At 70.6% G+C, this 57671-nt stretch carries 50 protein-coding genes (2 of these 50 running past the window's edge); 21 read left to right on the forward strand and 29 right to left on the reverse strand.

Going from position 1 to position 57671, the window contains the following annotated elements; translation table 11 throughout:
* Nucleotides 1-2175, reverse strand: the 5' portion of a protein-coding gene (locus ACQP2E_RS24540; protein ID WP_433825288.1) for an FtsX-like permease family protein. Its footprint begins 225 nt before the window's first position; 2175 of the gene's 2400 nt are visible here — the first part of the coding sequence; its start codon is at nucleotides 2173-2175; its stop codon lies off the left edge, out of view.
* A complete protein-coding gene (locus ACQP2E_RS24545; protein ID WP_433825289.1) occupies nucleotides 2172-3056 on the reverse strand; it encodes an ABC transporter ATP-binding protein in 885 nt (294 codons plus the stop codon). Before ACQP2E_RS24545 ends, ACQP2E_RS24540 begins: the two co-directional genes overlap by 4 nt.
* 110 nt (nucleotides 3057-3166) lie before the next feature.
* Between ACQP2E_RS24545 and ACQP2E_RS24550 the strand changes: the two genes are divergently transcribed.
* Nucleotides 3167-4417 (forward strand): sensor histidine kinase, encoded by a 1251-nt coding sequence (locus ACQP2E_RS24550; protein WP_433825290.1) that lies wholly within the window; start codon nucleotides 3167-3169, stop codon nucleotides 4415-4417.
* The gene (locus ACQP2E_RS24555) at nucleotides 4414-5064 is read left to right on the forward strand and encodes a response regulator (RefSeq protein ID WP_433825291.1); all 651 of its coding nucleotides are present in this window, start codon (nucleotides 4414-4416) and stop codon (nucleotides 5062-5064) included. The genes ACQP2E_RS24550 and ACQP2E_RS24555 overlap by 4 nt, the downstream gene beginning before the upstream one ends.
* Before the next feature lie 59 nt (nucleotides 5065-5123).
* Here ACQP2E_RS24555 and ACQP2E_RS24560 read toward each other — a convergent pair whose 3' ends face one another.
* Both ACQP2E_RS24560 and ACQP2E_RS24565 read right to left on the reverse strand, forming a co-directional pair.
* Complete coding sequence (locus ACQP2E_RS24560; protein ID WP_433825292.1) at nucleotides 5124-5879, reverse strand: hypothetical protein; 756 nt, start codon at nucleotides 5877-5879, stop codon at nucleotides 5124-5126.
* Nucleotides 5880-5998: 119 nt separating this feature from the next.
* Nucleotides 5999-7150 (reverse strand): EAL and HDOD domain-containing protein, encoded by a 1152-nt coding sequence (locus ACQP2E_RS24565; RefSeq protein ID WP_433825293.1) that lies wholly within the window; start codon nucleotides 7148-7150, stop codon nucleotides 5999-6001.
* Nucleotides 7151-7360: 210 nt separating this feature from the next.
* On the opposite strand from ACQP2E_RS24565, the gene ACQP2E_RS24570 reads away from it, so the two are divergent.
* From ACQP2E_RS24570 to ACQP2E_RS24620, 11 genes are all read left to right on the forward strand, one after another.
* Nucleotides 7361-8908, forward strand: a complete 1548-nt coding sequence (locus ACQP2E_RS24570) for a long-chain-fatty-acid--CoA ligase (protein ID WP_433825294.1) — start codon at nucleotides 7361-7363, stop codon at nucleotides 8906-8908.
* An 84-nt stretch (nucleotides 8909-8992) separates the two neighbouring features.
* On the forward strand, nucleotides 8993-10285 hold the full coding sequence (locus ACQP2E_RS24575; protein ID WP_433825295.1) for a hypothetical protein: 1293 nt from the start codon (nucleotides 8993-8995) through the stop codon (nucleotides 10283-10285).
* A complete protein-coding gene (locus ACQP2E_RS24580) occupies nucleotides 10285-11220 on the forward strand; it encodes a glutamate ABC transporter substrate-binding protein (RefSeq protein ID WP_433825296.1) in 936 nt (311 codons plus the stop codon). The genes ACQP2E_RS24575 and ACQP2E_RS24580 overlap by 1 nt, the downstream gene beginning before the upstream one ends.
* Nucleotides 11217-12386 (forward strand): hypothetical protein, encoded by a 1170-nt coding sequence (locus ACQP2E_RS24585; RefSeq protein ID WP_433825297.1) that lies wholly within the window; start codon nucleotides 11217-11219, stop codon nucleotides 12384-12386. Before ACQP2E_RS24580 ends, ACQP2E_RS24585 begins: the two co-directional genes overlap by 4 nt.
* Nucleotides 12383-14614: a tetratricopeptide repeat protein gene (locus ACQP2E_RS24590; RefSeq protein ID WP_433825298.1), complete on the forward strand. Its 2232-nt coding sequence runs from the start codon at nucleotides 12383-12385 to the stop codon at nucleotides 14612-14614. Before ACQP2E_RS24585 ends, ACQP2E_RS24590 begins: the two co-directional genes overlap by 4 nt.
* 11 nt (nucleotides 14615-14625) lie before the next feature.
* A complete protein-coding gene (locus ACQP2E_RS24595) occupies nucleotides 14626-16125 on the forward strand; it encodes a PP2C family protein-serine/threonine phosphatase (RefSeq protein ID WP_433825299.1) in 1500 nt (499 codons plus the stop codon).
* A 10-nt stretch (nucleotides 16126-16135) separates the two neighbouring features.
* Nucleotides 16136-17401 (forward strand): VWA domain-containing protein, encoded by a 1266-nt coding sequence (locus ACQP2E_RS24600; protein ID WP_433825300.1) that lies wholly within the window; start codon nucleotides 16136-16138, stop codon nucleotides 17399-17401.
* Nucleotides 17398-18018 (forward strand): FHA domain-containing protein, encoded by a 621-nt coding sequence (locus ACQP2E_RS24605; RefSeq protein ID WP_433825301.1) that lies wholly within the window; start codon nucleotides 17398-17400, stop codon nucleotides 18016-18018. The genes ACQP2E_RS24600 and ACQP2E_RS24605 overlap by 4 nt, the downstream gene beginning before the upstream one ends.
* Nucleotides 18019-18040: 22 nt before the next feature.
* Nucleotides 18041-20275: a tetratricopeptide repeat protein gene (locus ACQP2E_RS24610; RefSeq protein ID WP_433825302.1), complete on the forward strand. Its 2235-nt coding sequence runs from the start codon at nucleotides 18041-18043 to the stop codon at nucleotides 20273-20275.
* Nucleotides 20276-20365: 90 nt separating this feature from the next.
* Nucleotides 20366-21199, forward strand: a complete 834-nt coding sequence (locus tag ACQP2E_RS24615; RefSeq protein WP_433825303.1) for an alpha/beta fold hydrolase — start codon at nucleotides 20366-20368, stop codon at nucleotides 21197-21199.
* A gap of 283 nt (nucleotides 21200-21482) precedes the next feature.
* Nucleotides 21483-22637 (forward strand): MFS transporter, encoded by a 1155-nt coding sequence (locus tag ACQP2E_RS24620; protein ID WP_433834032.1) that lies wholly within the window; start codon nucleotides 21483-21485, stop codon nucleotides 22635-22637.
* 311 nt (nucleotides 22638-22948) lie between these two features.
* Here ACQP2E_RS24620 and ACQP2E_RS24625 read toward each other — a convergent pair whose 3' ends face one another.
* From ACQP2E_RS24625 to ACQP2E_RS24635, 3 genes are read right to left on the reverse strand one after another with little or no spacing between them, the layout of a single operon-like run.
* Nucleotides 22949-23581, reverse strand: coding sequence for a hypothetical protein (locus tag ACQP2E_RS24625; RefSeq protein ID WP_433825304.1), 633 nt, complete (start codon nucleotides 23579-23581; stop codon nucleotides 22949-22951).
* Nucleotides 23578-24840, reverse strand: a complete 1263-nt coding sequence (locus ACQP2E_RS24630; protein WP_433825305.1) for a DUF3500 domain-containing protein — start codon at nucleotides 24838-24840, stop codon at nucleotides 23578-23580. Before ACQP2E_RS24630 ends, ACQP2E_RS24625 begins: the two co-directional genes overlap by 4 nt.
* Before the next feature lie 20 nt (nucleotides 24841-24860).
* Complete coding sequence (locus ACQP2E_RS24635) at nucleotides 24861-25670, reverse strand: inositol monophosphatase family protein (protein ID WP_433825306.1); 810 nt, start codon at nucleotides 25668-25670, stop codon at nucleotides 24861-24863.
* A gap of 112 nt (nucleotides 25671-25782) precedes the next feature.
* Here ACQP2E_RS24635 and ACQP2E_RS24640 point away from each other — a divergent pair, with 112 nt between their 5' ends.
* The 3 genes from ACQP2E_RS24640 to ACQP2E_RS24650 are packed head-to-tail and all read left to right on the forward strand — an operon-like array spanning nucleotide 25783 to nucleotide 28631.
* Nucleotides 25783-26451 carry a TetR/AcrR family transcriptional regulator gene (locus ACQP2E_RS24640; protein ID WP_433825307.1) on the forward strand — a complete coding sequence of 223 codons (669 nt, stop codon included), beginning with the start codon at nucleotides 25783-25785 and terminating at the stop codon, nucleotides 26449-26451.
* Entirely contained in the window at nucleotides 26451-28241 is a 1791-nt protein-coding gene (locus tag ACQP2E_RS24645) for an AMP-dependent synthetase/ligase (RefSeq protein WP_433825308.1), read from the forward strand. Before ACQP2E_RS24640 ends, ACQP2E_RS24645 begins: the two co-directional genes overlap by 1 nt.
* A 9-nt stretch (nucleotides 28242-28250) precedes the next feature.
* Nucleotides 28251-28631: a VOC family protein gene (locus tag ACQP2E_RS24650; protein WP_433825309.1), complete on the forward strand. Its 381-nt coding sequence runs from the start codon at nucleotides 28251-28253 to the stop codon at nucleotides 28629-28631.
* On the opposite strand, the gene ACQP2E_RS24655 is transcribed toward ACQP2E_RS24650, so the two are convergent.
* The 3 genes from ACQP2E_RS24655 to ACQP2E_RS24665 form a co-directional block, all read right to left on the reverse strand.
* The gene (locus tag ACQP2E_RS24655; protein ID WP_433825310.1) at nucleotides 28628-28969 is read right to left on the reverse strand and encodes an STAS domain-containing protein; all 342 of its coding nucleotides are present in this window, start codon (nucleotides 28967-28969) and stop codon (nucleotides 28628-28630) included. The two genes, ACQP2E_RS24650 and ACQP2E_RS24655, sit on opposite strands and share 4 nt — an antisense overlap.
* Nucleotides 28966-29796: an ATP-binding protein gene (locus tag ACQP2E_RS24660; RefSeq protein WP_433825311.1), complete on the reverse strand. Its 831-nt coding sequence runs from the start codon at nucleotides 29794-29796 to the stop codon at nucleotides 28966-28968. The genes ACQP2E_RS24655 and ACQP2E_RS24660 overlap by 4 nt, the downstream gene beginning before the upstream one ends.
* A gap of 132 nt (nucleotides 29797-29928) precedes the next feature.
* On the reverse strand, nucleotides 29929-32691 hold the full coding sequence (locus ACQP2E_RS24665; RefSeq protein ID WP_433825312.1) for a DEAD/DEAH box helicase: 2763 nt from the start codon (nucleotides 32689-32691) through the stop codon (nucleotides 29929-29931).
* A 74-nt stretch (nucleotides 32692-32765) separates the two neighbouring features.
* Here ACQP2E_RS24665 and ACQP2E_RS24670 point away from each other — a divergent pair, with 74 nt between their 5' ends.
* Nucleotides 32766-33503 carry an HAD family hydrolase gene (locus ACQP2E_RS24670; protein WP_433825313.1) on the forward strand — a complete coding sequence of 246 codons (738 nt, stop codon included), beginning with the start codon at nucleotides 32766-32768 and terminating at the stop codon, nucleotides 33501-33503.
* A 645-nt stretch (nucleotides 33504-34148) separates the two neighbouring features.
* On the opposite strand, the gene ACQP2E_RS24675 is transcribed toward ACQP2E_RS24670, so the two are convergent.
* The 6 genes from ACQP2E_RS24675 to ACQP2E_RS24700 form a co-directional block, all read right to left on the reverse strand.
* Nucleotides 34149-35048, reverse strand: a complete 900-nt coding sequence (locus ACQP2E_RS24675; protein ID WP_433825314.1) for a diacylglycerol/lipid kinase family protein — start codon at nucleotides 35046-35048, stop codon at nucleotides 34149-34151.
* 71 nt (nucleotides 35049-35119) lie between these two features.
* Complete coding sequence (gene tatC / locus ACQP2E_RS24680) at nucleotides 35120-36082, reverse strand: twin-arginine translocase subunit TatC (protein WP_433834034.1); 963 nt, start codon at nucleotides 36080-36082, stop codon at nucleotides 35120-35122.
* Between the two features lie 21 nt (nucleotides 36083-36103).
* Nucleotides 36104-36469 (reverse strand): Sec-independent protein translocase subunit TatA, encoded by a 366-nt coding sequence (gene tatA, locus ACQP2E_RS24685; protein ID WP_433825315.1) that lies wholly within the window; start codon nucleotides 36467-36469, stop codon nucleotides 36104-36106.
* A gap of 134 nt (nucleotides 36470-36603) precedes the next feature.
* Complete coding sequence (locus ACQP2E_RS24690; protein ID WP_433834036.1) at nucleotides 36604-36846, reverse strand: hypothetical protein; 243 nt, start codon at nucleotides 36844-36846, stop codon at nucleotides 36604-36606.
* Between the two features lie 55 nt (nucleotides 36847-36901).
* Entirely contained in the window at nucleotides 36902-37864 is a 963-nt protein-coding gene (locus ACQP2E_RS24695; protein ID WP_433825316.1) for a helix-turn-helix transcriptional regulator, read from the reverse strand.
* Nucleotides 37861-38844: a helix-turn-helix transcriptional regulator gene (locus ACQP2E_RS24700; RefSeq protein WP_433825317.1), complete on the reverse strand. Its 984-nt coding sequence runs from the start codon at nucleotides 38842-38844 to the stop codon at nucleotides 37861-37863. The genes ACQP2E_RS24695 and ACQP2E_RS24700 overlap by 4 nt, the downstream gene beginning before the upstream one ends.
* Nucleotides 38845-38903: 59 nt before the next feature.
* Between ACQP2E_RS24700 and ACQP2E_RS24705 the strand changes: the two genes are divergently transcribed.
* Both ACQP2E_RS24705 and ACQP2E_RS24710 read left to right on the forward strand, forming a co-directional pair.
* A complete protein-coding gene (locus tag ACQP2E_RS24705) occupies nucleotides 38904-39854 on the forward strand; it encodes a cation diffusion facilitator family transporter (RefSeq protein WP_433825318.1) in 951 nt (316 codons plus the stop codon).
* An 11-nt stretch (nucleotides 39855-39865) separates the two neighbouring features.
* Nucleotides 39866-40948 carry a DUF3866 family protein gene (locus ACQP2E_RS24710; protein ID WP_433825319.1) on the forward strand — a complete coding sequence of 361 codons (1083 nt, stop codon included), beginning with the start codon at nucleotides 39866-39868 and terminating at the stop codon, nucleotides 40946-40948.
* Between the two features lie 331 nt (nucleotides 40949-41279).
* Here the strand turns inward: ACQP2E_RS24710 and ACQP2E_RS24715 are convergent, their stop codons facing one another.
* The 12 genes from ACQP2E_RS24715 to ACQP2E_RS24770 all read right to left on the reverse strand — a co-directional run bounded on the left by ACQP2E_RS24715 (nucleotide 41280) and on the right by ACQP2E_RS24770 (nucleotide 54235).
* Nucleotides 41280-41930, reverse strand: a complete 651-nt coding sequence (locus ACQP2E_RS24715; RefSeq protein WP_433825320.1) for an O-methyltransferase — start codon at nucleotides 41928-41930, stop codon at nucleotides 41280-41282.
* Nucleotides 41931-42441: 511 nt separating this feature from the next.
* Nucleotides 42442-42654, reverse strand: coding sequence for a hypothetical protein (locus tag ACQP2E_RS24720; protein WP_433825321.1), 213 nt, complete (start codon nucleotides 42652-42654; stop codon nucleotides 42442-42444).
* Between the two features lie 71 nt (nucleotides 42655-42725).
* Nucleotides 42726-44084, reverse strand: coding sequence for a Pup--protein ligase (gene pafA / locus ACQP2E_RS24725; protein ID WP_111647883.1), 1359 nt, complete (start codon nucleotides 44082-44084; stop codon nucleotides 42726-42728).
* A 174-nt stretch (nucleotides 44085-44258) separates the two neighbouring features.
* Complete coding sequence (gene prcA / locus ACQP2E_RS24730) at nucleotides 44259-45074, reverse strand: proteasome subunit alpha (RefSeq protein WP_433825322.1); 816 nt, start codon at nucleotides 45072-45074, stop codon at nucleotides 44259-44261.
* 33 nt (nucleotides 45075-45107) lie between these two features.
* Nucleotides 45108-45947 (reverse strand): proteasome subunit beta, encoded by an 840-nt coding sequence (prcB, locus tag ACQP2E_RS24735; RefSeq protein ID WP_433825323.1) that lies wholly within the window; start codon nucleotides 45945-45947, stop codon nucleotides 45108-45110.
* Nucleotides 45948-46132: 185 nt separating this feature from the next.
* A complete protein-coding gene (locus ACQP2E_RS24740; protein WP_111647880.1) occupies nucleotides 46133-46348 on the reverse strand; it encodes a ubiquitin-like protein Pup in 216 nt (71 codons plus the stop codon).
* A gap of 80 nt (nucleotides 46349-46428) precedes the next feature.
* Nucleotides 46429-47946 (reverse strand): depupylase/deamidase Dop, encoded by a 1518-nt coding sequence (gene dop / locus ACQP2E_RS24745; RefSeq protein WP_433825324.1) that lies wholly within the window; start codon nucleotides 47944-47946, stop codon nucleotides 46429-46431.
* Nucleotides 47947-47993: 47 nt separating this feature from the next.
* Nucleotides 47994-49196 carry an acyltransferase family protein gene (locus ACQP2E_RS24750; protein WP_433825325.1) on the reverse strand — a complete coding sequence of 401 codons (1203 nt, stop codon included), beginning with the start codon at nucleotides 49194-49196 and terminating at the stop codon, nucleotides 47994-47996.
* A 59-nt stretch (nucleotides 49197-49255) separates the two neighbouring features.
* Nucleotides 49256-51037 carry a proteasome ATPase gene (arc, locus tag ACQP2E_RS24755; RefSeq protein WP_433825326.1) on the reverse strand — a complete coding sequence of 594 codons (1782 nt, stop codon included), beginning with the start codon at nucleotides 51035-51037 and terminating at the stop codon, nucleotides 49256-49258.
* Nucleotides 51038-51373: 336 nt separating this feature from the next.
* Entirely contained in the window at nucleotides 51374-51964 is a 591-nt protein-coding gene (locus ACQP2E_RS24760; protein WP_111647876.1) for a hypothetical protein, read from the reverse strand.
* A gap of 62 nt (nucleotides 51965-52026) precedes the next feature.
* On the reverse strand, nucleotides 52027-52983 hold the full coding sequence (locus ACQP2E_RS24765; protein ID WP_433834038.1) for a tRNA (adenine-N1)-methyltransferase: 957 nt from the start codon (nucleotides 52981-52983) through the stop codon (nucleotides 52027-52029).
* Between the two features lie 58 nt (nucleotides 52984-53041).
* Nucleotides 53042-54235 (reverse strand): site-2 protease family protein, encoded by a 1194-nt coding sequence (locus ACQP2E_RS24770; protein WP_433825327.1) that lies wholly within the window; start codon nucleotides 54233-54235, stop codon nucleotides 53042-53044.
* Nucleotides 54236-54312: 77 nt separating this feature from the next.
* On the opposite strand from ACQP2E_RS24770, the gene ACQP2E_RS24775 reads away from it, so the two are divergent.
* Nucleotides 54313-55425 carry a RecB family exonuclease gene (locus ACQP2E_RS24775; protein WP_433825328.1) on the forward strand — a complete coding sequence of 371 codons (1113 nt, stop codon included), beginning with the start codon at nucleotides 54313-54315 and terminating at the stop codon, nucleotides 55423-55425.
* 400 nt (nucleotides 55426-55825) lie between these two features.
* Nucleotides 55826-56734 (forward strand): LuxR C-terminal-related transcriptional regulator, encoded by a 909-nt coding sequence (locus ACQP2E_RS24780; RefSeq protein WP_433825329.1) that lies wholly within the window; start codon nucleotides 55826-55828, stop codon nucleotides 56732-56734.
* A 338-nt stretch (nucleotides 56735-57072) separates the two neighbouring features.
* Here ACQP2E_RS24780 and ACQP2E_RS24785 read toward each other — a convergent pair whose 3' ends face one another.
* On the reverse strand, nucleotides 57073-57671 hold the 3' portion of the coding sequence (locus ACQP2E_RS24785) for a hypothetical protein (protein WP_433825330.1). 244 nt of this gene lie beyond the right edge of the window; 599 of the gene's 843 nt are visible here — the last part of the coding sequence; the start codon falls outside the window, past its right edge — the gene reads right to left on this strand; it ends in the stop codon at nucleotides 57073-57075.

Raw genomic sequence — 57671 nt, forward strand, 5'->3', positions numbered from 1 at the left:
GACTCCCAGGATCTGGCGGCGGGTGGCGCCGGCCAGGCGTAGCACCCGAAGCTCGGCTCGGCGGGCGGCCACCGCCATGAGCAGGGTGTTGCCGACCGCGATGCCGGTGTACCCGGCACTCAGGCCGATCATCGCCCACAGGAACAGGTCGACGAGCCGGCCTTCGTCGTCCACTTCCCGCTGGGCGTAGGCCGCGACCGGCATGGACTCAGCGCCGGCTGCCTCGGTGGCCGGGCCGTCCAGGACGACCATGTCGGTGAGCGCGTCCGGGTCGTGGGCCCGGACCAGGTCACGCGGGAGCACGATGGGCGCTACGGCATCCGGGTCGACGGCGACGATCGGCAGCTCGGCGCGGGTTCCGTCGGCGAAGTGAAGCGCGATCATGGCCCCAGCACCTGCACCTGCATCAGCACCAGCACCAGCACCAGCACCAGCACCGGCCTCGATGCCGAGCTCATCGGCGGTGTCGGCGTGCAGCACCACACCAGCGGGCTCAGTTCCGGCGAACGCGGTCACGCCTGCTGCGTCGTACCCTCTCGTCGTTGTCGGAACGGTGGCCTGGACCCGCGTCGGTAAGCGGGAGGTGCCGCTCTGGGTCGCGACCGCGGCCTCCGACAGGCCCGGCGTGTTCAGCGGGACCAGGAGGTTCGCGACCGGGTACTCGGCGGCCTCGTCGATGCCGGCCGCCTCCTCGATCGTCGCGATCATGCCGGTGAGCAGGACGGTCAGGCCCACTGTCGCGAGCACCGGCGCGGCTGTCGAGGCCACTCGGCGTACCCCGGTCAGCGTTCCCTCGCGGACCAGCATCCCGGTCGCCGAACTCTTCCAGGGCGCGGCCAGCAGGCGCACGATCGGGACGATCAGCACCGGGGACAGCAGCGCCGCCGCAGTGATCAGGAGCATGGCGGCGCCCAGGCCGGCGGTGGTCATCGACTCGTTCGACAGCGACGGCATCACCGCGAGGAGCGCTCCGCCGGCCGCCGCGCTCACGATGCCCGCTACCCAGCGTGACAACGGCATCGGGCGGGGGTCGGCGGCGGCCTCGCGCAGGGCGTCCAGCGGGGAGATCCGGGACGCGCGCCGGGCCGCGACCATCACACCGGTAAGCGCGGCTAACAGGCCAACCAGCACGGCACCGGCCAGCGCTACGGGCTGCCAGGTCGCTTCGAAACCGGGCGGCTCCAGACCGGTTCTGACCATCGGGTCGGCCAGTAGCGGTGCGAGCAGGGCACCGATGGGGGCGCCTGCGATTCCGGCGGAGAGGGCGATCAGAGTTGTCTCGGCGTACATCATCCGGCGCACCTGGCCGGGAGTCGCGCCGACCGCGCGCAGTAGTCCCAGCTCGCGTCGCCGCTGTGCGGCGCTGAGCGCACACGTCGACGACACCACGAAAACCGTCGCGAACGCACCGAGCGCGACCAGCACAATCAGCAGCTGAGCACCGATCCAGCGGATCCGGCTCACGCTGCCGGGCTCCAGCTGATCACGGTCGGCGCCGGCCAGAACCACACCGGCCGGCCCGATCACTGCTCGCGCCGCTGCCGCCGCTTGCTCTTCGTCACCGGCCAGGGTCAGACCGATCAGGGGTACGCCCGAAGCACGCGCGAACGCCACCGAGTCAGCAACGAAAAAGCCGCAGTGGTGTCCGTTGTCGATCACAGTTCCGGTGACCGTCCAGGTTTCCGGTCCACGGGCGGTGAGCACCTCGATCCGTTCGCCGGGGCTGATTCCGGCCGCTGCGACCTCACCGGCTTTCCGGGGCGGGCGGCCGGCACTCAGCTGATAGCCGCCAAGGGCCGCCGATGACCAAGCGTGACCGTCGATCCGGGACGCCTGCGGGTCGCCGGTCGCCTTCCCGCCGATCAGCCGCTGGACGTAGAACGACGGATCGGGGACGGCTGCTCGTACGCCGGGAACCGACCTGAGCGTCGCGGCGAGAGAGGACGCCTCGGCCGGGGTCCAGTTCGCTCGTTCCGGCTCGCCGTAGTCGTTCGTGCCGATGCCGGGCGGCAGCACCAGCAGCGGCGCGGCGTCGTATCTCGCCGGGGCCAGCGGTGCCGAGCTGAGCTGCAACGTCGCCGAGGCGGCCAGGACGGCCACGCCGAGGGCGACCGCGACGAACGTGCCGGCGAAGCTCGCGAACCGGTGCCGGACCATCGCCCAGGCCGCGCTCACCGGGTCACCGCGCCACTGTTGCCGCTGGTCGCGCGGCCGGTCTCGCTGTTCAAGCGGCCGGAATCGCTCTTCAGGCGGCCGGAATCGCTCTTCAAGCGGACGGAATCGCTTTCCAAGCGGCCCGTCTCGCCGGCCGCGCGCTCTGCTTCCAGGCGCGCGGTGCGGACGGCGATGTGTTCGGCGTCGGCCGGGCCGCTCAGCGCGTCGACCACCCGGCCGTCGGCGAGAAAGAGGACCCGGTCGGCGTATGCGGCGGCGTAGGGGTCGTGGGTCACCATCACCACGGTCCGGCCGTGCCGGTCCACCGCGGCACGCAGCAGGCGCAGCACCTCGGCGCCGGACGTCGCGTCGAGCGCGCCGGTCGGCTCGTCGGCGAAGAGCACCGCCGGGCGGGTGACCAGAGCACGGGCGATCGCCACCCGCTGCTGCTGGCCGCCGGAGAGCTCGGCCGGCCGGTGCCCGGCCCGGCCGGACAGGCCCACCTCGGCGAGGGCCGCTGTCACCTCGCCGGCGGCCGGACGGCGGCCGGCCAGGCGCAGCGGCAACGCCACGTTCTGCGCCGCGGTCAGCGCCGGGACCAGGTTGAACGCCTGGAACACGAAACCTACCCGGTCGCGCCGCAGCCGGGTCAGCGCTCGTTCGCCGAGGCCCGCGACGGGAGTTCCGTCGATGATCACGTCGCCGGAGGTGACCCGGTCCAGGCCGGCCGCGCAGTGCAGGAGGGTCGACTTGCCGGACCCGGACGGGCCCATCACCGCGGTGAACGTACCGGCCGCGAACGTCGCGTCGATCGCGTCGAGGGCGGTCACGGCGCGTTCGCCGGCGCCGTACCGCCTGGTCACCGCCCTGAGTTCGACAGCGTGGGTGCTCTTCGTCGTCATGGATTCGAGCCTTGCGGCGCGGGCCGCCGAAAACAGTCACGCAGGAGCGAGGATCAAAGGTATATCCAGCACTACCGACATTGCCGGAGTCCCTCGGTACGGTCCTGGGCATGGCGGTCCACAACGCCCTCGAGGCCCTGTCACTGCGGCCGACCGTGTTCCTGCGGTCGGTGTGGCCGTGGCGCTCGCTGGCCTATCTGCTCTGCGGTGTCCTGATCGGCTGGGCCACCGTCGTCGCGGTGCTCGCCCTGCTGATCGCCGGCACGCTGCTGTCGGTGCTGGTGGTGGGCTTCGCCGGGTTCGTCGCCGTGGTGCTCTCCGGGATCGTGGTGGCCCGGCTGGAGCGCCGGCGGCTCCGGCTCGTCGACTTCGCGGATTTGCCCGATCCGCACGTGCCGGTGACGGCTCCCGGGATCCGCGCGTGGTTGCGGGTGCGGCTGCGCGAGGAGGTGACGTGGCGCGAGCTGGGTTACGCCGCGCTCTCCGCCGGCCTGCTGTGCTGGATGGACGCGCTGGTCATCGGCGGGGTTGGCTACACGATCATCGCTCTGCTCGGCGCACCCTGGTTCATCGACGACGAGCCGCTCAGCACCTCGTTGCCGCTGACGATGCTGGGGGTGCCGCTGACCGTCGTCCTGGCGTACCCGATCACCGCATGGGCCGGCGCCCGCGCCGCGATGGCCCGCGCCATGCTCGCGCCGCGCACCGACGAGCGGCTCGTCGAGGTGACCCGGTCCCGGGCCCGGCTCGTCGACGCGTTCGAGGTGGAGCGCCGCCGCATCGAGCGCGACCTGCACGATGGCGCCCAGCAGCGGCTCGTCGCGCTCAGCATGCAGCTCGGCCTGGCCCGGCTGGAGCTGCCGGACGGCTCACCCGCCGCCGAGCCGATCGCCGCCGCCCACGAGCTGGCCAAACAGGCGCTCACCGAGCTGCGCGAGCTGATCCGGGGCGTGCACCCGCAGGTGCTCACCGGCCGGGGCCTGGCCGCCGCGGTGGGCGAGGTGGCCTCGACCGCTCCGCTCCCGGTCGACCTGGACTTCGCGCTGCCCGGCCGGCTGCCTCCGGCCGTGGAGATCACGGCCTATTTCGTCGCGGTGGAGGCGCTCACCAACATCGCGAAACACAGCGGCGCCGCACGCGCCGCGGTCACCGCCAGGTTGGTGCGCGACAGGCTCCTTCTTGAGGTACGCGACGACGGCCGCGGTGGCGCCGATCCCTCCACCGGCTCCGGCCTGGTCGGGCTGGCCGACCGGGCAGCCGTGCTGGACGGCACGGTGACCGTCTCCAGCCCGGTGGGCGGGCCGACAGTGCTGCGAGCGGAGATCCCGGTGGCCGGGGCGATGACCGGGGAGAGTTCGTGAGCGGGTTACGCGTCGTCATCGCGGAGGACGGGCTGATCGTGCGGGAGGGGGTCGCCGGGATGTTGCGGCGGTTCGGGCACGAGGTCGTCGCGGCCGTCGGTGACGCCGACGAGCTGCGGGCGGCGGTCGGCGCGCAGCGGCCGGACATCGTGGTCACCGACGTGCGGATGCCGCCGGGGTTCAGCGACGAGGGGCTACAGGCGGCGATCGACCTGCGCGCCGCCGATCCGGAGCTGCCGGTGCTGGTGCTCAGTCAGTACGTCGAGCAGACCTACGCCGCCGAGCTGCTCGACTCCGGGCACAGCGCGGGCGTCGGTTACCTGCTCAAGGACCGGATCGGCGAGGTCACCGAGTTCGTCGACGCGCTGTCGGCGGTCGCGGCCGGCCGGACCGTCGTCGATCCCGAGGTGGTGCGGCAGCTGCTCGGGCGTCGCCGCGATCCGCTGCACCGGCTGACCGGCCGGGAACGGGAGGTGCTCGCGCTGATGGCCGAGGGCCGGTCCAACGCGGCGATCGCCCGCGCGCTCGTGGTCACCGAGGCGGCCGTCGCGAAACACATCGGCAGCCTGCTCGCCAAGCTCGACCTGCCACCCGACGCCGACGACCACCGACGGGTCCGCGCTGTCCTGGCCTACCTGCGCGGCTAGCGGGGCTCCGGGGTGGCTCGCTGCCGGGACGCACGGCGAGGCGAGGGCGGCCTGAGTGGTCAGCCCGCTACCGCGATCACGATCGACGCCAGCAGACCGGACGCCAGGTGGAAACGATCCCGCGGCACCACGTGCAGGGTGCTGGCGTGCTCGTCGTCGACGGCCCGGGTGGTGCGGATGTTCCGGTACGGCTGCATCTGCGCCACCTGGGCGGCAAGCGATTCCGGGAGGTAGAGCCGGCCCGAGTGGGCAACCGACCGGCCACCGGCCAGGTATCCGCCGACGTGCACCTCGGCGGCGATGTGCACCGGCTCGTCCGGCAGCCATCCGGGATGAACGGTGCGGAACTCCGCGTACCCCTGGTGGTCGGTCATCTGCGCGCCGCGGACCTGGGTACGCCCCAGCGCGTCACAGTGCCGGATGTCGAGAACCGCACCGACCACCGGGTCTCCCGACTCGTCGTCGAGGACCCGGATCCGCAGCATGAGCGGCACGCCGGGGTGGTCACCGGCGATGTCCCGGCGGACCAGCTCCAGCGGGAGATGATGGGCGCGGCCCTCCAGGTCCGGGGTGAGCAGCAGGGCGGTCCTGGGGTTCACCGCGCGAGTCGCCGGGCCCGCCATCCAGGCGGTCCCGGGTACGGAACGCTGCGGCAGCGCCGCGCCACCGCTCCCCGGGATGACCGGAGCCGGGGCCGGCCCGAGAGCCGGCCCCAGGAGCACCGGCGGCTCCTCGGCTCGGCGCGCACCCGGCAGAGCCGCCAGATTCTCACCCCGGCTGATGACCGGCGTCCCGCCGTTCTCATCGCTACGCACTTCCGCCACTCCCCCCGCACCCGATCACCTGGACCACAGTTGATCTTCGCAGGCGGGATTACGGAAAAGAGCTGTTTTGAGATATTTGTTCTTGGTGTCCTCTGCTGTCGGGAGCGGGGTCAGGGTGCCGTTGTCGCCGGGGTGAAGCGCTGCGCCGCCGACAGCGTCCGGGTCGACCAGCGCATCGCGTCCAGGAACGGCCCGGCCAGGTCGTCAGTGCCCCAGGCACCCTCCCCGTACGCGCGAACCGCCCGCAGCACCTCGCCCAGCCGGCCGCTGCCGGTGGTCAGCGCGTCCGACACCTCGGCGGTGAGCGGCAGCTGCTCGACCATCGCGGCCGGGGTCATCGCCATCAGCTGAGCCATGCCGTTGACCAGGCCGGCCACGAACGCCTCGGCCGGGTCGGCGCCGAACCGGGGTGCCACCGTCTCGCAGAGCCGGGCCTGGGTGAGCGCCGTCAGCAGCTGCTCCTCCGAGGCCTCGCCGACGTCGTCGACGACCATCAGGGTCGCCCAGCGGCGGATGTGGGTGAGGCCGATCAACATGATCGCCTGGCGTACCGAGGAGATCCGGCTGACGACGCCGGCCGCGACCGAGTTGCTGACCCGCAGCACCCGCAGGGCCAGCGCCGGGTCGCTCGCGATGATCGTGGTGACCTTGTCCAGGCGTACGTCCGGGTGCATCAGGGCGGCGACGAGTTCCAGGCGGCGCATCCGGGACGGGGACAGGCTGGGTGTGCTCAGCACCTGGGGGCGGCTCAGGACGTATCCCTGGCGCAGTTCCATGCCGTACCGGTCGGCGATCGCCAGCTGTTCGGCGGTCTCCAGGCGTTCGGCGACGATCTGCAGGCCGGGGTGCCGCCGGATCTCGCCGACGATCCGGTCGAGGTCGCTCAGGTCGCCGTCCAGAAGGTCGAGTTTGACGTACGAGGCCAGCCCGAGCAGCCGCTCGTGGCCGGAGCCCCAGACGAAGTCGTCGAGGGCGATCCGGTACCCGGCGTCGGCGAGCGCGGTGATCCCGGCGATCACCTCGTCGTCGATCTCGACGGTTTCCAGGATCTCCAGGACCACCTGCTCGGGACCGAAGGGCAGGGGCAGCCGGCCGGTCACGAACTCACGGGTCAGGTTGATGAAGCACGGGCGGTTGCCGGCCACCTCGGCGATGCCGAACTCGGTGAAGGCGTTGACCATCACCGTGCTGGTGGCATAGGTGTCCTGCCGGCCCGACGCCACGGCGTCCATGCGACCGCGGAAGAGGAGCTCGTAAGCCACAACGACACCTTTGGCATCGAAGATCGGCTGACGTCCCACATGCACGGCGTCCAACGTCGGGATTCCCACGTCGAGGCCATCGGCAGTAACAGACGACAGTTGAGAAACAGCCGGAAGGAAACAAAGTCGAAACGGAGGGTTCCTCGGACCGCGGTCCTCATGTTCGGATGAGACGGCCGTCACAAGCACCCTGAAGTAAAGGAACCACGGATGCTCAACCTCTCCGTACTGCTGGAGGACAGCGCCCGCCACTACCCGGACCGCGCCGCCGTGGTGCTCGGTCCGGCGCGGCTGACGTACGCGCAGGTGAACGCAGCGGCCGGCCAGGTCGCCGCGATGCTCACCGCCCGGGGCATCCAACCCGGTGACAAGGTGGCGCTCTCCTGCCCCAACCTGCCGTACTTCCCGATCGTCTACTACGGGATCCTGAAGGCCGGCGCGGTTGTCGTCCCGCTGAACGTGCTGCTCAAGGGCCGCGAGATCGCGTACCACCTGAAGGACTCCGAGGCGAAGGCGTACCTCTGCTTCCAGGGCACCCCGGAGCTGCCGATGGGCGCCGAGGGCTGGGCCGGCTTCACCGAGTCCGAGGGCACCGAGCACTTCTTCCTGATCACCGCCGACCCGGCGGCCGCGTCGACGGTCGAGGGCGCCGAGACGCTCGGGCAGGCTCTGGCCGGGCAGCCACCGGCGTTCGAGACGGTCCAGCGCGCCGAGACCGACGCCGCCGTGATCCTCTACACCAGCGGTACGACCGGGCAGGCCAAGGGTGCGGAACTCTCCCACGCGAACCTGGTGCTGAACGCGCTCACCTGCAACCGCCTCTTCGGCACCCAGCCGGCCACCGACACGCACCTGCTGGTGCTGCCGCTGTTCCACTCGTTCGGCAGCACGGTGAACATGAACGCCGGCTTCGCCACGGCCGCCACTCTGGTGCTGCTGCCCCGCTTCGAGCCGAACGCCGCGGTCCAGCTGCTGCAGAGCGAGAACGTCACCTTCTTCGCCGGCGTCCCGACCATGTACTGGGGCCTGCTCAACGCCCTCGGCGACAACGTCGACGTCGAGCGGATCGCACGGAACATGAGGGTCGCGGTCTCCGGCGGCTCCAGCCTCCCGGTCGAGATCATCAAGGAGGTCAGGGAACGCCTCGGCGTCACCATCCTGGAGGGTTACGGCCTGTCCGAGACGTCGCCGGTCGCCACGTTCAGCGACCCGAACGCGGAGCCCCGCCCCGGCTCGATCGGCATCCCGATCTGGGGTGTCGAGGTGAAACTGATCGACGGCGAGTGGAACACGATCGACGGCGTCGACGAGATCGGCGAGGTCGCGATCCGCGGCCACAACATCATGCGCGGCTACTACAACCGCCCCGAGGCGACCGCCGAGGTGATGAACAACGGCTGGTTCCGTACCGGCGACCTGGCCCGCCGCGACAAGGATGGCTTCTACTACATCGTCGATCGCGCCAAGGACATGATCATCCGGGGTGGCTTCAACGTGTACCCCCGGGAGATCGAAGAGGTTCTGCTCACCCACGAGGCGGTCTCGCTGGCCGCGGTGATCGGGGTGCCGCACCCCAGCCACGGCGAGGAGGTCAAGGCGTTCGTGATCCTCAAGCCGGGCGCGGCCGCCACCGAGGACGAGATCGTCGCCTGGAGCAAGGATCAGATGGCGAGCTACAAGTACCCGCGCGTGGTGAGCATCGTCGAGTCGCTGCCGATGACCGCCACCGGGAAGCTGCTCAAGCGCGAGCTCAAGTAACGACAAAACACCTCAACACCCGCGCAACCGTTGATCGGTTGCGCGGGTGTCTCACAGTGGAGGGTGGACGACACGGAGGCCCGCTTGACCACACTCTTGGCGCAACGCCCTGCTCCTGGGAGCCGGGGCGCGCTGCGCCGGGCCGGCCAGCTGCGGCACACCTCTCCCGGCCGGCTGCAGCTGCTGCTCGTCCTGCTCCTGGTCCTCGGCGCGCTGACCGGCCTGGTCGCCGGGCTGACCGCCACCTCAGCCGCGGCCGGCACCGCTGACCTGCGCGATCGGGCGCAGCCGCTGCTCGCCGAGGCGGAGACGATCTACTCCTCGCTGGCCGAGGCGGACACCATCGCCGCGCAGGCGTTCCTCGCCGGCGGCCTGGAGCCGGCCGCCCTCACCGCACGGTACGAAGAACGGCTGGCCCGGGTCAGCACGGCCCTCACCTCGGCGTCACGGCGTACCCCGGAGGGCAGTGAGGCGGCAGAGGCGGTGCACGCCCTCGCGGCCGGGACCACCCGCTACGCCGCGCTGGTCGCCACCGCCCGCGCCGCCAACCGGCAGGGACTGCCGGTCGGCGCGTCCTACCTCGCCACCGCCTCCGAGCTCAATCAGCAGACGCTGCAGCCGACAGCGCAGTCGCTGTTCCAGTTCGCCTCCCGCGAGGTCGACGCGGGTTACGAGGTCGCCCGCAGCTCCTGGTGGCTGATCCTGCTCCTGGTCCTGGTGGTCGCCCTGACCGGTGCGCTCGTGGCCACCCAGGTCTATCTGAGCCGCACCACCCGGCGCACCTTCAACCTGCCGCTCGTCGCCGCGACCGGCCTGACCGTGCTGCTGGTGGCCGCGACCGGCGTGCTGTTCGCGTTGCAGCGCGACCATCTGCGCAGCGCCGGCGAGGACGGTTCGGTGCCGGTGACCACGCTCGCCGAGCGGCGCATCCTCGCGCTGCGGGAGCGGGCCTCGGAGGCTCTGACACTCGCGGCCCGGGCCGGTGACGGCCCGCACGAGGACGACTTCACCGCGGCGCAGGCCCGGCTCACGTTCGACGAGCCGGAGTTGCTCAAGGAAGCGGGGCTGATGCGGCAGGCCCGTGCCCAGCACGACGCCTACCTGGCGCTGCACGAGCAGGTCCGTGAGCTGGACGACAACGGTGACTACGACGCGGCAGTGAAACTCGCGGTCGGTCAGGAGTCCACCGACGCGTTCGCGGCGCTCACCGGCACCCTGGACGAGGCTCTGGACAAGCGTCGCGCGGTCTTCGACGACGAGATCCATCAGGCCGGGCGGGGTCTCGGCGCGCTGACCGTGCTCGCGCCGCTGCTGGTGCTCGTGGCGTGTGTGCTGGCCGCGCTCGGGCTGCGCGCGCGTCTGGAGGAGTACCGCTGATGCGTACCAGGATCGCTGTCGGAGCAATGGCGCTGGTCCTGCTCCTGGCCGGGTGCACGGACGATGTGCCTCCCCAGGCCGCGCCGGTGCCGGTGGAGACCACGGAGGAGGTGAAAGCCCCGGAAAAGGTCAACTGCGACGCCCGCGCCAGCTTCCGGCCGGCCGGCGCCACCCCCGCGCCGGGGAAGATGCCGGCCAAGAGCTACATGGAGACCATCCAGAAACGGGGCCGGCTCGTCCTCGGCACCAGCCAGGACAGCCCATTGTTCAGCTCGCGCGACCCGTTCACCGGGCGGGTGGAGGGCTTCGACATCGACATGGGCAAGCTCATCGCGAAGGCCATCTTCGGCGACGAGACCAAGCTGCAGATCCGGGTGATCCCGCATGCCGACCGCACCACGATCTTCAACGACGGCACCGACACGGTCGACCTGGTGATCAACACGATGACCGCGAACTGCGCCCGCTGGCAGCAGGTCGACTTCTCCACCACGTACCTGGTGACCGGGCAGAAGCTGCTGGTCGCCAAGGACTCCTCGGTGGACAGCCTGGACGACCTCAAGGATCAGAAGGTCTGCGCCGCGATCGGCTCGACGTCGCTGGCCAACCTGCAGAAAGCCGGCACCGCCGCGACGGCACGCAACGGCTGGGGCGAGTGCCTCGTCGCGTTCCAGCAGAACGAGGTCGTGGCGATCTCGACCGACGACACGATCCTGGCCGGTCTTGCCGCCCAGGACCCGTTCGCCAAGGTCGTCGGCCCGCGGTTCACCGAGGAACCGTACGCTGTCGCCATCTCGAAACAGCACCCCGACTTCACCCGGTTCGTCAACGCGGTCCTCGATCAGAGCCGCCGGGACGGCACCTGGAAGGCCACCTACGACAAATGGCTGGGCACGCTCGGCCCGGCCCAGCCACCGGCGGCGCGATACCGATGATCGATCCCGCACTGACCCGCGCCGACATCGAACTCGAGCGACTGGAGAGCGCCGTCGCGGCGATGGCAGCGAACCTGGTCGAGCTCGACGAGAACCCGGACCGCAAGGAACTCGGCGCCACCCGGCTGACCGGGCAGACCGCGATCGCCTGGGCGGACGCCGAGGACGCCCTCGCCCAGCTCTGGCAGGGTCATCGGCGTCTCGGTGAGCTGATCGCCGAGGCCCGGGCCTTGCGCGGAGCCCGCCGGGTCGACGCCGCCGCGTTCACCCGCCTGGTCCTCGGCGGCTCGATCACGCTCTCCACCAGCACGGTTCCGCTCGCGCAGCGCGGTCTCACCGGCGCCGGCCAGGTCAGCACGGTCTGCTCCCCCGGCGATCTGCTCGCCGCCATGGAGGCCGCGTTCGGCACCGCCGTCGACGTCGTCTCCCGGGCCGGTGACCGGTGGCGGCGGCTGCTGCCCGGCGCCGCCGACGCCGCAGCCGCGCTGGCACACGCCCGGGCGCTCGGTTCCGGTCCGCTGCTCGACGACGCGGACCGCCTGCTCGGCGCGTTCACCGGCACGCTCGCCTCCGATCCGCTCAGTGCCGACCCGTCGATCCTGGCCCGGGTGCGTGACCTGATCACCCGGGCCGACGCGGAACGGACCTCCGCGACCGAGCTGCGCGCCTGGTTGGAACAGCGGTTGCGCGACGCGCGAACGCTCACGGCCGAGATCGGCACGGCCCAGCGGGCCGCGGACGCTGCGCGGCAACTCGCGGCCGGGCGTTTCCCCGGGCCCGCCATCGCTTCGGTACGCGTGACCGACCCGAAAACCGAACTCGCGGCGATCGAGGCGCTGGCCGCCGCCGGACAGTGGGCGTTGATCGCGCCTCGTCTCGCCCGGTGGAACCGGCAGGCGAACGAGCGGCTGGCCGCGTTACGGGCGGCTGCCGCGCACAACACCGCTCTCCTCGCCGAGCGTGCTGAGCTGCGTGGGCGGCTCGACGCGTACCGGGCGAAAGCGCTGCGGCGCGGTCTCGGCGAGGACGCCGTGCTGACGCCGCTGGCCGAGGCGGCGCGGGCCGCGCTCTACGAGGCGCCGTGCGACCTGAGCACGGCGCGGGCGGCGGTCGGCGCGTACCAGGAGGCTCTGTCGACCACGATCGCTGCGAGGGATGCCCGGTGACCAGATGCCAGCGGAATTGTCCCGGCACGCTTGAGGACGGGTACTGCGACACCTGCGGCATGGCCCCGGCCGTTTCCGCTGTCTCCGGGCCGGCGGTTACCGGGCCGGCGGTTACCGGGCCCGTGGCGTCCGCGCCTGCGCTGTCCGCGCCGACCATGCCGCGGCCCCGGGTGAACGGGTCCTCCTCGATCCGGTCGTCGGCTCTGTCGACCCGGACCGGCGCCAGCGCGCGCAGCGGCTCGCGCGGCCAGACGCGGCGGCGGTTCGGCGGCGGGCTCGTCGAGATCGCGCCGATCGTCCAGGCCGACCCGGCCACCGCCGTGATGAGTGCCGGCGAGGTGCCGGAGTCGAAACGGTACTGCGCGAAGTGCGGCGCCCAGGTCGGGCGCAGCCGCGGTGACCGGCCCGGCCGCACCTCCGGGTTCTGCGCCAACTGCGGCGAGTCGTTCAACTTCACCCCGAAACTGTCCAAGGGCGACCTGGTCGCCGGGCAGTACGAGGTGGCCGGCCCGCTCGCGCACGGCGGCCTCGGCTGGATCTACCTGGCCGTCGACAAGAACGTCTCGGACCGGTGGGTGGTGCTCAAGGGCCTGCTCAACTCCGGCGACGAGGACGCCCTGGCCGCCGCGGTCGCCGAACGCCGGTTCCTGGCCGAGGTCGAGCACCCGAACATCGTCAAGATCTACAACTTCGTGGAGCACGACGGCGCCGGGTACATCGTGATGGAGTACGTCGGCGGCAAGTCCCTCAAGGACCTGCTCAAGGCCGCCTCCACGCCACTGCCGGTGGACCAGGCGCTGGCGTACGTCCTGGAGATCATGCCGGCGTTCGGGTACCTGCACGACCGGGGCCTGATCTTCTGCGACTTCAAGCCGGACAACGTGATCCAGTCCGGCGACCAGATGCGGCTCATCGACCTGGGCGGCGTCGTGCACATCGACGACCACGAGTCGGCGCTGTACGGCACGATCGGTTATCAGGCGCCGGAGATGGCGACGGCCGGGCCGTCGATCGCATCCGACCTGTACACGATCGGCCGGACCCTCGCGGTGCTCACCACCGACTTCCGGGGTTATCAGAGCACGTTCAAGGAGAGCCTGCCGGACCGGCAGTCGTTCGACGTGTACGTGCGGCACGAAGCGTTCTACCGGCTCATCGACCGGGCCACCAGCGCGGATCCGGCGGACCGGTTCGTCGACGCGGCCGAGATGACCGACCAGATGCTCGGGGTGCTGCGGCAGGTGCTCGCGGCCGGTGGGGAGGCTCGGCCTGCCCCGTCGAAACTGTTCACCGGCGAGCTGCGGACGGACCCGCATTCGGACGGCGTGCGGTGGCAGGACCTGCCCACGCCGATGATCGACCTCGGGGACCCGGCGGCGGCGTTCCTGGCCTCGGTCACCGTGACCGACCCCGCCGAGGTGCTCACGCTGCTCGGCAAGGCCCCGCACTACACCCTTGAGGTGCGGTTGCGGGAACTGCGGGCGCACATCGACCTCGGCGCGCGTACCGGGCGGTTCGACGAGGCGGCCACGTTCCGTACGCTGCTCGCCGAGTCGGCCGGCGCGGACTGGCGGGTGGCCTGGTTCGACGGGCTGCTCGCGCTCGCCACCGGTGATCACCGGCGGGCCCGGGACCGGTTCGACGCGGTCTGGTCGGTGCTGCCCGGCGAACTGGCGCCGCAGCTCGCCCTCGGGTTCACCGCCGAGCTGGCCGGTGACCGGGATGCCGCGCTGACCCATTACGACGTGGTCAGCCGGACCGATCCGGCGTACACCACGGCCGCCGCCGGTCTGGCCCGCTGCCGGCTCGCCGCCGGGGACCGGGCCGGTGCTGTCGAGGCCTACAACCGGGTGCCGGGCACGTCGTCGGCGTACTCCGGCTCGCAGGTCGGCGCGATCCGCGCGCTGGTCCGGCCGCATCCGTCGGCCCGGGTCGACGTGGACGCGCTGACCACTGCCGCCCAGCTCATCGAGCGCCTCAAGGTGGAGGCGGCGCAGCTCGCGGCACTCCGCGCGGAACTGCTCGAACAGGCTCTCGGCACGCTGACCGCCGGCGTCAAGGTTCCGGTCGCGGTGCTCGGGCGGCCCGGGAGCGGCACCGCCGGGGAGCGGGACGTACGGTTCGCGCTGGAGGCGGCGTACCGGGAGATGGCCCGAGCCGCCCATGGGCCGGAGAAGATCCGCCTGGTCGACCAGGCCAACGCGGCACGGCCCCGGACGCGGACGTGAAAGAGGCATCGATGATCGTTATGGACTGCGTCGCGTGCGCGGATGAGCGGGCGGCGGGCGCGGCCTTCTGCGAGGCCTGCGGGCGGCACCTGGATTCCGCCGGCGCCGACCTGGACACCACCGGCCCGGGCGGCCCCAGCGGCTCGGCTGGCTCCAGCGGCTCGGGCTCGGCCGCCTCCGGCTCGGGCCTGGGCGGCTCCAGCGGCTCCGGCTCCGGCTCCGGCTCCGGCTCCGGCTCCGGCTCCGGCTCCATTGTCGACGGTGCTGGGGAAGCCGGAAGTGGCGTGGAAATCGATGGTTCGGCTACTTCCGGCGGGGCCGCGGGGGAAGGCAGGCTGAGTGCGGGCGGCAGGCCGAGTGCGGACGGCGATTCTCGGCCGTCGTCCGGGCGCCGGCGGGGGTGCCCGCACTGCGGCGCCGGCCGGACGGTCGGCGCCGACGGGTACTGCGAGGAGTGCGGGATGCTGGCCGGTCGGCCCCGGGATCACATCGAAGCGGACGGCGGCGTGGTCGCCGCGGCGGTGAGTGACCGCGGGCGGCGGCACCACCGCAATGAGGACGCCATGTGGCTGGCGGTCGGTGACGCGGCCGCCGACGTGGTGGTCTGCGACGGGGTGTCGGCGTCGTTCGATCCGGACGCCGCCTCCGACATCGCGGCCCGCACGGCCGGGGAGTTGCTCGCCGCCGCCCAGCATCCACCGGCGGCGGGCGGGCTCGGGTCGGACGCCACCATCGATTTGACCGGCACGGGCGACACATCGGATTTGTCCGGCGAGGGAGGCGACTCCGGTGGGCCCGACGGTGGCCGTGGTGGCGGGGATAGCGATGCCGTTGGAGACGAGTTGGGCGGCCTCGGTTCTTCTGAGCCGGGGGGCGCGGTGGGCGTACCCGAGAAGGAAGCCGGCGGTGAGCCGCTGGAGATCTCCACCGATGAGTCTGCTGTCGCTGTTGCCGGAGTTGTGGCGGCGGCGATAGCCGGCGCTGCCGAAGCCGTGGTCTCGCTCGCGCACACGGGCGACCCGCGGAGGGCGGCGTCGAACCCGGCCTGCACGATCGTGGCGGCGGCGGTGCGCGGACCGCACGTCGGATTCGGGTGGGTGGGTGACAGCCGGATCTACTGGCTCGGCGCGGACGGGCCCGCCGAGCAGCTCACCGAAGATGATTCCTGGGCCACCCACATGGTCAAGCTGGGCGCCGACCCGATCGAGGCGATGGACGATCCGCGCGCTCATGCGATCACCGCCTGGCTCGGTGCGGATGCCGGGCCGATCATGCCGCGGGTCGGCGCGTTCACCGCGACCAGCGACGGGCTGCTGGTGTTGTGCAGCGACGGGCTGTGGAATTACCTGCCGGATCCGGCGGCCTTCGCCGAGACCGTGCGGGAGAGCATCGCCGCCGGCAGCACGCTGCTGGACGCCGCGCGGGCGCTGGTGAAGTTCGCCAACGCGGCCGGCGGCGCGGACAACATCACTGTCGCACTGGTCCCGGTTCACGCCGTCGACGAAAGCTGAGGGAGTTCGAGTGTCGTACACCGCTGAGGCGTTCCAGAACGAGTTTCTCCCCCTGGGCGCGAGCGAGGTCAACGCGATCGTCACGGTCACGTCGACCGGCGCGGCGGGTGGCGTCCGCACGGCCGGCGCCACCGAGATCATCATTGTGGACGCATCCGGATCGATGCAGGCCGAAGGCCGGATCGGTGCCGCCCGGCAGGCCGCGAAAGCCGCCGTGGAATGCATCGACGACGGTGTGCACTTCGCGATCATCGCGGGGGTGAGCACCGCACAGCAGCTCTTCCCGGAACCAGGGCGGCTCGCGGTCGCGTCGCCCGAGACCCGCGCCGCGGCGCTGCGCTCGATCGACCGGCTCCAGGCCTCCGGCGGCACCGCGATGGGCGCGTGGCTGCTGCTCGCGGCACAGCTGTTCGCCCAGCGTCCCGGCGACATCGCGCACGCCATCCTGCTCACCGACGGTGACAACGGCGAGCGGTACGGGTACCTCGAACAGGTCCTGGAGTCGATCTCCGGCCGGTTCAGCGTCGACTGCCGGGGTGTCGGCACCAACTGGAAGGTCTCCGAACTCCGCAAGATCGCTACCGCGTTGCTGGGCACCGTGGACATCGTGGCCCGGCCGATCGAGCTGACCGCCGCGTTCCAGCAGATGATGACCACCGCGATGGGCAAGACCAGCGCCGACGTGCAACTCAAGGTCTGGACACCGGTCAACACCACGGTCCGGTTCGTGAAACAGGTCGAGCCGCAGGTGACCGACCTGACCGGCAAGCGGGTCGAGGACGGTCCGCGGGCCGGCCGATACCCCCTCGGCGCCTGGGGTCAGGAGAGCCGTGACTACCACATCTGCGTGGACGTGACGCCGGGCGCGGCCGGTGACGAGATGCTCGCCGCCCGGGTCTCCGTCGTCGAAGGGGACACCGTGCACTCGCAGTCGCTGGTCAAAGCGGTGTGGACCGACGACACGGCGCTGTCCACCCGGATCAACCGGCAGGTGGCGCACTACACCGGGCAGGCCGAGCTGGCGTCGGCGATCCAGGAGGGCCTGGCCGCCCGGGAGACCGGTGACGATCACACGGCGACGCTGAAGTTCGGCCGGGCCGCGCAGCTGGCGCACGCCAGCGGGAACACGGCCACGTCGGAGCTGCTCGCCAAAGTCGTGGAGATAGAGGATCCGGCTACCGGGACGGTGCGGCTGCGGCGAAAGGTCAACGCTGAGGACGAGATGGCGTTGGACACCCGGTCGACGAAGACGGTGCGGGTGGGGCGGGCTCAGTGAGTTCCTGGGTTTGCCCGAAGGGGCATCAGTCGTCGGAGAGCGATTTTTGCGATGTCTGCGGGGCGAAGATCGGAGCGGCGGCGCCGGTCGCGGTGATCGCCGAAATTCCGGAAATATCCGAAACGTCGTGCCCGCACTGCGGCACCCCTCGCGGCGGCCGCTTCTGTGAGGACTGCGGGTACGACCACGACACCGGCCGCGCACCCCAGCTCGACAGCCTGCCCGGTGCGCCGGTCACCGGCTGGACCGGGACGGTCTTCGCGGACCGTGACTACTTCGACGCCAACGACGTCGAGGGTGTCACGTTCCCGGACGACGCCCCCCGGCTGACCGTGCCGCTCCCGCCGCCGCAGGTACGGATCGGCCGGCGCAGCTCGTCCAAGGGCATCGAACCCGACCTGGACCTCTCCGACGACCCGGGAGTGTCGCACCACCACGCGCTGCTGACCCTCACGATCGACGGCGACTGGCTGGTCTCCGACCTGGGCTCGACGAACGGGACGTACATCAACGACGAGGATGCCCCGCTCACCGCCGGACAGACCCGCACGCTCAAGGACGGCGACCAGGTGCACGTGGGCATCTGGACGACGATCACCCTGCATGCGGCCGGGTGAGATCGTTTGATTGAGTAGTGGGGTGTCCTCGTTCGGTGCAAGCCTTCGTTCCCTCCGCCGCTCCGCCGGTCTGACCATCGAGCAGCTCGCCGCGGCGTCCGGGGTGAGCGGCCGGGCGATCAGCGACATGGAGCGCGGGCACAGCCGTGCCCCGCAGGCCCGCACGCTCACCGCGCTCGCCGGCGGGCTCGGTCTCGACCCGGCGAACCTGCGGGAGCTGGAGGACGCGGCCGAGGAGCAGCGGACCCGCACCACCGCCGGGCGGCCCCGGGTCTGCGAGCTGCCCCGGGCGGTGACCGACTTCGTGGGCCGGGCCGCCGAAATGCGGGCTTTCCTGGATTTCGCGGCGGAGGGACCCGGCCCCGCCCCGGTCGTGGTGGTGCACGGGCAGGCCGGGCTCGGCAAGACCGCCTTCGCGCTGCGGCTCGCCGGCGATCTGAAGGACCGGTTCCCGGACGGGCAGTTCTACCTCGACCTGCGCGGCGTCGACGCCACCCCGATGGAGGTCGGCGAGGCCCTGGTCCGGCTGCTGCGCGCCCTGGAGGTCAGCCCGCGCCGGATCGCCGAGACCAACGAGGAACGCTCCAGCCAGCTGCGCGCCGCGCTCACCTCACGCCGCTGCCTGCTGGTGCTGGACAACGCCGCGAACGAGGCACAGGTACGCCCGCTGCTCCCCGGTGACGGCGCAAGCGTGGCCGTGGTGACCAGCCGCCGGGTGCTCGGCGGCCTGGAAGGCGTGCTCCGGCTACCCCTCGCCCCGCTGGCGCCCGCCGAATCGGCCGAGTTGCTCGGCGCGATCGCCGCGCAGGCCGTCGGACCCGAGGTCGACCAGGTCTCGCTGCTCTGCGGCCACCTCCCGCTGGCGCTGCGGATCGCCGGGACCCGGCTCGCCACCCGGCCCGGGTGGACCGTCGGGCACCTGGTCACCCGCCTCGCCGACGCCGACCGCCGGCTCGCCGCGCTGTCGGTCGGCGACGCCGGGGTGGCGGCCGCGTTCGCCCTCTCGCACGCCCAGCTCAGCGGACCGGCCCGGGCGCTGTTCCGGCGTCTCGGGCACGTGCCGGGCGTCTGCCTGTCCCCGGAGATCGCCGCGGTGGTGGCCGAGATCGGGCCGGACGAGGCCGTCGACGGCCTCGAGGAACTCGTCGAGCTGGGCCTGCTGATGCCCGAGCCGGACGGCTGGATCCGCTACCGTTTCCACGATCTGATCCGCCTCTACGCCGCGCAAAGACTCAACACCGAAGAGCCTTCCGGCGTACGCGCGGAAACCCGCAACCGCCTGATGACATGGCTGCTGGAGACCGCGATCGTGGCCGGCCGCTGGTTCGAACCCGGGTACGGCAGCCGCCCCGACGACTACGACGGCCTGGTGCCGCTCGCCACCGAGTCGGACGCCGGCGAGTGGCTGCGTTCCGAGGCGGACAACTGGCTCGGCGCGCTGCGCTGGGCGGCTGACGCCGGACGGCACCAGCTCGTCGTCGACGTGGCCGAGGCGTTGCACTGGTTCTCCGACTCGATGGTCTTCTGGGCCGGCTGGTACGAGGTCTACGGCCTGTCCCGGGCCGCCGCCGCCCAGCTGCCGGACCGCCACCAGGAGGTCACCCACCTCAACTACCTGGCCTGGGCGGCCACCCACGCGGCGCGGCGGCCGGAGGAGGGCGCCGACATCGCGATGCGGGGGTACGACCTGGCCGTCGAGATCGGCGACGTGAAGGAGCAGGCCTGGGCGCTGACCTACGCCGGCACCGCCTCCCGCTTCGCCGGGCAGCTCGATCGTGCCCTGCCGCTCTACCGGCGGGCGCAGGAACTGTCCGATCAGGTCGGTGACCATGACGCGTACATCCAGCACTTCCAGGGGATGGGTCTGCTGTTCTCCGCGATGGGACGGCAGGAGGAGGCCCTGGAGATGTTCGCCGCGACGAGCCGTGAGGTGGAGCTACGTCCCGTCTCACCCCGGCCGGCCACCAGCGCCCGAGCCGGAGCGCACACCTTCGCCGGGGAGGTCCTCGCCGACCTGGGCCGCTGGGAGGAGGCGCTGCGGGAGGCCGAACTGGCGCTGCCGCTGGTCCAGCAGACCGGCGACAACAGCCTCACCGGGCAGGTCCACCTGACGCTGGGCCGGGCCCGTTCCGCGCTGGGCTCGCCGGACGCTGCGCGTACCTCGCTGACTCTGGCGCTGGAATTGCTCGAGGAGACGCATTTCGAGAAGGGCATCGCGCTCGCCCGTGCGCAATTGGCCGCGCTTACTTCTGCCTAATTTCCTGCGTGGTTTCCACTCGTCCGCGATGGTGGAATTTCCCTATCCGGTGGCGCCGGTTCGGTGCGCCGCCGAACGGAAAGGATCCACATGAGCTTCGTCACGACCTCCGACGGCACCCAGATCTTCTACAAGGACTGGGGCACCGGACGCCCGGTCGTGCTCAGCCACGGCTGGCCGCTGAACTCGGACAGCTGGGAGGCTCAGCAGCTCTTCCTGGCCGAGAACGGATACCGGGTGATCGCCCACGACCGGCGTGGCCACGGCAAGTCGACGCAGACCTGGCACGGCAACGAGATGAACACGTACGCGGCCGACCTGGCCGAGGTGATCGACCACCTGGACCTGCGTGACGCCACGCTGATCGGCTTCTCCACCGGTGGCGGCGAGATCAGCCGGTACATCGGCAACTACGGCACCGCCCGGGTCGCGCAGGCCGTGCTCGTCTCCGCGGTGCCGCCGCTGATGCTCAAGACCGACGACAACCCGGGCGGCGTTCCGATCGAGGTATTCGACGGCCTGCGTACCGGCTCGCTCGCCGACCGCTCGCAGCTGTACCGGGACCTCGCCGACGGCCCGTTCTTCGGCAACAACCGGCCCGGCGCGAACGTGGCGCGTGGACCGCGTGACTCGTTCTGGCTGCAGGGCATGGCGTCCGGGCACCGGAACGCGTACGAGTCGATCGCCGCGTTCTCGGCCACCGACTTCCGGGGCGACCTCGCCAAGTTCGACGTGCCGACGCTTGTCATCCACGGTGACGACGACCAGGTCGTGCCGTTCGAGGTCGGCGGCAAGGCGTCCGCGGCGCTGGTCAAGGGCGCCGAGCTGAAGGTCTACGCCGGTGGGCCGCACGGCATCACCGACACCCACAAGGACCAGCTCAACAACGATCTGCTGGCATTCCTGAACAGCTACAACGCTTGATATTGTGGGGCCCCGGGTCGTCTCTCCCGGGGCCTCTGCCGTTCGTCGTCAGGAGTGGACATGCGCCTCAGCCCGGTCACGGTCACCGCTTCGCGCTCGATGGGGCTCGCCGCCCGCTGACCCGCCACGCGGCTGTAGCTCCTCGTGAGTGGAGCGGTTCTCGACGACCGTTTCCCTCCTGGCTCGAGGAGCTGTTTTGCGTACCCTCCTCCCGCGCCTCGGCGCGGGCTTCAACCGTCTCTGGACCGCCTCGGCGGTCTCCAATCTCGGCGACGGCCTCACCATGGTGGCCGGCCCGCTGCTGCTCGCCTCGGTCACCGGCAACCCGATCCTGATCGCCGGCGGCGTCTTCGCCCAGCAGCTGCCCTGGCTGCTGTTCTCGCTGCTCAGCGGCGCTTTCGCGGACCGGCTCGACCGGCGTCGCCTGATCGTCGCGGCCAATCTGGGCCGGGCCGCAGCGCTGGCCGTCCTGACCGTCGCGGTCGGCTTCGGGTTCGCTTCAGTCGTCCTGATCTATCTGGTGCTGTTCGTTCTCGGCACCGGCGAGACCCTGGTCGACACAGCCGCCGGCGCGATGCTGCCCCAGCTGGTCGCGCCGGAGGATCTGCCGCGCGCGAACGCCCGGCTCAGCGCCACGTTCACGGTCGCCAACCAGTTCGCGGCGAAGCCTCTGGGCGCGTGGCTGTTCGGCGTGGCAGCGGCCGTGCCGTTCGGCGCCGACGCGCTGAGCTTCACGATCTCCGCCGCCCTGATCTTCTCCCTGCCCTCCCCCGGCGTCTCGCCCGCTGTCTCGCCCGCTGTCTCGCCCGCTGTCTCGTCCGCTGTGCCGCGTCGCTCCCTGCGCGAGGACATCGCGGAAGGGTTGCGCTTTCTGCATGGAGATCGCCTCTTGCGTACGCTCGCCGGCGCGATGGGTCTCGGCAACATCGCGTTCTGTGCGGCGTTCGCGGTGTTCGTGCTCTACGCCCGGCACCGGCTCGGCGTCTCCGACGTCGGCTACGGCCTGCTGCTGACCACGTTCGCGATCGGCGGCCTGATCGGCGCGGCGCTGGCATCCCGGGTGACGTCCCGCTTCGGCGCGGCGGCGGTCCTGCGCGCCGGCCTGGTCGTCGAGGTGACCACCCATGTGGTCCTGGCGACGACGACCCGGGTGTGGGTGGCGGGCGCGGTGCTGGTGCTGTTCGGCGTACAGACGGTGGTCTGGGGCGTGATCACGTCGTCGCTCCGCCAGCGCCTGGTCCCGAACCGGCTGCTGGGCCGGGTGGGCAGCGTCTACGCGTTGCTGGAGACCGGAGGGGCGGCCGTCGGAACCCTGATCGGGGGCTTGCTGGCACAGGCGTGGGGCCTGACAACCCCGTTCTGGCTGGCCGCGGCAGCAATGACAGCAATCCTGGCAGCCGCCTGGCACCCGATAGCCGAGGCAGGCCACCGCCCTTAGCCGCCCCGTCCCGGCCCGGCCCGGCCCGCCCCGTCCCGTCGCGTCCCGTCCGGCCCGGCCCGGCCCGGCCCGCCGGATCTTGAGCGATGTTGCACCACCGGCGGTCAAAAGTCGCTCAAGATCCGCTGGGCGCCTGCTCAACCGGCCACAAAGCGCCGGCGCCGCTCCACGGCCGCCGGCCGGCGCCGCTCCACGGCCGTCAGCCAGCCGACGTGGCCGCACGGCCGTCACCCGGCCGGCGTGGCTGCACGGCCGTCAGGCGGCCGGCGTGGCCGCACGGCCGTCACCCGGCCGGCGTCGCTGCACGGCCGTCAGGCGGCCGGCGTGCGCCTTCGCCGGAACACGAGCACCCACGACCCGCCAATCACAACGGCCGCCGCCGCCAGACCCGCCAGACCCGCCGGCCCCGTCAACCCCGCCGGCTGCGAAGCACCCGCGCGCAACCCTGCCGTCAACACCCCTGGCCCGCCGACATCCACCACCATCGGCGGCACCGTCATCGTGTGGTTGTCCATCCGGACCTCGCCGATCTCGCGCAGCCCTCCCGGGCCCCGCACCGAAACCATTACCACGTGCGTGGCCACCTGGTGCACCACAGCGTCGTACCCCAGCACGAACCGTTCCACCGGCCCACCATCCGGCGGGGTCAGCGTTGCCGAGGCGATCACCTCACGGTACGAACCGGACGACTCCGTCTCCACCGCATCGACCGACACCTGCCATGCCACGCCACCTTCCGTGACCGGCCGCAGGTGAGCGCCCAGATAGGACCGGACGTCAGCGCCGCTCGCGAGCATCAGCTCCTCAGCGGGGATCCGGATCGAAGCGGAGACCGACGACTCCCCCGCCTCCAGGACGACAGTGGAATCCGGCATCGGGTGCGCATACGCCGGCGGCGGCGCCCCGAGAAGGAGCGCCGCCGCCACGAAGAACAGAATGATCATGAGAAGGAGAACTCGCCGCCGTAGTCACGGGTGTGGTCACGGTAGACGGTGTGGTAGTGGATCTGGTCCTGGATGACAATGCCGTTCTGGCAGACGAACTCCACCCACACGCTCGGGCCGTCGATGCGTACGTAGTCGGCGTGCGCTTCCAGAGCCGTCGTGCCGGACCAGCCGATGTACGTCTTGTCCAGCTCGTCCTCGTACGTCGCGAGCAACGCGGTGGCCGTGGCGTCGTCGGCGCCCGCCACCCACGGTGCGATCGCGGCGAGAACCAGCTTCTTCTGGGCGTCGGTGAGCCCGCTGACCGCAAGTCCCTGCTTGGTCTCCGGGAACTGCCCGTCCTCCTGCGGCCCGACCAGCACGTCGGTGAAGGTCTGGCTGAGCTTCGCCTTCTTCTGCTCGGCGGCGCTGAGGCTGCCGGTCATGGCGAGCAGCGCCGTCTTCATGTCGGCGAGCGGGGCATGCGTGGTGCTGGAGTCGTCGGTCCAACTGGTCGGCTCGACCCCGACGAAGAACGGCGACGCTCCGGTGACTTTTCCGGATTTGTACGTCATGTGCACGGCCAAGTGGTGCCCGCCGAAGTTCAGCTGCCAGGTCCCGGTCACACTCGGCGCACCGAGGAAGGCCAGGTAGTAGAGGCCACTGCCGTAACCACCCATGCCACCACCACTGCTGCTGCCGCCACTAGGGCCACCCGACATGCCGCCGCCCGGGCCGCCGGACATGCCCCCGCCCGGACCACCCGACATGCCGCCACCCGGACCGCCGGACATACCCCCGCCAGGACCACCCGACATCCCACCGCCAGGACCGGATGAGGATGAGGACGAGGACCCCTGAGCATCCGCCAGATAATCATCGGCGAGCAGCAACTGCTCCACCCGCGCGTACCCCGAATCCGTCTCCGCGCCCAGCGCCGTCTTCAACACGCTCTTGGCAGCCGCCAGCTGACTCTCATCAAGATCGGAGAACGCGATACCGGGCCGGCACGTCGACCCGCACGGCAGATTGGACCACGCGACCGCGTTCTCCTCGGTGAGCTCGAGCTGCACCTCGGCCTTCTGGTCGTCGTCAAGCGTGGCGAGGAACGCCTCGGACGCCTCGACGACGCCGGCCACCGATTTCTCGTACGACTTGACGGTCGCCGACGTGCTCGCACTGGTGCTCGCCTCGTCATCGTCGTTGCCACCGCATCCGGCGGAGGAGACGAGCAGGGCCGCGGCCGTGGCCAGACCGAGCCACCTGCGGACGTGAGTCACGGAAAACTCCTAAACGACGGTTACCGCCCAGTAGAACCATTCCGGACCGTACCGCCCCCGCCGACGAATTTCAGAGCTTCGTCCCGTAGTTCCCGACTTCGAGCGAAGATCGACGCTCCCGGGCCCGGCCGCTCGTTACCGTCGAAGCCGGCGTAGACGCCACCGGCCTCCGCCACGATCAGCGACGTCGCCGCGAAATCCCAGATCTGCCCGCTGGTCTGCGCCGCCAGATCGAGATCACCGCGCGCCACGAGCAGGGGCGGATGCAGCGGCCAGGGCCGCTCATCCGCGCGAGCGATCAGCGCGGCGGCCGGCTCACGCCCCCAATCGGGTACGACCCCGAGCGTCGCCGCATCCAGCGCTGGTGATGCCCCTCCGGCCACCGAGATCCGCACCGGATCCACGATGCCCGAGTCCCGGAGGCTTCCCTCGTACGCTCCGGTCCCGAGCGCGGCCCACCAGACGCGCGACCGCGCCGGAACGACAGCGACCCCCGCGGTGATCGCGCCCTGTTCCTCGAGGGCCACGAGCACGAGCCATCGGTCGTCGCCTTCGACGAAGAGGGCCGTCCCGTCGATCGGATCGATGATCCAGCGCCGCCCGCTGTCGCTGCCGGTGGCGCCGTGCTCCTCGCCGAGGATCGCGTCGTCCGGCCGCGCCTCGCCGAGCACCGCGCGGATGGCCGTCTCGACGGCCCGATCAGCAACGGTCACGACCGACCCGTCGGCCTTGAGTTCGCGGGGCAGGTCGGCCACCGCGGCGAAGTGCTGGAGGGCGATCTCGGCTCCGGCGAGCGCCGCCGTCTGTGCGATTTTCAGATCTTCTGTCACGGTTCCCATCCTGCCGGGCCGAGATCGAGGGCTTGTCCAGTGACGCGAGAACAGCGTGGCAAAATTGAAGTAACATCGCGTACTTGAATAGGAACGAATAAGGACCCGCCCCGTGCTGGAGGAGATCACCAGCGGCGTCGTCTTCACCACGCCGCCGTCGCTGCCCCGCGGCCGGCACGTGCTGAGCCGCGACGAGGTGACCGCCGCCCAGCGCGAGCGGATGCTGATCGCCGCGACCGAGCTGCTGGCCGGCGTGGGTTACCGAGGCTTCGGGGTGCGCGAGATCTGCTCCCGCGCGGCGGTGTCCCGGGCCGCGTTCTACGCGTGCTTCGCCGACAAGGACGCCTGCGTCTACGCGGCCTACGACCGCTTCATCGCGGTCTTCCTGCGCCACCTGGCCGACAGCGGCGCCGCCGGCTCCGACTGGCCGGGCTGCGTGCGCGCCTTCGTCACGTCGTACCTCGGCACCCTGCAACGCGACCTGGTCGCGGCCCGCGCCTTCCAGGTGGAGATGGACGCCCTGGGACGCGCGGCGCGCGAGCGCCGCCGCGCCGCACTCACCGATCTGGCACGCTTCGTGCGCGACCTGCGCTCCGAGCGCTTCCCGGGTACGCACGAAGAAGTCCCGTTCAGCGCGTACCTCGGTGCGATCCACGCTCTGCGGCAGAGCGCCTCGGACGCGCTGGACGCCGGCCCGGACCCCGATCTCTCGTTGCTCGTCGACGAACTTTCCAGCTGGCTCTGCCGCATGGTGGACGTGACACACCCGAAGGAGAACTGATGGCCCAGGAGTGCGCCGCGCCGGCCGCCGAGGAAGCCCTCGTCGCCGAGCTGCGACGAGACAGTCCGTCCTCGTTCGGCGCGATGTTTCTGGACCGCGCCGCGCGTACCCCTGATGGTCCTGCGTATCGCACGCCCGGCGCCGATGGACGCTGGGTCTCGCGCACCTGGGCCATGACCGCGGAAGCGGTCACCGAGATCGCGGCCGGCCTGATCGATCTCGGACTGCGCCCGCAGGACCGGGTGGCGATCTGCTCGGCGACCCGGGTGGAGTGGATCGAGGCGGACTTCGGGGTGATGTGCGCGGGCGGCGCGACCACGACGGTTTATCCGAGTTCCTCGCCCGAGGAGGTGCTGCACATCCTCACCGATTCGGGCAGCAGGTTCGCGGTCGTGGAGAACGCCGGTCATCTCGCCAAGATTCTCGCGGACGGCTCCCCTGTCGAGCAGGCGATCCTGATCGACGGCGAGGCCGAGGGCGCTCTCTCGCTGGCGGTTCTGCGCGAGCGCGGGCGCCGGGCCCTGGACCAGGACCGCGACCTCGTCACCCGGACGACAGCAGCGATCGGACCGGACGACCTCGCCACCCTGATCTACACCTCCGGCACGACCGGGCTGCCCAAGGGCGTGCGGATCGCTCACGACGCCTGGGTCTACCAGGGCCTCGCCATCCAGGCCATGAGCATCGTGCACCCCGACGACCTGGGTTATCTCTGGCTGCCGCTCTCCCACGCGTTCGGCAAGGCGCTGCTCTCCTGCCAGCTCTCGGTGGGCTTCGAGTTCGCCGTCGACGGCGACGTCAGCAAGATCGTGCAACGGCTCACCGAGGTACGCCCGACGATCATGCCGGCCGTCCCCCGGATCTTCGAGAAGGTGTACGCCGGCGTCGCCGCGGCCATGGAACGTGAGGGTGGCCTGAAGGCTCGCCTCTACACCTGGGCCATCGGGGTCGCCAAGCGGCGCGGTGTCCTGCTGCCGATCGCCGACCGGCTGGTGCTCTCCAAGGTCCGCGACCGTTTCGGCGGCCGGATGCGTTTCTTCATCTCCGGCGCCTCCGCCCTGTCCCCGGAGATCGCCGAGTGGTTCGACGCGATCGGCCTGCCGGTGGCCGAGGGGTACGGCCTCACCGAGTCCTGCGCCACCACGATCTTCAACCGTCCGGACCGGCCCGAGTACGGCACTGTCGGCCTGCCGCTGCCGGGCACCCGGGTGCGGCTCGGCGAGGACGGCGAAATCCTGCTCAAGGGTCCCGGCATCATGCAGGGGTACCACGAGATCCCGGAGGCGACCGCGGTCACGCTTGTCGACGGCTGGCTGCACACCGGCGACATCGGCGAGATCACCGCCCGCGGCTCGCTACGGATCACCGACCGCAAGAAGGACCTGATCAAGACGTCGAACGGCAAGTACGTCGCACCGCAGGCGATCGAGGCCCGGTTCAAGGGCGTCTGCTCCCTCGCCGGCCAGGTCGTGGTGCACGGCGAGAACCGCAAGTTCATCACCGCCCTGATCGACCTGGACCCGGACGAGGCCCGCAAGTGGGCTGCCACCCACGGCCTGGCGGACGCGTCGCACGCCGAGATCGCCCGGTCGGCCGCGCTCCACGAGGAGATCTCCCGCTGCCTCGGCGAGCTGAACCCGACGCTCAACTCCTGGGAGACGATCAAGAAGTTCGTGGTCCTCGAGGAGAACCTGGACATCGAGGGCGGCGACCTGACCCCTTCTCTCAAGCTCCGTCGCAGGGTTGTAGAGAAGCGTTATCAGTCGCAATTGGACAGTATGTATACGTAGAGTCGCGGTATGCATCGCAGCCGCCTCTTCGGCATCTTCATAGACACCCCGCTCGCCGACGCCGGCGCCGCCGCCACGTTCTGGTCGGCGGCGCTCGGCTCGACCGCCAAGCCGGTACCCGGCGAGGAGGAGTTCATCGCCCTGACCGGCGCGTTCCCCGGCCTGGCCGTGGACGTGCAGGCGGTCGACGACACCCCGCGGTACCACCTCGACATCGAGACCGACGACGTCGCGGCCGAGGCGGCCCGGCTGATCGCGCTCGGCGCTGTCGTCGAGGTGGACAACGGTGGCCACCAGACGCTGCGGGCGCCGGGCGGCCACCTGTTCTGCGTGGTGCCGGTGCAGAGCGAGGGCGACCTGTTCGACCGCGAGGCCCGCAGCTGGGATTAGTGCAGGTGGAACAGGTCGGCCGCGCGGGTCGCCCGGAGCAGCCACCGCAGGTGTGGCTGCGGCGCGTGCAGGTGGCAGGTCGCCTGACGCGCCTCGGCGACCCGCCGGGCCGCGACCAGCATCCGCAGCCCGGCCGCGTCGCAGAAGTCCACCCCGGCCAGGTAGATGTGGATCGCCCGGACCGGGACACCCAGCCCGAGCAGGTCGTGGACCTGCGTGAGGTCGTAGAGCTGGGACTGCAACGCCGTCGCCGACATGGCGTCCAGGCTGCCGTGCAGCGTGATCAGCAGCCGGTCGCCGTCACGTTCCCCGGCGATGCGAGTTCCAGGAAGACTCACGTCATCTCCTCGGGACGGGCACGGACGATCGCCCACACCAGCTTGCCGCTGCGGGCCGGCAGCGCGCCCCAGGCCGACGCCGCCGCGTTCACGATCCGCAACCCGAGACCTCGATCGACCAGGGACGGCCCGAGCGGGCCGGCGACCGGGTCGCGGACCCTCGGCAGGATCAGGTCACCGTCGTACACGGCCAGGTGCAGTGCGGCCGACGGGCCCGATCCGCGCATCGACACGATCACCTCGATGTCCGAGCCGGCGTGCTCGGCCGCGTTCACCACCAGCTCGGAGATGACCAGGCGAGCCCGGTGGCAGAGGTGCTGCAGGTCCCATTCCTGGCAGGCGTCGTTCACCAGCGCGCGGGCCAGCAGCGCGGCGCCCGGATCCGGTGGCAGCGCCAGATGCATCCGGCCCGGCGTCGGATGCGGCCGGGCGAGGGCGGCGCGGGCCTGCGCCACGGTCGCGTGGAGCACCAGCCAGTCCCGGGCGCCGAGACGCCGCAGACGGCGGGCCAGCGGCGCGTTCGCCTTCAGGCAGACGGCGACCGTGACCGGTGGCCGCATGGCGGCACCCTGAGCGCAGGCCGTCAGCCAGAGCGACGCGCTGACCGCCTGCGCGTCGCGCAGCTCGTGCAGGTCCACGATCATCCCGGTCGGGTGCTCGGCGAGACACTTGTCCAGCACCATCCGTGCCTGTGTGGACAGCGCACGGTCCCAGTCGCCCCAGGCCGAGAACTCGATGACCGCCGTTTCGGAGTCGATCACGGCCAGCACGGAGTCGGCGACGGCATCATCGGACCAACCGATCAGATGCGGCGAGCCCGCCCCCATGTGCCCTTCTTCCGGCAAATTGCAATCAGCTGTGTCGATACTGCCGCCGCAATTCTTGATTTATCCGGAAGACAGCGTCAACGGAGATTCACCATCCGCCACGAAGCAACCCGCGCCGCGGATCGAATCCACTCACAGACCGCGCTGCAGAGCGAGCACCCCCCGGTTCACCGCGGTGATCGCCTTGCGGGCGGTCTCCTTGACGCTGGGCGACGCCGAACCCGCCTCTTTGATCTGTCCGAGCAGGTCAAGGACCTGCCGGGCCCAGCGCACGAAGTCACCGGCCGGCATGTCCGCGTCGTGCTGACCGCTGGCCAGCACCCGGGCGAGCGGCTCACCACGCGCCCATCGGTACATCGGCCAGACGAAACCTGGGTCGGGCTCCCGGGTCAGCGACAGACCGTTGTCCGCCTCGTCGGCGGCGATCTCACCCCAGAGCTTGGCGCAGGCGTCGACGGCCGCGGTGACCGGGCCTTTCGGCACCGACGCGCGGTCCTCGCCCTCGCGCCGCGACTCGTAGAGCACCATCGAGACGGCGGCGGCCAGCTCGTCCGGTGCGAGGCCGTCCCAGACGCCCTGCCGCAGGCACTCGGCGACCAGCAGGTCGGCCTCGGACCAGATCCGCCCGAGCATCCGGCCGTGGCTGGTCACCTCGCCGTCGGCGGAGAGGTAACCCCGGGTGGTGAGCACCGAGCAGACCTGGTCGAACGTCCGGGCCAGCGAGCCGGTGCGCCCGGACACCTTCTCCCGCAGGGCGTCGGTGTCACGGAGCAGCCGCTGGCGCCGCTCGGCCATCCGGGCGTGATCCTCGCGGTCCGCGCAGGCGTGGCACGGGTGCTCGCGCATCTGCACCTTGAGCAGCGCGATCTCGGCGTCCTCACCGGGATCCAGTCGTCCGCGCCGCCGCCGCTGGTCCGGATGACGGTCCAGCCCGGTCGCACTCACCTGGGCGGCCACGTCGCGGCGCGCCGCCGGAGACCGCGGATTGAAATTCTTGGGTACGCGAACCCGCGCCAGGACGTCGACCGGCCCGCTGAACTCCGCCGGGCTGACCCGGCCGGCCCAGCGATCCTGGGTGACCACCATCGGCCGTGGCTCGCCGAACCCGCTGTCGGCCGGCTCGACCACGACGGCCAGGCCGGCCCGTTTGCCCTGCGGAATCCGGATCACATCACCGGAGCGCAGCTTCTCCAGCCCGTCGACGGCGGCCGAGCGGCGCTGCGCCACACCCTGCCGGGACATCGCTTTCTCCCGGTCGGCGATGGCGACCCGGATGGCGAAGTACTCCGCGAAGTCGCCGTGGTGACAGGAGGCGTCCTCGGAGTACTCCTGCATGGTCTCCACGTTGCGCTGCACCTGACGGGCCAGGCCGACCACCGACCGGTCCGCCTGGAACTGCGCGAACGACGACTCCAGCAGGTCCCGCGACTTCTCCGCGCCGACCGTGCCGACCAGGTTGACCGCCATGTTGTACGACGGGCGGAACGACGAGCGCAACGGATAGGTCCGCGTGCTCGCCAGGCCGGCCACGTGCCGCGGATCGATGTCGGGGCTCCAGAGCACCACGGCGTGGCCCTCGATGTCGATGCCACGGCGCCCGGCCCGGCCGGTGAGCTGCGTGTACTCCCCCGGGGTCAGGTCGACGTGCGCCTCGCCGTTGAACTTGACGAGCCGCTCCAGCACCACACATCGGGCCGGCATGTTGATGCCCAGCGCCAGGGTCTCGGTGGCGAAGACCGCCTTGACCAGGCCACGGACGAAGCACTCCTCGACCGCCTCCTTGAAGGCGGGCAGCATGCCGGCGTGGTGGGCGGCGACGCCGCGCTCAAGACCGTCGAGCCACTCCCAGTAACCCAGCACCGACAGATCCTCGGCCGGGATGCTCGACACCTTCGCCGACGCGATCCGGCGGATCTCGGCGCGCTCGTCGGGGTTGGTCAGCCGCATGCCGCCGGCCAGGCACTGCTGCACGGCGGCGTCGCAGCCGTTGCGGCTGAAGATGAACACGATCGCCGGCAGCAGCCCGGCCCGGTCCAGCCGGTCGATCACCTCGGCGCGTGGTGGTGGCTGCCAGCGCCGGCCACGCCCGCCACCGCCGCGCCCGCTCCACCCGGTCGCGGCCCGGTCGCCCAGGTCGAGGCGCCGGTCCATCTCGCGGGTGTACCGCAACAGCTCGGGGTGGACGTCGTGCTTTTTCGCCGCGTCGGCGTCGTGGAACAGGTCGAACATCCGGCGGCCGACAAGCATGTGCTGCCAGAGCGGCACCGGCCGGTGCTCGCTGACCACCACCTCGGTCTCACCCCGGACGGTCACCAGCCAGTCGGCGAACTCCTCGTAGTTGCTGACCGTGGCGGAGAGCGACACCAGCGTCACCGACGCCGGCAGGTGGATGATCACCTCTTCCCAGACCGCGCCGCGGAACCGGTCGGCGAGGTAGTGGACTTCGTCCATCACCACGTACGCCAGGTTGCGCAGCGCGTCAGAGCCGGAGTAGAGCATGTTGCGCAGCACCTCGGTGGTCATCACGACCACCGGGGCATCGCCGTTGATCGCGTTGTCACCGGTGAGCAGGCCGACCTTGTCAGCGCCGTAACGAGCCACCAGGTCGTGGTATTTCTGGTTGGACAAGGCCTTGATCGGGGTGGTGTAGAAACACTTGCGCTGGCCCGACTGCAACGCCAGGTGCACGGCGAACTCGCCGACGACGGTCTTGCCGGCGCCGGTCGGCGCGCAGACCAGAACGCCGTTGCCCCGCTCCAGCACCTGGCAGGCCTCACGCTGGAAATCGTCCAGGTCGAAGCCGACATCGAGCATGAAATCCTCGAGCTCCGGGAACTCGGCGACCCGCGCCGCCCGCTTCTTGGAAGCCGCATACCGTTCGGCGGGACTCGTCATGGCCCAACATTAGTTCGTGCGTATGACAAATCGCAGCACGGTGGTGGCCGTCGGAAGGGTCACAGGGCATCGGTATGGTGCACCACGTGCCGGATGCCAATCACCCTCCACATACCGCGCGGCCGGTCGAGGCGGTCCTGTTCGACTTCCACGGCACGCTCGCCCAGGTGGAGGACCCTCTGACCTGGGTCGTCGCGGCAGCCGCAGCGTGTGGTCGCGAGCTCGACCGGGGCAAGGCGACGATCCTGGCCGACCGGCTGCTGACCGCGGGACGAGCGGGCGGCCCGATGCCGTACCGCGTTCCCCCACAGCTCGCTGAGCACTGGGCCGACCGCGATCTCTACGAGCACAGTCACCGCGCCGCCTACACCGGCCTCGCATCGACAGTGCACACCGACGTGGAGGGTCTCGCCGACGCCCTCTACGACCGTCTGCTCCGGCCGGACGGCTGGTTGCCGTACCCGGACACCGAGCCGACCCTGCGCAAACTGCACGACGCCGGCATCAAGATCGGTGTGGTGAGCAACGTGGGCTTCGACATCCGCCCGCACTTCGCCGCCTGGGGCCTGGACTCGCTGGTGGACTCGTTCGTCCTCAGCTTCGAGATCGGCCGCACCAAACCCGACCCGGCCATCTTCCTGCGCGCCTGCGGCCTGCTCGGCGCCGACCCGGAACGCACCCTGATGGTCGGCGACACCCCGGCCGACGCGGGCGCGGTCAACGCCGGCTGCTCGGTCCTGGTCATCCCGGCAGCCGAGGCCGGCCGCTCCAACGGCCTGGGCGCCACGCTGTCCCTGGCCGGCTGCGCCTGACCACCCACCCCCAGCCCTAACCCTCAGCCGCCGCACCCGCGCTCACCGCCCCGCTCCCGCCGCCCCGCGCTCACCGCCCCGCGCTCACCGCCCCGCGCTCACCGCGCTTGCCCGCGCCCACGCCGCCCGCGCTTGCCACGCCGCCTGCGCTCGCCGCCCGCCCCGTGCCCGCGCTCGCCCGTGCCCGCGCCAGCCCCGCCCGCGCTCGCCACGCGACCCAACGCTTGCCCGCGCCGCCCGCGCTTGCCACGCCCGCCCCGCGCTTGTCCTGGCCCGCGAAGGCCGAAGTGATCAGCGGTGCGCGTCGACTCCGCCTGGCCTGATCGCCCGGCGCAGCACGCGGCGGGCCGCGACCGGAGCACACCCAAGGGCTCGGCAGCGATGCTGAGGTCTCACCGATTGCATGCGTGGGCTCCTGTCTCGGCCCTGGAGTGGATGGAGTCGCACACAACGACACTGTGCGACTCCATCCACGCGAACCGTTCGTTGCGTGCGACCTCGTTCCCGCGTGCCATGTCGGACTTGACGGACACCGGCCCCGCGTTCGGGCAATCGGCGGCCGGCCGGCACCCACGGTGAGAGCACAAAGCCGGCGAGCCAGCACACAGCGGTGGCAAGCACAAAGCGGTGAGCAACCCGGAAGTCTCAGCGCAGCAACCGGAGCGCCCCCGGGACGCAGGTGATGTCGAGGGGCAGGGCGCCGATTCGCTCGCCGTCCGCGTACCCGATGATCCCGGCCGTCGCGAGACGGACCTCGCGCGCTCGCAGCACGGTGACCCGCGGATCGCTGATGTGGGTGCCGTGCCGCAGCCGCGGCTTGAGCTGGGCGACTCCCAGCCTCCCCAGGCGCGACGCGAAGATCACGTCGAGCAGCCCGTCGGTGGGATCAGCGTCCGGCGCGATCCGCATGCCGCCGCCGTAGCTCGCGCAGTTGCCCACCGCGACGATCTCGCCGCGGACCCGGTGCTCGACGCCGTCGAGGGTGATCACGTAGTCCCGGACGCGTAGCTGGGCCAGTTCCAGGACGATCGCGAGGTCGTACCGTCGCGGCCCGCGTGGCCTGCGCATCCGGTTGGCACGCTCGTTGACCAGCGCGTCGAACCCTGCCGCCAGCACCGCACAGAACCACCGCTGCTCACCCTGCGCGTCCCGGGTCCGGGCCAGATCGATGCGGTGGGCGCGCTCCTCGCGCAGCGCCAGCCCGATCGCCTCCGCCGCTTCCAGCCCGGCCATGGGTACGCCCACCGCGCTCGCGAAGTCGTTCCCGGTACCCGCCGGCACCACCCCGAACGGCACCTCGGTCCCGGCGACCGACTGCAACGCCCGGTGCACCGTGCCGTCCCCGCCGACCGCGACGACCGCGCTGGCCCCGTCGGCGACCGCCCGTTGGCAGGCAAGTTCCGCTTCCACACCGGTGCCGGCGTCGAGGATCCGCACCGGCCGCCCGGCAACACCCAGGGCGTCGACAACCCCGGGAAGCAAACCGCGGTGCCGGCCACGCCCCGCCGAGGGGTTGGCCAGCACCGCGATGAAAGCGCTCGTCATGGCGGCAGACGCTAGTCCAGTCCCGATCACCGCCGGTGAGGGGGCCTGCGAAGCGCAGCGGAGCCAGCCAGCTAGGTCATGTCGTCGTATCTGCGCTCGATGGGCGCCGGTTTCGAGACCGGTGCCGGAGCCTCCACCGCGGTGGGCGCGGCGATCGGGTCGGAGGCGCCGACCGGCACCTTCTCCTCCGGGAGTTCCGAGATGGCGTCGTCGTCGAGACCCTCGTAGAGCTCCTTGCCGCGACCCTTGCGCTTGTCGTTCAGGAAGGCGACCAGCACGGCGATGAAGTACAGCAGGGTCATGCACGCCGCGAGCAGCGTCATGCCGAACGGCCCCGGGTCCGGGGTGGCGATCGCAGCGAACGCGAACGACAGGAAGACCACCGCACGCCACCAGCTGAGCAACCGCCGGGCCGAGACGACCCCGGTGAAGTTCAGCATCAGCAGCACGAGCGGGAACTCGAAGGCCACACCGAACAGCAGGATCATCGTGGTGACGAAACCGATGTAGGACGTGACCTCCAGCTGCTGGGACTCCTCCAGCACGCCGGCTTCCATGATGAACGCCAGGCTGTGCTCGACCACGAAGTACGCCAGGACGGCACCACCGGCGAACAGCGGCGCGGCGATCGCGACGAAGACGTAGGCCCACTTGCGCTCGTGCCGGTGCAGGCCGGGCGCGATGAACGCCCAGAGCTGGAACAACCAGACCGGCGCGCCCACGATCAGGCCGACCCACAACGCGATCTTCAGCTTCAGGATCAGACCGTCGGTGGCGCCGAGCGTGAGGTAACGGCACTCCTTGACGCCATCGGCGTTGAGCACCCAGGAGCTGTCCAGGTTGCAGTACGGGCCACTGAGCAGGTCGAAGACGTAATTCGACACGATGAAGCCGACGATCAGGCCGGCCACGATGCCGATCGAGGCCCAGAACAGACGGTTACGGAGTTCCCGGACGTGCTCGATGAGCGTCATCGAGCCGTCGGCCGCCTGCTGGAACTTGGTCGGCTTCTTCGGTTTCCGCCGCAGGCTCAGGCTCAGTGCCATCGGGCCGGGTCAGCGGTCGTTGGTGCGCTGCACCGGGTCGACGAAGGGCTGCGCCGGCGGCTGCTGCGGCTGCTGGTAACCCGGCTGCGGCGGCTGGTAACCCGGCTGCTGGTAACCCTGCGGCGGCGGCGCCTGCTGGTAGCCGGGCTGCTGGTACGGCTGCTGGACATCGCCGTTCAGCGGGGTGCGGCTGTGCTGGGGCTCCGCCTTCTCCGCGACGTTGTTGTCGTCATCGACGAGTCCCTTGGTCTCGGCCTTGATGATCCGCAGCGAGCGCCCGAGGGAACGCGCCGCGTCCGGCAGTCGTTTCGCGCCGAAGAGCAGCACGAGCACGACGACGAGAACGATGATGTGCCATGGCTTGAGGGCGCCCATGGAATGACTCCAGTCGGTCGGATCAGGTTGCGGGGTCCATCGTACGTGTGGATTCCTGGGAATCTGCTTTCCGGATGCCCTGGGATTCTCAAGATCTTGCTAAGTCTCGGACAACAGGGAGGGAACCCCCTGCGTCAGCGGCCCAGGTTGGCCTTGATCTGCGTGATCGAGTCCTGCGAGCGCTCGGCCCGCTGCTGAAGGCCGAGCACGGTCTGCTGCAACTGTTCAGCCGCGGCCTGCAGCGTCAGCGCCTCTTCCTGGCGGCGCTGCAGCTTCACAGCGGCACGGCGGAGCTCCGGAACCCGGCCCAGCAGGCGCGCGGCAGCCGAAACCAGGACGATCAGCGCGATCGCGCCCACGGCGATCCAGACCCACATCAGCACCCGGCCACCCTACCTGCCTCGCGCTCGCCGCCGAGCGAGGCGGAGCCCGCTAGCTCGGCGCGGCGTATTGATCGAGAGCGGTGGTGGCCTGCGCCCGGATCCTCTCCAGGAGCTCCGGCGGCCCGAGCACTGTCACGTCCCGGCCCTGGCCCGCGAGGAACCTCTGGGCCCAGCCCAGGTCGGTGACCCGCATCGTGACCAGCCACTCGGCGCCGTCCCGCTGGACCTGCTCGACCGGGTAGTACTCGGTGATCCACCGGCTGCCCCGGCCGACCCGCATGGTGACCAGCGGCAGCTCCGGGCCGGGCCGGAAGACGCCGGCGCTGACGTCCTGCGGTATCGCCTCCAGGGGCGGCACCGACGGCTCGGCCAGCTCGCTGAACGCGTCGATCCGGTCCACCCGGAACATCCGGGTCCCCTCGGCGCGGCGGCACCACGCCTCCAGATAGGCCGTGCCGCCGACCATCAGCATCCGCATCGGGTCGACGACCCGCTCGGAGGTCTCGTCCCGGGCGGCCGTGTAGTAGGTCAGCAGCAGGGCGTGCCCGGAGTCGACCGCCGAGCGCACCTCCTCCAGCTTCTTCTGGTTGGCCGGCAGCCGGACCGCGACCGGGGCGTCGGCCAGGTCACCGGCCGCGCTCTCGATCTTGGCGAGGGCCCGCTCGATCGCGTCCCGGGTGCCGATGCCGGGTGTCTCGGCGAGCATCCGCAGCGCCACCACCAGGGCGAGCGCCTCGTCCGGGTTGAGGCGCAGCGGCTTGTCGATGCCGGCGTCGTGGCTGATCGTCACCCGGTCGCCGTCGAACGCCATGTCGATCAGGTCGCCCGGGCCGTAACCGGGCAGGCCGCACACCCAGAGCAGCTCCAGGTCCTCGCGCAGCTGTTTCTCGGTGACACCCAGGTCGCCGGCCGCTTCCGCGACCAGGATTCCCGGCCGGGCCAGAAGGTACGGAACCAGATTCAGCAACCGGCCCAGCCGGTCGGCCGAGGTGCTGTTGCGAGGCGCGGTCACGGCGTCACCAGCTCGTGCCGGGCCACCAGCTCCTTGAGGTGCTGGATCACCGCGTCCCGCAGCTCCGGCGGCCCGTCGGCGCGCACGTCCGGGCCGTACCCGGCGATCCGGGACGCCAGCCAGTCCACGTCCCCGTACGCGATGGTCAGCTGGTCGCCGTCGGCGACCGGAACCGACTCGCGGGCCATCCGGCGCAGCCCGGCGGCTCGTCCCGGACGCACCGTGACCAGGGCCCGGCCGTTCCGCGCGATCGGGCCGGACGAGTGGGCCACGTGGCTGATCAGGTCGGCGTCCGCGGGCGGCGCGAACGCGGCCGGGCGGCCGGTCGCCTTCACGTCGCCGACGATGCGGGACAGCCGGAAACAGCGGGCGGCGTCGCGATCACGGTCGTGGCCGACCACGTACCACCGGCCGCGCCAGCAGACCACGCCCCACGGCTCCAGGCGGCGGGTGTTCGGCTCGTCGCCCTCGGGGGTGCGGTACTTGAACGTCACGGCGCGGCGCTGCCGGGCCGCCGTGGTGAGCGGGCCGAACGCCGGATCGACGGTGACCACCGGCTCCACGCCGAGGGTGGCCTGCGGGTCGACCTCGACACCGGCTGCTCGCAGTTTGGCCAGCCCGGAGGAGGCGGCCGCGGCCAGGCCGGCGTGCTGCCACAGGCGGGCCGCGATGCCCACGGCGGCGGCCTCGTCGGGTTCGAGCAGGATGTCCGGCAACGCGTACTCACGCTGGGCGATGCGGTAACCGGGCTCCTGGTCGAAGATGCTGGCCGTGCCGGTCTCCAGGGGCACACCGAGCTCGCGCAGTTCCGCCTTGTCGCGCTCGAACTTGCGCTGGAACGCCTCGTGGTCGCGGGGATCGGCGGGGTCGTGCTCGTAACCGGGCACGGTCGCGGCGATCTGCGCGGCGGTCAGGAACCGTCGCGTCGAGAGAAGACAGATGACCAGATTTACCAGGCGCTCGGTACGAGTGCGCGACACGAGAGGCAACGCTAGCAGCCTCGTCACACAGGCGGTTATCCGCTCATGGGCGGGGGAAGATGGCAGCCGTGGCAGAACCCGCTGAATCCGAGAGCGTCGGTACCGTCGTCGTCGCCGGAGCCGCCAACCTGGCGATCGCCTTCGCGAAACTGGTGGCAGGTCTCACCTCCGGCTCCGCCGCGATGCTCTCCGAGGCGGCCCACTCGTTCGCCGACACGGTCACCGAGGTCTTCCTCTACGTGGCGCTGCGGCGCGGTTCCCGCCCCGCCGACGAAGAACACCCGTTCGGGTACGGCAAGGAAAGCTGGGTCTGGGCGTTCATCGCCGCGCTGTTCACGTTCGTCGGCGGCGCCGGATTCTCGATCTACCACGGCATCAACACGATCATCGAGGGCGAGGAGAGCGGGCCGTACCTGGCGTCGTACATCGTCCTGGCCGTGTCGTTCCTGGCCGAGGGCGTCTCGTTCCTGAAGGCCCGCCGGCAGGTCCGCACCGAGTCCAGCCGATGGAACGTGTCGACCCGCCGGTTCCTGCGGCTCACCCCGGACACCACGGTCAAGGCCGTCTACTTCGAGGACTCCGCCGCGCTGATCGGCCTGGTGCTCGCCGCCGCCGGCCTCGGCCTCGCCGAGATCACCGGCAACGCCCTCTGGGACGGTCTCGCCTCGATCCTGATCGGGCTGCTGCTGCTCGTCGTCGCGGCGGTCCTCGCCAAGAGCAACGTGACGCTGCTGGTCGGGCGGGCGGTACCGCCGCGGCTGCACGACCGGATCGCCGAGGACATCGCCGCGCTCGGCGTCGTGACAGCCGTGCCGACCCTGTTCACCATGCAGATCGGGCCGGACGACATCCTGGTCGCCGCGAAGGTCGACTTCGCCGACGACGCGCCCGGCTCCGAGATCGAGAAGGCCTCCGACGAGGCCGAACGCCGGCTGCGGGCCCGTTACCCCCAGATTCGGTACGTGTTCCTCGACCCCACCCGTGGCTCCGAGGATTCGCCCGGCTTGTAGGGTCAGCCGTCATGGTGCGCTGGCGATCCGGGACGGTCCTTACGGTACGGCGGAGCTGGCGCGGCGCCGTCGAACTCGACGTGGACACCACCGGCGGCCCGCTGCGCGCCCTCGCGTACCCGCACCTGGTCGGCACCCCGGAACCTGGCGACCGGGTGCTGCTCAACGTCGGCGCGCTCGTGATGGGCCTGGGCACCGGTGGGTACGCCCTGGTGGTCGCCCTGCCCGACCGGCTGCCCGCCGACCCGAGCGCCGACGGCGGCACCCGCGACAGCGGCCACCTGGTGAAAGCCCGGTACACCCCGCTGCAGGCGATCCTGCTCGGCGTCGACGAGGAGGCCTCGCCGCACCGCTCGGTGATGGAGTCCGCCGAGTCGCTGGACGGCATGCCGGTGGTCACGGCCGACCTGCACTCGGCGCTGCCCGCGATCCTGGCCGGCATCCACGCCGACCGCCCGGAGGCGTCGGTCGCCTATGTGATGACCGACGGCGGGGCCCTGCCGGCCTGGTTCTCCCGGACCCTCGACGGGCTGCGCGACCACCTGGCCGGCACCGTCACCACCGGTCAGGCGTTCGGCGGCGACCTCGAGGCCAGCACCGTGCACACCGGGCTGCTCGCCGCCCGGCACGTGCTCGGCGCGGACATCACCATCGTGGCCCAGGGTCCCGGAAATCTCGGCACCGGCACCACCTGGGGTTTCTCCGGGGTGGCCCTCGGTGAGGCGATCAACGCGATCGCGGTCCTCGGCGGCAGGGCTGTCGGCTCACTGCGGATCTCCGACGCCGACGGCCGGGAACGGCATCGTGGGGTGTCACATCACAGCGTTACGGCGTACGGGAAAGTCGCTCTGGCGAGCGCTGACCTGGTGGTGCCGGACGGCCTGGAGTTGCGGCTGGCCGCGGAGGTCGACGCGGCGCTCGCGCCGCTGAGCGAGAGGCACCGCCTGGTCCGCGTGCGGGTGGACGGGCTGGACCGGGCGCTGCGGGAGTGCCCGGTGCCGCTGTCGACGATGGGCCGCAAGCTGGACCAGGACCACGGCTACTTCCTGGCGGCGGCGGCAGCGGGCCGGCACGCGGCATCGCTGCTGCCCTGACGCGGGCCTGCTGTGAGCAGCCGGTCTTCCGCACCGGCATCGCCATCCGAGCCACCACCAGCAGCAGCCCACGACCGCGCCGCGCCGCGCCGAGCCGCGCCGCGCCGCGCCGAGCCGCGCAGCGCCGAGCCGAGCCGCGCCGAGCCGCGCCGCGCCGCGCCGGATCTTGTGAGGTTGCGCCGCCCCGGGAACCGAAAACTCACAAGATCTGGCACGGCGGCCAACGCCGCCGCCATCCCGCAAAGATCTTGTGAGCTTTCGCCGTGATACCAGCCGAAAGCTCACAAGATCGCGCGGGCAATCGGCGGCAGGAAAGCGGGCGGTCCGTTGGCTACGAACGCCTGCGGACCAGCGTCACACCGTCGCGGACCGGGAGCATCACCGACTCGACGCGGTCGTCGGTGACGATGTTGTCGTTCAGGGACGCCACCGCGCGGCTCGACTCGTCGTGCGGGTCCAGGACCTCGCCGCCGCGGAGCACGTTGTCGATCACCAGCAGCCCGCCCGGACGGAGCCTCGGGACGATTTCCTGGTAGTAGGCCGGGTACCCGGTCTTGTCCGCGTCCAGGAACACGAAGTCGATCACGGGATCAGCGCTCAGCGACCGCACCGTCTCGATCGCCGGCGCCAGGCGCAGCTCGATCCGGTCGTCGAGGCCGGCCTTGGCCCAGTACACACGCGCCACGCTCGTCCACTCGTCGGACACGTCGCAGGCGAGAAGCCGCCCGCCCGGCCGCAGCGCCCGGGCGATGCAGATCGACGAGTACCCGGTGAACGTACCGATCTCCACGGCGTAGTCGGCGCCGGTCAGCTCGACCAGCATCGTCAGCAGCGCGCCCTCGTCGTGCGAGACCTGCATACCGGCGGCCCCGGGCGGAAATTTCGCATATGTCTCCGCAGCGAGTTCCCGCAAGAGATCGTCCGCAGGAGTGCAGTGGTCGAGCAAGTAGTCAGATACGGCCGGATCAACGATGTCTGCCATACCCGAACCCAAGCACGCCACACCCGCCGCCCGCACCCCCGCCGCACATCCCGGCGCAGCGCCGCACATCTCGCCGCACCGGCGCCCCGCCGCACCACCGCACCGCCGCACCGCCGCACCGCCGCACCGCCGCACCGCCGCACCGCCGCACCGCCGCACCGCCGCACCGGCGCTCCGGCGCTCCGGCGCTCCGGCGCCCCAGCCGAGCCCGGGCCACCCCGCCCTCTTCTGATCTTGTGGACTTCACCGACCCGTTTGCGGGGAAGTCCACAAGATCGAAAGAATCACGTCGATCTCGTGCGCCACCGAGCACCGGCCAGCACTGAAAGACCAGGAAGAGCCCAGAGAACCCAGAGAACCCACAGGGCTGACAGGAAAAGAGCGCAACCACTCACGCAGGCCGCGCGGTGCCAGGGCGCGGTCTGGACGCGCAGCGGCCAGCGCCCGGCGCCAGGCCCTCGGCGGGAGCAGCGGTCTGTACCCCGCGCCCCGCTGCGACCGGAATTTGATCTTAAGAAGTGACGATCAAATAAGCCCAGCCGGCCAGCAGCAGGGCGAGAACCGTGACATAAAGCCACGTCGGGATCTTGTGATTGCCGGCGCGGTCCTTCTGGATCTGGCGGTAGACACGCTCACGGCGACGCTCCAGGCGACTCCAGCGCACCTCGTGCTCGGTGCGCTCGGGCGGCTCAGGAGGAAGCGAAGGCTGGCCAGGGTAAGTCATAACCTGACCAGCCTAACTGAGCCACCGGCTCCGCTTCGCTCCGCGGGCGGTCGCCTGATGACCGGCCGCGCTCACATGCTGGCGATCAGCCGCTCCACCCGCTCGTCGTAGGCGCGGAACGGGTCCTTGCAGAGCACCGTCCGCTGCGCCTGGTCGTTGAGCTTGAGGTGCACCCAGTCGACGGTGAAGTCGCGGCGCTTCTCCTGTGCGTGCTTGATGAACTCGCCGCGCAGCCGTGCCCGCGTGGTCTGCGGCGGCGTCTCCTTGGCCTCGTAGATCTGCAGGTCGTTGGCGATCCGGTCGACCTGCTTGCGCTTCTCCATGAGTGCGTAGAGCCCACGGCCGCGGCGCACGTCGTGGTACGCCAAGTCGAGCTGCGCGATCCGCGGGTGCGACATCGGGATCTCGTGCTTGGCCTGGTATTTCTCGATCAGCTTGTACTTCGACACCCAGTCGATCTCGCGGGAGACGGCGTCGAGGTTGCCGGTCTCGACCGCGTTGAGGACGCGGCCCCACAGCTCGACGACGCGTTTCGCGACCGGGTCGCCGCCGCGGCGCTCGACGAACTCGGTGGCTTTCGCCAGGTATTCCTGCTGGATGTCCAGCGCGGAGACCTCTTTGTTGTTCGCCAGGCGGATCTTGCGGCGGCCGGTGATGTCGTGGCTGACCTCGCGGATGGCCCGGATCGGGTTCTCCAGGGTCAGGTCCTTCATCACCACGCCGGCCTCGATCATGCGGAGCACGATGTCGGCGGCACCCACCTTGAGCAGGGTGGTGACCTCGTTCATGTTCGAGTCGCCGACGATGACGTGGAGGCGGCGGTACCGCTCGGCGTCGGCGTGCGGCTCGTCGCGGGTGTTGATGATCGGGCGGCTGCGCGTCGTCGCGCTGGAAACGCCCTCCCAGATGTGCTCGGCGCGCTGCGAGAGGCAGAACACCGCGCCGCGCGGCGTCTGCAGCACCTTGCCCGCGCCGCAGATCAGCTGGCGGGTGACCAGGAACGGGATCAGGACGTCGGCGAGACGACCGAACTCGCCGTGCCGCGACACGAGGTAGTTCTCGTGGCAGCCGTAGGAGTTGCCGGCCGAGTCGGTGTTGTTCTTGAAGAGGTAGATCTCGCCCGCGATGCCTTCGTCGTGCAGACGCTTCTCCGCGTCGACGAGCAGGCCTTCCAGAATCCGCTCGCCGGCCCGGTCATGAGCGACCAGATCGGTGACGGAGTCGCACTCGGGGGTTGCGTACTCGGGGTGGGAACCGACATCGAGGTAGAGGCGTGCGCCGTTGCGAAGGAACACGTTGCTGCTGCGTCCCCAGGAGACCACTCGGCGGAACAGGTAGCGGGCCACCTCGTCCGGAGACAGCCGCCGCTGCCCCCGATAGGTGCACGTGACTCCGTACTCGGTCTCGAGGCCGAAAATTCGCCGTTCCATGTCAGAACACTAGCCGCAAAAAACGGTTCAGCGGCAGTCACAACTCGCTCTTTCCCGCACACACCCCGCGACGGGCACGCCAGGCGCGCACGTCCAGGCTCCATCGTGGGTACGCGCGAAGCACAACGACGGCCGGGCGGACCGTGAAAGGTCGCCCGGCCGTCGCCGTCACGCTCAGGAGTCGGCTTCGGGAGTTTTCTCCTTGTCCGAGGACGCCGCCGAGATGGTCGGTTTCGCCTCGGCCGGGGCCGGCGGCGCCGCGTCGACGTCGCCCAGGTCCGCTTCCGGCACCGACTCGTGCCCGAGCAGCGTGGTCAGCGACGGCCCGGTGAGCCGCCGGAACGCCCGTCCCTGGCGGCGCCGGTCCAGGACCGCCACCTCCAGCTGCTTGGCGTCCAGGGTGCGGGTGGCGCCGTTCTCCCCGCCGACGCTGCCGAGCGCCTCGGCGGCGAGCGCCAGTGCGGTCTGCAGGTCCGCGGCGGTGTCGTGCCGCTCACGCAGCACGTTGGAGATGGCCTCGGCCTGGCCGCCCATCGCCATGAAGCCCGGCTCGTCCATGACCGAGCCGTCGTATGTCACCCGGTACAGCTCGTCCTCCGCGGGCGACGCGCCGACCTGCGCCACGCAGATCTCCACCTCGTACGGCTTCTGCGTCTCCGAGAAGATCGCACCGAGGGTCTGTGTGTACGCGTTGGCCAGGGCCCGCCCGGTCACGTCACGACGGTCGTAGCTGAGGCCGAGCATGTCGGCCATCCGCACGCCGGCCCGGCGCAGGCTCTCGAACTCGTTGTACCGCCCGACGGCAGCGAACGCGATCTTGTCGTAGATCTCGCTGATCTTCCGCAGGGTGGTGATGTTCTCGGCGACCAGCAGGATGCCGCCCTCGTAGGTGAGCACCACGGCTGACCGGCCGCGGGCGATGCCCTTGCGGGCGTACTCCGAGCGGTCCCGCTGGACCTGCTCCGGTGATGCGTAGAACTGCATGGCCACGGTGGGCTTCTCCTAACTTCGCGAAAGAGCGGATCAGCCGCCCGGGTTCTCCATGCGTCCCTGGACGACCTGCTCGGCCACCGTGGTGATGTCCTCGTCGCTGAGCCGCTGGGTGCCGGCCGCCGTCGCCGTCATCACCACCGGATAGATCTTGCGGGTCACGTCCGGCCCGCCGGTCGCGGTGTCGTCGTCGGCCGCGTCGTAGAGCGCCTCGACGGCGAGCTTGATCGCGTCCTGCGTGCTGACGCCGGCCCGGTACCGCTTCTTCAGCGCCGACTTCGCGAACAGCGAACCCGATCCGATCGCCTCGTAGCCGGTCTCCTCGTAGAGGCCACCGGCGATGTCGAAGCTGAAGATCCGCCCGGCACGGGTTGCGTCGAGCGGTGCCAGGTCGAAGCCGGCGAAGAGCGGGACCACGGCCAGGCCCTGCATCGCGGCGCCCAGATTGCCGCGGACCATCGCGGCCAGCCGGTTCGCCTTACCGTCGAGGGAGAGCATCGCTCCCTCGATCTTCTCGTAGTGCTCGAGCTCCACCTGGAACAGCCGGATCAGCTCGATGCCGATGCCCGCCGTACCCGCGATGCCGATCAGCGAGTACGAGTCGGCCGGGTGGACTTTCCTGATGTCGCGGCTCGCGATCAGGTTCCCCATGGTCGCGCGGCGGTCGCCCGCCATCACCACACCGTCAGCCGTCGCGATCGCGACGATCGTGGTGCCGTGCGGCGCGATGTCACCGGAGAGCCCGGGCGGGAGCGGCCGGCGGCCCGGAAGCATCTCCGGCGCGGCCTGACTCAGGAACTGCGTGAAGGAGGACGTCCCCGTATTGGTGAAGAAATCCGGTAGACGCCCGGATGGATCAAAGCCCGTCGCCACGTGGTTCCTTTCAGGTACGTGATCGCGTCGGCGCCGGAAAGGCCGCCGCTGCAGTTGAAGCACACTATCGCGCGCACCGATCCGGTGCGATGAACATCATCAACGTGTTGTGTCGTGAAAAAGCACACCGGACGCCGCAACGGCGGTACAGCCGTTGCGGACGCCCGGTGAAACGGACATAAGCCTTACTGTCCGCCCTTTTGTACGTATCCGCGGACGAACTCCTCCGCGTTCTCCTCGAGAACGGAGTCGATCTCGTCCAGCAGGTCGTCGACGTCCTCGGTGATTTCCGCGTGCCGCTCGGCTACCTCGGGGTTGGCCTCGACGGTGACGTCCTCGATCTCCTGGTCGCTCTGGCTCTTGCCACTCTGCGACTGACCACCTGTGTCTCGGGTTGCCATGGATGTCCCCCTTCTCAGCCACCCGAAGTCCTGCAACATCGGGTTGGAAAAAACCTACCTCGCGCCTGTGACAAAACGCATCACCGGCTCGTGATCACCTCGAGCAGGTCCTTGGCGCTCTCGCACTTGTCGAAGAGCGCGCCCACGTGCTTCCTGGTGCCGCGCTCCGGTTCCATCATCGGAACCCGGACCAGCGACTCCCGGCCGACGTCGAAGATGACCGAGTCCCAGCTGGCGGCGACCACTTCGGAGGCGTACTGGGCGAGGCAGCGGCCGCGGAAGTACGCCCGGGTGTCCTCCGGGGGCTCGTACATCGCGCGCTGCGTCTCGTCCGGGTCCAGCAGGGTCTTCATCGACCCGCGGGCGACCAGGCGGTGGTACAGGCCCTTCTCCGGCCGCACGTCGGAGTACTGCAGATCGACGAGCTGGAGTTTCGGCGAGTTCCAGCCGAGCTCCTCGCGCTCCCGGTAACCCTCCAGCAGCCGCAGCTTCGCCACCCAGTCGAGCGAGTCGGACAACTGCATCGGGTCGTCGCCGAGCTTGGTGAGCACGTCCTCCCACCGGTCCAGAACGTCAGCGGTCTGCTCGTCGGTGTCACTGCCGTACCGCTCGTCGACGAACGCGCGCGCCCGCTCGTAGTAGGCCCACTGCAGGTCGAGCGCGGTGAGCCGGCGGCCGTCGCGCAGCCTCATCAGGTGCTTCAGCGTGGGGTCGTGACTGACCGCCTTCAGCTCGCTGACCGGGTCGGCGATGCCGAGTTCCCCGGTGAACACCTTCTCCTCGATCATGTTGAGCACCAGCGAGGTGGTGCCCATCTTCAGGTACGACGCGATCTCGGAGAGGTTCGCGTCACCGATGATCACGTGCAGGCGGCGGTACTTGTCGGCGTCCGCGTGCGGCTCGTCCCGGGTGTTGATGATCGGCCGCTTCAGCGTGGTCTCCAGCCCGACCTCGACCTCGAAGAAGTCGGCGCGCGACGAGATCTGGAAACCGGAGCCGGTGCCGTCCTGGCCGATGCCGACCCGGCCGACGCCGGTGAAGATCTGCCGGGTCACGAAGAACGGCGTGAGGTGGGCGACGATGTCGGCGAAAGGGGTCTGCCGGCGCATCAGGTAGTTCTCGTGCGAGCCGTACGACGCGCCCTTGTTGTCGGTGTTGTTCTTGTAGAGCTGGATCCGGTGGGTGCCCGGGATCGTGGCGGCGCGCCGGGACGCCTCGGCCATCACCCGTTCGCCTGCCTTGTCCCATTTCACGACGTCGAGCGGGTTGGTGCACTCGGGAGTGCTGAACTCCGGGTGCGCGTGGTCGACGTAGAGACGGGCGCCGTTGGTCAGTATCACGTTGGCCAGGCCGAGATCCTCGTCGGCGAGGGCCTCGGCCGGGTCGTAGGCAGCGCCGGAGTAGGTGAAGCCACGGGCGTCGCGCAGCGGCGACTCCTCCTCGTAGTCCCAGCGTGCGCGGCCGTTACGGTTGAGTTCGGGGCGGGCTCCGTAGGCGTTCACCACCTGCGAGGACGTCACCATCGGGTTGGCGCCGGGCTGACCGGGCACCGAGATGCCGTACTCGACTTCGGTTCCCATAATCCGTCGAACACTCATGCGACCACCCTGTCCGCCACGAAGCCAAGCCTGCTCATGTATTGAGCCTAGACGCTCTCCCGTTGCTTGCCGATGCTGCCAGTACGCGTCGTTTCACCTTGCGTGGCGAGAAGGATCTTCGCGAGACGCTGCCCGGGCTGCTCCACCCAGCGATGGCAGGCCCAGGCCGCGACCAGCGTGCCGGCCGCGAAACCGAGCAGAATCAGCGGTTTGTCACTGGTCAGCCGGGTGACCACGGCGAGCACCAGCAGATGCAGCAGATAGAGCGAATAGCTGACGGTCCCGAGCCAGCCGAACACACCGGGCATCGAACGGTGACGCAGCGCGAACGCCACCGCGAACGTCCCCGCGACCGCTATCGCACACCATCCTCCCCCCTGCCAGGGATGCGCGGCGACACCCGCAAGGACGACCCCGAGCGCCAGGATCGCCGCACTTCGCCCGATCTGCCGATGCTCGACCCGATAAATCACCGTCCCGGCAAACATCACCGCCAGCATCAGCAGCGCCTGCGCCGAGGACCCGCTGGTCACCCACCGCGTCGCATGGCCGTTGGCGATGGCAAGAACAATCACGCTCAGCGAGACGCCGCCGGCCACGCGCACGAGACCTGGGCGACTGCTTTGGTACGCCCCAACGACCCCCGCCACCACCACAGCTGCCACGGCCGCCACGATCGTCCGGGCAGCGCCGGTACCGCTCAGAAGGGCATCCGGCAGCCCGCCGCCCCCCACCACGGCCACCAGCGTCAGCCCACCCGCCCACCACCCGCTGAACCGGTGCAGCCGCCACGCGAAGAGTCCGGCCACCAGCAGGTAGAACAGCATCTCGAAGCTGAGCGTCCAGAACGGGCGCACGATTCCGCGTACCCCGAGAAGGTCTTGAAGCATCGTGGCGTGCGCGAGCACGCTCGCGGTGGTCTCGGTGCGCAGCTGCTCCGGCAGGCGGAAGAGCCCGGCGGCCGTCAGGCCGGCGGCGAGAACGATCGTCACGAGATAAGCGGGGTAGATCCGGCAGAGCCGGCCCACCCAGAACTTGCGCAGCGAACCGTGGCGTTCCAGCGACATCGGGATGACGTAACCGCTCACCAGGAAGAAGAGCAGGACGGCGTATTTACCGAGGTCGAACGCGCGATAGATCTGCAGGTGGGTGGCGGATCCAAGGATCACGGGGCTGAGGTGGAAGGCGGCGACGACCACCGCGGCGTACCCACGGAGAGCATCAAGCCAGCCCAGGCGGTTTTCTCTCACAGGGGTGGAACGAGAGCAGAGCCGGAGGGTTGCCCCTCCGGCTCTGTCTTCAGGCGTTGTTACAGGTACTGGCCGGTGTTGTTCGCCGTCTCGATGGAACGGCCGGCCTCGGCGCCCTTGCCGCCGGAGACGAGCGTGCGGATGTAGACGATCCGCTCGCCCTTCTTACCGGAGATGCGGGCCCAGTCGTCGGGGTTGGTGGTGTTCGGCAGGTCCTCGTTCTCCCGGAACTCGTCGACGCAGCTGTCCAGCAGATGCTGGAGTCGCAGCCCCTTCTTGCCCGAGGTGAGGAACTCCTTGATCGCCATCTTCTTGCCGCGGTCCACGATGTTCTGGATCATGGCGCCGGAGTTGAAGTCCTTGAAGTACAGGACCTCCTTGTCACCGTTGGCGTAGGTGACCTCCAGGAAGCGGTTCTCCTCGGTCTCGGTGTACATCCGGAGCACGACCGCCTCGATCATCGCGGCGACCGTCGCGTCCCTGTTCCCGCCGTGCTCGGTGAGGTCGTCCCCACTGAGCGGCAGGTCGGAGAGGATGTACTTGCCGAAGATGTCCTTCGCCGCCTCGGCGTCCGGGCGCTCGATCTTGATCTTCACATCGAGTCGACCGGGGCGCAGGATGGCCGGGTCGATCATGTCTTCCCGGTTCGACGCGCCGATGACGATCACGTTCTCCAGGCCCTCGACGCCGTCGATCTCGCTGAGGAGCTGGGGAACGATGGTGTTCTCCACGTCACTGGAGACACCGGAGCCACGAGTGCGGAAGATCGAGTCCATCTCGTCGAAGAACACGATGACCGGTGTGCCCTCGCCGGCCTTCTCCCGAGCCCGCTGGAAGACCAGGCGGATGTGCCGCTCGGTCTCACCCACGTACTTGTTCAGCAGCTCCGGACCCTTGATGTTGAGGAAGTAGCTGGTGTGCTTCTCCTCGCCGCGCCGCTCAGCGATCTTCTTCGCCAGCGAGTTCGCGACCGCCTTGGCGATCAGGGTCTTGCCACAACCGGGCGGGCCGTAGAGCAGGATGCCCTTCGGCGGGCGCAGCTGGTGCTCCCGGAACAGGTCGGCGTGCAGGAACGGCAGCTCCACCGCGTCGCGGATCTGCTCGATCTGCGAGTGCAGACCACCGATGTCGGTGTAGTCGACGTCGGGGACCTCTTCGAGGACGAGCTCCTCGACCTCGCTCTTCGGGATGCGCTCGTAGGCGTACGCCGAACGGGGCTCGATCATGAGCGAGTCGCCCGCACGGAGCTTGCTGATCTCGAGCGAGTCGGCGAGGAACACGATGCGCTCCTCGTCGGCGTGCGAGACCACCAGGGCCCGATCGCGGGGGCCGCCGGACGGGTTGTCCAGGACCTCCTTGAGCAGGACCACCTCGCCGGTGCGCTCGAACCCGAACGCGTCGACCACGTTGAGCGCGTCGTTGAGCAGGACTTCCTGTCCCCGCTGCAACTCCTCGACCGCGAGCGACGGCGAGACCGCCACCCGCAGCTTGCGGCCGCCGGTGAACACGTCCACCGTGCCGTCCTCGTGTGCGGCCAGGAAAACGCCGTAGCCGCTGGGCGGCTGGGCGAGCCGGTCAATCTCTTCCTTGAGAGTGACGATCTGGGTCCGGGCTTCCTTGAGGGTCGCCACGAGCCGCTCGTTGTTCTCGGTCACTCGGGCCAGCTGCGCCTGCGTTGCCGCGAGCCGTTCCTCAAGCTGCCGGACGTGTCGGGGGCTCTCCGTCAACTTCCTCCGGACCAGCGCGAGTTCCTCTTGCAGGAACGCGACCTGACTCGAGAGATCGTTGGCTTCCTTCTCCCATCGTGCGGCGCGGGAGTCCGCTTCGTCGCTACGTGCCACGTCCCACCTCCCCGGGGGGCTCGAACGTCTTGGCATAACACTAGCTGCTCCGAAGCGGTTTTCGACCCCTGCAACACCCTCGTCACCGACTCTTGATCGATTGATCAACCTGTGGCCGATGGGTGTATCGGATCTTCGGGTACGGTCCGCGCGGCCTTGTTGTGGGAGGTGAGGGACCCGGCGCACACTGCCGGGCACCTCTGTGCCTGGATCGATCCGGGCAGTTTCCGGGGCGTGATCGGTTACGTGGGAAACACCACGGGTGATCTTTCGCCGCTTTACGCACGACTTCTGCTAGAGGGCTGAGTCCCTCTTTCCAGGGGGCGAGTCCCTCTTTTAGAGGGTGGGTCTCCCGACCAGGGAGGCCACCACGCGGGAGAACTCCTCCAGCCGGGCGATCTGGCCGGCGCCGCCGTCGTCGATCGTCTTGCCGAAACGCAGCGCGTCGTGCCGCAGCGGCGCCCGGCCCTCGTCCTCACCGACACCGGGCGGCGGCACCGCGTCGTCGACCGAACTCAGCAGCAGGTAGACGTCGATGCTGTCGACCCGCGCCTGGCCGTTCGGCGTACGGGTGAGCCGCCGCCGGCAGCCCACCTCGGTCACCGTGGAGAGCGGCACCACCCGCAGCGACGAGGTCATCGAACCGGCTGGGCCATCGCCGGGAGCGACGTCCTCGCCGTGCCAGAGCACCAGGCGGCTGCCATCGCAGACCACGACCTCCTGCCACACGCCGTTCACCTCGTTGACGAAGCGCTCCAGCGTGAAGCAGAGGACCGAGGCCCCGCGCAGGACCCCGAAGAGCGCGTCCAGCGCCACATCGGGGTCACGCAGGTAGGCACGGGCCGCCGAGTCCAGATCCGGGTACGGGGACCAATCGGGGAAAACCGCCGGCATTTCGTTGCTTCCCCCGAACGGCGGAGAGCTCATGCTGCCACCCTGCCCCTCCCCTTAGACGCTGGAACGGAACCTACCCGACGCCACGATGACGGTCACTCCCCGGTGGGGTTATCCGGTTGCACAGAGGGGTTCTCCGGCTGTGCGGCCGGGTTCTCCTTCTGTGCGTGCAGTGCGGCCTGGGTCGCCTTGCGGGCCGCGTACGCCTCGGCGCCCTTGCTCGGCTTGCGGCGGCGCGGCGGCGCCGTCACGCCGGGCGCCAGCTTGCGCGCGGAGACCAGGAACGCGGTGTGCGCGATCATCCGGTGGTCCGGGCGCACCGCGAGGCCGTCCGCGTGCCAGTCCCGGACCAGCGACTCCCAGGCGCGCGGCTCGGTCCAGCCGCCGCGCTCACGCAGCGCCTCGACAAGCTCGCTGAGCTGCGGCGTGGTCGCCACGTACCCGATGAAGACGCCGCCCGGGATGAGCGACTTCTCGACCATCTCGAGCGTCTCCCACGGGGTCAGCATGTCCAGGATGATCCGGTCGAAGCCACCGATCTCGTTGCCCGCGACGTCACCCTCGTGCAGGTGCCACGCCGGGTGCGGACCGCCGAAGAACGCCTCGACGTTCTTCCGGGCGATCTTCGCGAAGTCCTCGCGAAGCTCGTAGCTGTGCACCTCGCCGGAGCTGCCCACGGCCCGCAGCAGCGAGCAGGTCAGCGCGCCGGAGCCGGCGCCCGCCTCGAGGACCTTCGCGCCGGGGAAGACATCACCCATCGCGACGATCTGCGCGGCGTCCTTCGGGTAGATCACCTGAGCGCCGCGCGGCATCGACAGCACGTAGTCGCTGAGCAGCGGCCGCAGCGCCAGGTACGCCGTGCTGCCGGTCGAGGTGACGACGCTGCCGTCGGGCAGCCCGATCAGCGCGTCGTGCTCCAGCGCGCCGCGGTGGGTGTGGAACGCCTTGCCGGGCTCCAGCACGATGGTGTGCATCCGCCCTTTCGGGTCGGTGAGCTGCACGCGGTCGCCCACCCGGAACGGTCCGCGGTGCGCGGGGACGTCCTCGTGCACCTGCTCGTGCTCGTCGGCGGTGGCGTCGGTGGTCGGGGTCGTGGTCACAGATCTACTCTCAGCTGTCTTTGCCCCGGGTGTCTTTTCCCGGGGTTTCTTTTCTGGGGCTCGGCACGGTGCGTGGTTCCAGGACCGCGGCCACGTCGGCGACCCGCAGGACACCGACGACATCCTCCCCTGCCGTCACCAGGTACTGCGCACCCGGGTGAGCCTGCAGCGCCCGGACCACCTGCTCACCGCTGAGCCCGAGCGGCAGCGAGGTCAGCGCGTCCCGCGACCGGGAGACGCTCTCCACGCTCACCCAGGGCCGCCGGTCGACCGGCACCCGCTCGGCCGCGACCGGGTCGACGAGCGCGGTCAGGATGCCCGCGGCGTCCGCGACGGCGAGCACCACGTCCGGACGCGGATCCTCGGCCCGGCGCCGCTGCGCCTCGCCCAGCGGCGTGCCGGCCGGCACCGCGATGATCGGCCGGGCCAGCGCGTTCAGATCGATCAGCGGGAACCGCCCGGTCATCCGGCCCAGCCGGATCGACTGCCCGGCGCCCTGCCACAGGGTCAGCACCACGAGCAGCACGAAGACGAGACCGAAAACGGTCAGGATCCGCAGCTGGTACAGCGCCACCACGACGACCACGGTGAGCAATGCCAGGACCCGGCCGGCCCAGCCCGCCACGACTGTCGCCCGGTTACGGTCCTTCAGGAGCGCCCACATGCCGGCCCGCAGCGCCCGGCCGCCGTCCAGCGGCAGGCCCGGCAGCACGTTGAAGACCGCCACCAGGACGTTGCTGACCGCCAGCTGGAACGCGATCTGCCCGGGAACGGTGTCGGACGGCAGCAGCAGCGCCGCGCCCGTCGCGATCCCGCCGAGCAGCAGCGACACCAGCGGACCGGCGAGCGAGACCAGCGCGTCCACCCGCGGGGTCGGCGCGTCCCGATCCATCTCGGTCCAGCCGCTGAGCAGCTCCAGGGTGATCCGCCGCACGCCGATGCCATGCCGGCGGGCGGTCACCGCGTGACCCAGCTCGTGCAACAGCACCGATCCCAGCAGACACACCACAAAACCCAGACCCACGAGGTACGACCAGGGCGGCGTCAGTCCCAGCTCGGACTGCGCGTAGTTCCCGTAGACCACGGTGACCAGCCCGGCGAGCAGCAGCATCGACGCGTTGGCGAACACCGGGATGCCCAGGACGTGCCCGACCGGCCGGCCGGCCGGCGGCTGATTGCGGGTCGCGCGACCCTGATCCTCCACGCGGTCGATGCTACGGACACGCCGCCGCGCGACCCACCCCGGCGTTTTCGTCGTACCCCTGGCCTAGCCTCTTCTCCATGACGGCGCACCCATCCCTGACGGCTTCCCAGCCTTCCGCGGTCCCAGCGGCCCGCGGCAAGCGGCCCGAGGCACCGGCTGGGCCCTCCCTCTCGCCGTCCCGGGCGGCCGATTTCAAGACGTGCCCGCTGCTCTTCCGCTTCCGCACCATCGACAAGCTGCCCGAGCTGCCCACCGCCGACCAGATCCGCGGCACCCTCGTGCACGCCGTCCTGGAGCGCCTCTTCGACCTCCCGGCCACTGCCCGCACCCCGGAGGCAGCGGCCGCCCTGGTCGCCCCCGAGTGGCAGAAGCTCCTCGAGCAGGAGCCGTCCCTGGCCGAGATCTTCACCACCCCACCACCGCTCCCGTCCGGCGCCGTCTCGCCCGGCGCCGTCTCGCCCGGAGCTGTCTCGTCCGGAGCCGATCCGGCCGCGGCCGCCGCCGAGGCTGACGCGACGGGGCAGGCCGTGCTTGTCGACGTGCCGGCCGCCGAGGCCGAGGTGGCCCGCATCGCCGCGTTCCTCTCCAGCGCGACCGCCCTGCTCAGCGGCTACTTCGCGGTGGAGGACCCACAGCGCCTCCAGCCCGCCGAGCGCGAGACCCTGATCTCCACGGTGATCGGCGACGACCTGCTGCTCCGCGGCTACATCGACCGCCTCGACGTCTCCCCCGCAGGCGACCTGCGCGTCGTCGACTACAAGACCGGCGGCGCCCCCCGCGAGGCCTTCGAGGGCCGGGCCCTGTTCCAGCTGAAGTTCTACGCACTGGTCCTCTGGCGGACCCGAGGCGTGGTCCCCCGGGTTCTGCGCCTGCTCTACCTGAAAGACGCCGAGGTCCTCGACTACAGCCCCGAGGCCGGCGAGCTGGAGCGCTTCGAGCGCACCCTGACCGCCCTCTCCGCAGCCATCGAGCGGGCCAAGGCCGACCGCGACTTCCGCCCCAAGCCGAGCCGCCTCTGCGGCTGGTGCCGCCACCAGGACCTCTGCCCCGAGTTCGGCGGCACCCCACCACCGTTCCCCGAGCTGACCCTCACCCCCACCTCAGCCGGCACTCCCCTCACCACCACCGACGCCGCCGACGCCGAGCCCGACCGAGTCGGCCCCCGCCTGCGAGACGATCCCCTTGGCTGACCGTCCCCCAGCCCAGCCACGGCCACCGGCCCAGCTCGCGCCGCTTCGAGCCACGGGCCCCACGCGATTGCCGGCCCAGCCCCCGCCACCCCGAGCCACCGGCCCCGCACAACCGCCGGCCCAGCCCCCGCCACCCCGAGCCACCGGCCCCGCACAACCGCCGGCCCAGCCCCCGCCACCCCGAGCCACCGGCCCCGCACAACCGCCGGCCCAGCCCTCGCCTTCGGGCCGGCCTGAGGACTCCGCGCGGGTCCCGCAGCCGCTCTCACCCTCCAGCGGATCTCAGGGCATCGTCCGGTCGGGCTTGCCTTCGTCTGCCGCCCGGCCTCCAGATTCCTCCAGCCCTCCGGGGGCACCGCGAACCTCGGGGGCGGCGGCATCGCGCGTCCCGCCCATCCGGGTGCTGCTGGCCGACCCGGCCCCGCTGCAGCGCGCCGGACTGCGAGCGCTGCTGGCTTCCCCGCCCACCCCAAACGGCCTGCTGCCCACTGCCACGCCGCAGCTGAGCCCGCCCGCTGCCGTCACCGCCGGCTTCACGAATCGCATCGCCAAGCCGGAGCACGACGCCAAACCCGAGCACACCACCAAGCCGGAACGCGCCGCCAAGCCCGAGCACGCCGGCATGCCCGAGGGCGACATTGGGATGGAGGACGGCATTGAGTCGGCGAATGATCTGGCCGTCGGTGTTGCGGACATAACCGAAATGTCCGGCAGGCCGCTTGCGGAGATCGTAGTGGTTGGTGAGACCGGCGATGGTGCGGAGGCGCTCGATCTGGCTCGGCGGCTGCTGCCCGACGTGCTGATTGTCGAGCTTGCCCTGCCCCGCCTGGACGGCCTCGCCGTGACCCGGGCGGTCGGCGGGGCACGCCTGCCGGTGCGCGTTCTGGTGATCACCGACCGGGACAGCGACGACCAGATCGTGGCCGCTGTGACCGCGGGCGCCACCGGCTTCCTCAGCAAGGACGCGCCGCACGCCGACCTGGTCACCGCCGTCCGAACCGTCGCGGCAGGCGGCGCGATGATCGCCCCGAAACTGCTGGCCCGGATCCTCACCCGTCTGGCCGAAGCGGTACCCGCCCCACCGGCCGACAACGCCAGCGTGTTGAACGCCCTGACCGGCCGCGAACGCGAGGTCCTGGTTCACGTGGCCCGGGGCCGCACCAACACTGAGATCGCCGAAATTTTGCAGGTCAGCGAGACCACGGTGAAAACCCACGTGGGCCACGTGCTGACGAAACTACGTCTGCGGGACCGTACCCAGGCCGTGGTCCTGGCGTACGAAACAGGCCTGATCAAACCCGGCGCCTAGCCCTCGGGGCCAATCCAGGCAGCTTTCGTTCCCTCAGCGGCAGGCCGGCCGTCACTCATCTCGCGGAACCGTCACCGAGGGTGTACGCCCGACCAGGAGTGCCGGCCTGATCTTGGAGTCCGGTGGGTGCTCTGACCCCCACAGGTCTCCACAAAGCCAGCACTCTCCACCGTTGTCGTGGCAGAGCGTTACCAGTGAGCGCCCGTGGACCGACCCGAATCGGCACGCCACGGTGGCCTCCCGGGAACTCGTGAGTTTGCGGTTGATCGGACGGCCGAACCGCACAAGATCTGGAACACCGCCTCGCCCGGGAGCCGCCGCGCCATGCGAACCCGCGGTCAGGAGGGCAGGTAGCCCGTCACTCGCTTGCCTGACCAGGAGCCGTGGGCCACCGGTGGTGGGCCGTGCTGCTGGCTGACCGCTACGGTGACGGCTCGTACCAGCCATGCGTTGATCGAGATGCCTTCGACGGCCGCGATCTGTTCGACGTGCATGCGCAGTGACTCCGGCATTCGCAGCAGCACCTGGGCCAGTTCGCCGTCCGAGCCTTCCAGGTAGGAGTGTTCGGACAGTTCCACCACCAGCCCCATCGAGCGGCCGGTCGCACTGTCCGCCGAACCTTCCGTGACCACGTCGCTCCCGGATCCCACAGCCGCTGCCTTGGTGACGCCGCTCGCCTCCGCCACGACCTTTCCCGCTCCGCCAGCACCCGCCGCCGCGGCACTATGGGAGAAAGCACCAGCATGGGAAAGCTCCGCCGAGTGTGCGTCCGGACGGGATGACCGGGAAGAAGCCGAAGCGACATCGGGAGATGCGGCTGCGCGCTGAGCCCGCCGGCCGGCCCGGGACCACCACCTCGCGGCCGGGGCAGACAGCGACACGACCGGCTCCAGCGGCACCGCCCGCCTCAGCACCACCGAGCCAGGCACCACCGGGC

Source organism: Actinoplanes sp. CA-015351, assembly GCF_050955685.1.
Lineage (GTDB): Bacteria > Actinomycetota > Actinomycetes > Mycobacteriales > Micromonosporaceae > Actinoplanes.

Bases quoted from the DNA above. Each gene is read 5' to 3' on its own strand.
- dop (WP_433825324.1), bottom strand. From the start codon at position 47,946: ATGAGTGTTCGACGGATTATGGGAACCGAAGTCGAGTACGGCATCTCG.
- ACQP2E_RS24775 (WP_433825328.1), top strand. From the start codon at position 54,313: ATGACGGCGCACCCATCCCTGACGGCTTCCCAGCCTTCCGCGGTCCCA.
- ACQP2E_RS24715 (WP_433825320.1), bottom strand. From the start codon at position 41,930: ATGGCAGACATCGTTGATCCGGCCGTATCTGACTACTTGCTCGACCAC.
- ACQP2E_RS24670 (WP_433825313.1), top strand. From the start codon at position 32,766: ATGGTGCACCACGTGCCGGATGCCAATCACCCTCCACATACCGCGCGG.
- ACQP2E_RS24760 (WP_111647876.1), bottom strand. From the start codon at position 51,964: ATGAGCTCTCCGCCGTTCGGGGGAAGCAACGAAATGCCGGCGGTTTTC.
- ACQP2E_RS24675 (WP_433825314.1), bottom strand. From the start codon at position 35,048: ATGACGAGCGCTTTCATCGCGGTGCTGGCCAACCCCTCGGCGGGGCGT.
- ACQP2E_RS24660 (WP_433825311.1), bottom strand. From the start codon at position 29,796: ATGGGGGCGGGCTCGCCGCATCTGATCGGTTGGTCCGATGATGCCGTC.
- ACQP2E_RS24585 (WP_433825297.1), top strand. From the start codon at position 11,217: ATGATCGATCCCGCACTGACCCGCGCCGACATCGAACTCGAGCGACTG.
- ACQP2E_RS24625 (WP_433825304.1), bottom strand. From the start codon at position 23,581: ATGATCATTCTGTTCTTCGTGGCGGCGGCGCTCCTTCTCGGGGCGCCG.
- ACQP2E_RS24620 (WP_433834032.1), top strand. From the start codon at position 21,483: ATGGTGGCCGGCCCGCTGCTGCTCGCCTCGGTCACCGGCAACCCGATC.
- ACQP2E_RS24615 (WP_433825303.1), top strand. From the start codon at position 20,366: ATGAGCTTCGTCACGACCTCCGACGGCACCCAGATCTTCTACAAGGAC.
- ACQP2E_RS24690 (WP_433834036.1), bottom strand. From the start codon at position 36,846: ATGTGGGTCTGGATCGCCGTGGGCGCGATCGCGCTGATCGTCCTGGTT.
- ACQP2E_RS24645 (WP_433825308.1), top strand. From the start codon at position 26,451: ATGGCCCAGGAGTGCGCCGCGCCGGCCGCCGAGGAAGCCCTCGTCGCC.
- ACQP2E_RS24710 (WP_433825319.1), top strand. From the start codon at position 39,866: ATGGTGCGCTGGCGATCCGGGACGGTCCTTACGGTACGGCGGAGCTGG.
- ACQP2E_RS24650 (WP_433825309.1), top strand. From the start codon at position 28,251: ATGCATCGCAGCCGCCTCTTCGGCATCTTCATAGACACCCCGCTCGCC.
- pafA (WP_111647883.1), bottom strand. From the start codon at position 44,084: ATGGAACGGCGAATTTTCGGCCTCGAGACCGAGTACGGAGTCACGTGC.
- ACQP2E_RS24720 (WP_433825321.1), bottom strand. From the start codon at position 42,654: ATGACTTACCCTGGCCAGCCTTCGCTTCCTCCTGAGCCGCCCGAGCGC.
- ACQP2E_RS24570 (WP_433825294.1), top strand. From the start codon at position 7,361: ATGCTCAACCTCTCCGTACTGCTGGAGGACAGCGCCCGCCACTACCCG.
- ACQP2E_RS24550 (WP_433825290.1), top strand. From the start codon at position 3,167: ATGGCGGTCCACAACGCCCTCGAGGCCCTGTCACTGCGGCCGACCGTG.
- ACQP2E_RS24665 (WP_433825312.1), bottom strand. From the start codon at position 32,691: ATGACGAGTCCCGCCGAACGGTATGCGGCTTCCAAGAAGCGGGCGGCG.
- ACQP2E_RS24580 (WP_433825296.1), top strand. From the start codon at position 10,285: ATGCGTACCAGGATCGCTGTCGGAGCAATGGCGCTGGTCCTGCTCCTG.
- tatA (WP_433825315.1), bottom strand. From the start codon at position 36,469: ATGGGCGCCCTCAAGCCATGGCACATCATCGTTCTCGTCGTCGTGCTC.
- ACQP2E_RS24595 (WP_433825299.1), top strand. From the start codon at position 14,626: ATGATCGTTATGGACTGCGTCGCGTGCGCGGATGAGCGGGCGGCGGGC.
- ACQP2E_RS24740 (WP_111647880.1), bottom strand. From the start codon at position 46,348: ATGGCAACCCGAGACACAGGTGGTCAGTCGCAGAGTGGCAAGAGCCAG.
- ACQP2E_RS24705 (WP_433825318.1), top strand. From the start codon at position 38,904: ATGGCAGCCGTGGCAGAACCCGCTGAATCCGAGAGCGTCGGTACCGTC.
- ACQP2E_RS24545 (WP_433825289.1), bottom strand. From the start codon at position 3,056: ATGACGACGAAGAGCACCCACGCTGTCGAACTCAGGGCGGTGACCAGG.